Source organism: Mesorhizobium sp. M0045 (assembly GCF_040323385.1).
Lineage (GTDB): Bacteria > Pseudomonadota > Alphaproteobacteria > Rhizobiales > Rhizobiaceae > Mesorhizobium.
Genome location: NZ_JAMYUY010000013.1, coordinates 1 through 56652, shown reverse-complemented (window position 1 = coordinate 56652; position 56652 = coordinate 1). Strand labels below are relative to the sequence as shown.

59 protein-coding genes and 6 pseudogenes (1 of these 65 only partly in view) are annotated in these 56652 nt (G+C 58.4%); 39 read left to right on the top strand and 26 right to left on the bottom strand.

Annotated elements, in window-relative coordinates:
• From NKJ72_RS20355 to NKJ72_RS20325, 7 genes are all read right to left on the bottom strand, one after another.
• Positions 1-337: the start of a xanthine dehydrogenase family protein molybdopterin-binding subunit gene (locus tag NKJ72_RS20355; protein ID WP_352479101.1), read on the bottom strand. It extends 1865 nt beyond the left edge of the window; only the first 337 of its 2202 coding nucleotides appear in the window; it begins with the start codon at positions 335-337; its stop codon lies off the left edge, out of view.
• Between the two features lie 3 nt (positions 338-340).
• On the bottom strand, positions 341-799 hold the full coding sequence (locus NKJ72_RS20350; RefSeq protein WP_352467057.1) for a (2Fe-2S)-binding protein: 459 nt from the start codon (positions 797-799) through the stop codon (positions 341-343).
• Between the two features lie 346 nt (positions 800-1145).
• A complete protein-coding gene (locus NKJ72_RS20345; protein ID WP_352479198.1) occupies positions 1146-1319 on the bottom strand; it encodes a hypothetical protein in 174 nt (57 codons plus the stop codon).
• A gap of 666 nt (positions 1320-1985) precedes the next feature.
• The gene (locus NKJ72_RS20340) at positions 1986-3401 is read right to left on the bottom strand and encodes a mannose-1-phosphate guanylyltransferase/mannose-6-phosphate isomerase (RefSeq protein WP_352479100.1); all 1416 of its coding nucleotides are present in this window, start codon (positions 3399-3401) and stop codon (positions 1986-1988) included.
• A gap of 55 nt (positions 3402-3456) precedes the next feature.
• The gene (locus tag NKJ72_RS20335; RefSeq protein ID WP_352479197.1) at positions 3457-3618 is read right to left on the bottom strand and encodes a hypothetical protein; all 162 of its coding nucleotides are present in this window, start codon (positions 3616-3618) and stop codon (positions 3457-3459) included.
• Between the two features lie 152 nt (positions 3619-3770).
• A complete protein-coding gene (locus NKJ72_RS20330) occupies positions 3771-4760 on the bottom strand; it encodes a nodulation protein NodZ (protein ID WP_352479099.1) in 990 nt (329 codons plus the stop codon).
• Positions 4761-5168: 408 nt separating this feature from the next.
• Positions 5169-5309 carry a hypothetical protein gene (locus NKJ72_RS20325; RefSeq protein ID WP_352479098.1) on the bottom strand — a complete coding sequence of 47 codons (141 nt, stop codon included), beginning with the start codon at positions 5307-5309 and terminating at the stop codon, positions 5169-5171.
• Positions 5310-5556: 247 nt separating this feature from the next.
• On the opposite strand from NKJ72_RS20325, the gene NKJ72_RS20320 reads away from it, so the two are divergent.
• The 3 genes and pseudogenes from NKJ72_RS20320 (at position 5557) to gmd (ending at position 7916) form a co-directional block, all read left to right on the top strand.
• Positions 5557-5961, top strand: coding sequence for a hypothetical protein (locus tag NKJ72_RS20320; protein ID WP_352479097.1), 405 nt, complete (start codon positions 5557-5559; stop codon positions 5959-5961).
• A gap of 438 nt (positions 5962-6399) precedes the next feature.
• Positions 6400-6715 (top strand): annotated as a pseudogene (locus NKJ72_RS20315) (nodulation factor ABC transporter ATP-binding protein NodI); the annotation flags it as partial.
• Between the two features lie 130 nt (positions 6716-6845).
• Entirely contained in the window at positions 6846-7916 is a 1071-nt protein-coding gene (gmd, locus tag NKJ72_RS20310) for a GDP-mannose 4,6-dehydratase (protein ID WP_352479096.1), read from the top strand.
• 124 nt (positions 7917-8040) lie between these two features.
• Here the strand turns inward: gmd and NKJ72_RS20305 are convergent.
• Positions 8041-8319, bottom strand: a pseudogene (locus tag NKJ72_RS20305) (integrase core domain-containing protein); the annotation flags it as partial.
• 924 nt (positions 8320-9243) lie between these two features.
• Here NKJ72_RS20305 and NKJ72_RS20300 point away from each other — a divergent pair.
• Positions 9244-9516: a hypothetical protein gene (locus NKJ72_RS20300; protein WP_352479095.1), complete on the top strand. Its 273-nt coding sequence runs from the start codon at positions 9244-9246 to the stop codon at positions 9514-9516.
• A gap of 123 nt (positions 9517-9639) precedes the next feature.
• Positions 9640-10338, top strand: coding sequence for a thermonuclease family protein (locus NKJ72_RS20295; protein ID WP_352479094.1), 699 nt, complete (start codon positions 9640-9642; stop codon positions 10336-10338).
• A 2-nt stretch (positions 10339-10340) separates the two neighbouring features.
• Here the strand turns inward: NKJ72_RS20295 and NKJ72_RS20290 are convergent.
• A protein-coding gene (locus tag NKJ72_RS20290) for an IS5 family transposase (RefSeq protein ID WP_156937481.1) occupies positions 10341-11104 on the bottom strand; the annotation gives its coding sequence in 2 pieces (ribosomal slippage) (positions 10341-10765 and positions 10765-11104; 765 coding nt in all).
• A gap of 179 nt (positions 11105-11283) precedes the next feature.
• On the opposite strand from NKJ72_RS20290, the gene NKJ72_RS20285 reads away from it, so the two are divergent.
• Both NKJ72_RS20285 and NKJ72_RS20280 read left to right on the top strand, forming a co-directional pair.
• Positions 11284-12117, top strand: a complete 834-nt coding sequence (locus tag NKJ72_RS20285; RefSeq protein ID WP_352479093.1) for a hypothetical protein — start codon at positions 11284-11286, stop codon at positions 12115-12117.
• A gap of 16 nt (positions 12118-12133) precedes the next feature.
• Positions 12134-13024, top strand: a complete 891-nt coding sequence (locus NKJ72_RS20280; RefSeq protein ID WP_352479092.1) for a hypothetical protein — start codon at positions 12134-12136, stop codon at positions 13022-13024.
• Here the strand turns inward: NKJ72_RS20280 and NKJ72_RS20275 are convergent.
• Positions 13002-13196 (bottom strand): hypothetical protein, encoded by a 195-nt coding sequence (locus tag NKJ72_RS20275; RefSeq protein ID WP_352479091.1) that lies wholly within the window; start codon positions 13194-13196, stop codon positions 13002-13004. The genes NKJ72_RS20280 and NKJ72_RS20275 overlap by 23 nt on opposite strands.
• 282 nt (positions 13197-13478) lie before the next feature.
• Between NKJ72_RS20275 and NKJ72_RS20270 the strand changes: the two genes are divergently transcribed.
• Complete coding sequence (locus tag NKJ72_RS20270; RefSeq protein ID WP_352479090.1) at positions 13479-14993, top strand: T6SS phospholipase effector Tle1-like catalytic domain-containing protein; 1515 nt, start codon at positions 13479-13481, stop codon at positions 14991-14993.
• Positions 14994-15136: 143 nt separating this feature from the next.
• A complete protein-coding gene (locus NKJ72_RS20265) occupies positions 15137-15355 on the top strand; it encodes a hypothetical protein (RefSeq protein ID WP_352479089.1) in 219 nt (72 codons plus the stop codon).
• Between the two features lie 72 nt (positions 15356-15427).
• Here the strand turns inward: NKJ72_RS20265 and NKJ72_RS20260 are convergent, their stop codons facing one another.
• Positions 15428-15679 carry a DUF6074 family protein gene (locus tag NKJ72_RS20260; protein ID WP_352479088.1) on the bottom strand — a complete coding sequence of 84 codons (252 nt, stop codon included), beginning with the start codon at positions 15677-15679 and terminating at the stop codon, positions 15428-15430.
• A gap of 75 nt (positions 15680-15754) precedes the next feature.
• On the opposite strand from NKJ72_RS20260, the pseudogene NKJ72_RS20255 reads away from it, so the two are divergent.
• From NKJ72_RS20255 to NKJ72_RS20215, 8 genes and pseudogenes are all read left to right on the top strand, one after another.
• A pseudogene (locus NKJ72_RS20255) lies at positions 15755-15952 on the top strand (transposase); the annotation flags it as partial.
• A gap of 625 nt (positions 15953-16577) precedes the next feature.
• Entirely contained in the window at positions 16578-16850 is a 273-nt protein-coding gene (locus NKJ72_RS20245) for a hypothetical protein (RefSeq protein WP_352479087.1), read from the top strand.
• Between the two features lie 237 nt (positions 16851-17087).
• The gene (locus NKJ72_RS20240) at positions 17088-17282 is read left to right on the top strand and encodes a hypothetical protein (RefSeq protein WP_352479086.1); all 195 of its coding nucleotides are present in this window, start codon (positions 17088-17090) and stop codon (positions 17280-17282) included.
• 654 nt (positions 17283-17936) lie between these two features.
• On the top strand, positions 17937-18155 hold the full coding sequence (locus NKJ72_RS20235) for a hypothetical protein (RefSeq protein WP_352479085.1): 219 nt from the start codon (positions 17937-17939) through the stop codon (positions 18153-18155).
• Positions 18156-18338: 183 nt separating this feature from the next.
• Positions 18339-18587, top strand: a complete 249-nt coding sequence (locus NKJ72_RS20230; protein ID WP_352479084.1) for a DUF982 domain-containing protein — start codon at positions 18339-18341, stop codon at positions 18585-18587.
• 222 nt (positions 18588-18809) lie between these two features.
• Entirely contained in the window at positions 18810-19055 is a 246-nt protein-coding gene (locus NKJ72_RS20225; RefSeq protein WP_352479083.1) for a DUF982 domain-containing protein, read from the top strand.
• 809 nt (positions 19056-19864) lie between these two features.
• The gene (ligD, locus tag NKJ72_RS20220; protein WP_352479082.1) at positions 19865-21763 is read left to right on the top strand and encodes a DNA ligase D; all 1899 of its coding nucleotides are present in this window, start codon (positions 19865-19867) and stop codon (positions 21761-21763) included.
• A 103-nt stretch (positions 21764-21866) separates the two neighbouring features.
• Entirely contained in the window at positions 21867-23528 is a 1662-nt protein-coding gene (locus NKJ72_RS20215; RefSeq protein ID WP_352479196.1) for a DNA polymerase/3'-5' exonuclease PolX, read from the top strand.
• A 19-nt stretch (positions 23529-23547) separates the two neighbouring features.
• Here NKJ72_RS20215 and NKJ72_RS20210 read toward each other — a convergent pair whose 3' ends face one another.
• The 4 genes from NKJ72_RS20210 to NKJ72_RS20195 form a co-directional block, all read right to left on the bottom strand.
• Positions 23548-24186 carry a hypothetical protein gene (locus NKJ72_RS20210; RefSeq protein WP_352479081.1) on the bottom strand — a complete coding sequence of 213 codons (639 nt, stop codon included), beginning with the start codon at positions 24184-24186 and terminating at the stop codon, positions 23548-23550.
• A gap of 264 nt (positions 24187-24450) precedes the next feature.
• Positions 24451-24699: a hypothetical protein gene (locus tag NKJ72_RS20205; protein ID WP_352479080.1), complete on the bottom strand. Its 249-nt coding sequence runs from the start codon at positions 24697-24699 to the stop codon at positions 24451-24453.
• Positions 24700-24707: 8 nt separating this feature from the next.
• Complete coding sequence (locus NKJ72_RS20200) at positions 24708-24953, bottom strand: hypothetical protein (protein ID WP_352479079.1); 246 nt, start codon at positions 24951-24953, stop codon at positions 24708-24710.
• Positions 24954-25036: 83 nt separating this feature from the next.
• Positions 25037-25738, bottom strand: a complete 702-nt coding sequence (locus NKJ72_RS20195) for a Crp/Fnr family transcriptional regulator (RefSeq protein ID WP_352479078.1) — start codon at positions 25736-25738, stop codon at positions 25037-25039.
• Positions 25739-26143: 405 nt separating this feature from the next.
• On the opposite strand from NKJ72_RS20195, the gene NKJ72_RS20190 reads away from it, so the two are divergent.
• Positions 26144-26320 carry a hypothetical protein gene (locus tag NKJ72_RS20190; RefSeq protein WP_156937418.1) on the top strand — a complete coding sequence of 59 codons (177 nt, stop codon included), beginning with the start codon at positions 26144-26146 and terminating at the stop codon, positions 26318-26320.
• A gap of 209 nt (positions 26321-26529) precedes the next feature.
• Here NKJ72_RS20190 and NKJ72_RS20185 read toward each other — a convergent pair whose 3' ends face one another.
• A complete protein-coding gene (locus NKJ72_RS20185) occupies positions 26530-27039 on the bottom strand; it encodes a ferritin-like domain-containing protein (protein ID WP_352479077.1) in 510 nt (169 codons plus the stop codon).
• 304 nt (positions 27040-27343) lie between these two features.
• Here NKJ72_RS20185 and NKJ72_RS20180 point away from each other — a divergent pair, with 304 nt between their 5' ends.
• On the top strand, positions 27344-27562 hold the full coding sequence (locus NKJ72_RS20180; protein WP_352479076.1) for a KTSC domain-containing protein: 219 nt from the start codon (positions 27344-27346) through the stop codon (positions 27560-27562).
• 537 nt (positions 27563-28099) lie between these two features.
• Here the strand turns inward: NKJ72_RS20180 and NKJ72_RS20175 are convergent.
• Complete coding sequence (locus NKJ72_RS20175; RefSeq protein ID WP_352479075.1) at positions 28100-28453, bottom strand: hypothetical protein; 354 nt, start codon at positions 28451-28453, stop codon at positions 28100-28102.
• A 176-nt stretch (positions 28454-28629) separates the two neighbouring features.
• Here NKJ72_RS20175 and NKJ72_RS20170 point away from each other — a divergent pair, with 176 nt between their 5' ends.
• From NKJ72_RS20170 to NKJ72_RS20140, 6 genes are all read left to right on the top strand, one after another.
• Entirely contained in the window at positions 28630-28932 is a 303-nt protein-coding gene (locus NKJ72_RS20170) for a hypothetical protein (protein ID WP_352479074.1), read from the top strand.
• Positions 28933-29773: 841 nt separating this feature from the next.
• On the top strand, positions 29774-30007 hold the full coding sequence (locus NKJ72_RS20165) for a hypothetical protein (protein WP_352479073.1): 234 nt from the start codon (positions 29774-29776) through the stop codon (positions 30005-30007).
• A gap of 784 nt (positions 30008-30791) precedes the next feature.
• Positions 30792-32792 (top strand): DEAD/DEAH box helicase, encoded by a 2001-nt coding sequence (locus NKJ72_RS20155; RefSeq protein WP_352479072.1) that lies wholly within the window; start codon positions 30792-30794, stop codon positions 32790-32792.
• A gap of 10 nt (positions 32793-32802) precedes the next feature.
• Positions 32803-33231 carry an EcoRII N-terminal effector-binding domain-containing protein gene (locus tag NKJ72_RS20150; protein ID WP_352479071.1) on the top strand — a complete coding sequence of 143 codons (429 nt, stop codon included), beginning with the start codon at positions 32803-32805 and terminating at the stop codon, positions 33229-33231.
• Positions 33228-34838, top strand: coding sequence for an ATP-binding protein (locus NKJ72_RS20145; RefSeq protein ID WP_352479070.1), 1611 nt, complete (start codon positions 33228-33230; stop codon positions 34836-34838). Before NKJ72_RS20150 ends, NKJ72_RS20145 begins: the two co-directional genes overlap by 4 nt.
• The gene (locus NKJ72_RS20140) at positions 34828-35682 is read left to right on the top strand and encodes an HNH endonuclease (RefSeq protein ID WP_352479069.1); all 855 of its coding nucleotides are present in this window, start codon (positions 34828-34830) and stop codon (positions 35680-35682) included. The genes NKJ72_RS20145 and NKJ72_RS20140 overlap by 11 nt, the downstream gene beginning before the upstream one ends.
• Before the next feature lie 43 nt (positions 35683-35725).
• On the opposite strand, the gene NKJ72_RS20135 is transcribed toward NKJ72_RS20140, so the two are convergent.
• Genes NKJ72_RS20135 through NKJ72_RS20110 form a run of 6 tightly spaced genes read right to left on the bottom strand, consistent with a single transcriptional unit; the run spans position 35726 to position 42936 of the window.
• The gene (locus NKJ72_RS20135; RefSeq protein WP_352479068.1) at positions 35726-36904 is read right to left on the bottom strand and encodes a type II restriction endonuclease; all 1179 of its coding nucleotides are present in this window, start codon (positions 36902-36904) and stop codon (positions 35726-35728) included.
• Positions 36905-36907: 3 nt separating this feature from the next.
• A complete protein-coding gene (locus NKJ72_RS20130; protein ID WP_352479067.1) occupies positions 36908-37363 on the bottom strand; it encodes a very short patch repair endonuclease in 456 nt (151 codons plus the stop codon).
• The gene (gene dcm / locus NKJ72_RS20125) at positions 37356-38624 is read right to left on the bottom strand and encodes a DNA (cytosine-5-)-methyltransferase (protein ID WP_352479066.1); all 1269 of its coding nucleotides are present in this window, start codon (positions 38622-38624) and stop codon (positions 37356-37358) included. Before dcm ends, NKJ72_RS20130 begins: the two co-directional genes overlap by 8 nt.
• Positions 38625-38670: 46 nt before the next feature.
• Positions 38671-39042, bottom strand: a complete 372-nt coding sequence (locus NKJ72_RS20120; RefSeq protein ID WP_352479065.1) for a hypothetical protein — start codon at positions 39040-39042, stop codon at positions 38671-38673.
• A gap of 57 nt (positions 39043-39099) precedes the next feature.
• Positions 39100-40416 (bottom strand): hypothetical protein, encoded by a 1317-nt coding sequence (locus NKJ72_RS20115; protein ID WP_352479064.1) that lies wholly within the window; start codon positions 40414-40416, stop codon positions 39100-39102.
• A gap of 3 nt (positions 40417-40419) precedes the next feature.
• Positions 40420-42936, bottom strand: coding sequence for an ATP-binding protein (locus NKJ72_RS20110; protein WP_352479063.1), 2517 nt, complete (start codon positions 42934-42936; stop codon positions 40420-40422).
• A 523-nt stretch (positions 42937-43459) separates the two neighbouring features.
• Here NKJ72_RS20110 and NKJ72_RS20105 point away from each other — a divergent pair.
• The 8 genes from NKJ72_RS20105 (at position 43460) to NKJ72_RS20070 (ending at position 50346) form a co-directional block, all read left to right on the top strand.
• A complete protein-coding gene (locus tag NKJ72_RS20105) occupies positions 43460-44563 on the top strand; it encodes a helix-turn-helix transcriptional regulator (RefSeq protein WP_352479062.1) in 1104 nt (367 codons plus the stop codon).
• Between the two features lie 132 nt (positions 44564-44695).
• Positions 44696-45733: an eCIS core domain-containing protein gene (locus NKJ72_RS20100; RefSeq protein WP_352479061.1), complete on the top strand. Its 1038-nt coding sequence runs from the start codon at positions 44696-44698 to the stop codon at positions 45731-45733.
• Positions 45734-45774: 41 nt separating this feature from the next.
• Positions 45775-47049 (top strand): hypothetical protein, encoded by a 1275-nt coding sequence (locus tag NKJ72_RS20095; protein ID WP_352479060.1) that lies wholly within the window; start codon positions 45775-45777, stop codon positions 47047-47049.
• A 221-nt stretch (positions 47050-47270) separates the two neighbouring features.
• Positions 47271-47444, top strand: a complete 174-nt coding sequence (locus tag NKJ72_RS20090) for a hypothetical protein (protein ID WP_352479059.1) — start codon at positions 47271-47273, stop codon at positions 47442-47444.
• Positions 47445-47606: 162 nt separating this feature from the next.
• Positions 47607-48626 carry an IS4 family transposase gene (locus tag NKJ72_RS20085; protein ID WP_352479058.1) on the top strand — a complete coding sequence of 340 codons (1020 nt, stop codon included), beginning with the start codon at positions 47607-47609 and terminating at the stop codon, positions 48624-48626.
• A 224-nt stretch (positions 48627-48850) separates the two neighbouring features.
• Complete coding sequence (locus tag NKJ72_RS20080) at positions 48851-49171, top strand: hypothetical protein (protein ID WP_352479057.1); 321 nt, start codon at positions 48851-48853, stop codon at positions 49169-49171.
• Positions 49172-49175: 4 nt separating this feature from the next.
• Positions 49176-49391: a hypothetical protein gene (locus tag NKJ72_RS20075; RefSeq protein ID WP_352479056.1), complete on the top strand. Its 216-nt coding sequence runs from the start codon at positions 49176-49178 to the stop codon at positions 49389-49391.
• A 304-nt stretch (positions 49392-49695) separates the two neighbouring features.
• Positions 49696-50346, top strand: a complete 651-nt coding sequence (locus tag NKJ72_RS20070) for a hypothetical protein (RefSeq protein ID WP_352479055.1) — start codon at positions 49696-49698, stop codon at positions 50344-50346.
• Between the two features lie 443 nt (positions 50347-50789).
• Here NKJ72_RS20070 and NKJ72_RS20065 read toward each other — a convergent pair whose 3' ends face one another.
• On the bottom strand, positions 50790-51125 hold the full coding sequence (locus NKJ72_RS20065) for a sunset domain-containing protein (protein ID WP_352479054.1): 336 nt from the start codon (positions 51123-51125) through the stop codon (positions 50790-50792).
• Between the two features lie 17 nt (positions 51126-51142).
• Between NKJ72_RS20065 and NKJ72_RS20060 the strand changes: the two are divergent.
• From NKJ72_RS20060 to NKJ72_RS20045, 4 genes and pseudogenes are all read left to right on the top strand, one after another.
• Positions 51143-51241 (top strand): annotated as a pseudogene (locus tag NKJ72_RS20060) (hypothetical protein); the annotation flags it as partial.
• Between the two features lie 3 nt (positions 51242-51244).
• Positions 51245-51541: a hypothetical protein gene (locus NKJ72_RS20055; RefSeq protein ID WP_352479204.1), complete on the top strand. Its 297-nt coding sequence runs from the start codon at positions 51245-51247 to the stop codon at positions 51539-51541.
• Between the two features lie 121 nt (positions 51542-51662).
• Positions 51663-52403 (top strand): hypothetical protein, encoded by a 741-nt coding sequence (locus tag NKJ72_RS20050; protein ID WP_352479053.1) that lies wholly within the window; start codon positions 51663-51665, stop codon positions 52401-52403.
• Positions 52403-53287, top strand: coding sequence for a hypothetical protein (locus NKJ72_RS20045; RefSeq protein WP_352479052.1), 885 nt, complete (start codon positions 52403-52405; stop codon positions 53285-53287). Before NKJ72_RS20050 ends, NKJ72_RS20045 begins: the two co-directional genes overlap by 1 nt.
• Positions 53288-53353: 66 nt before the next feature.
• On the opposite strand, the pseudogene NKJ72_RS20040 reads toward NKJ72_RS20045, so the two are convergent.
• A pseudogene (locus NKJ72_RS20040) lies at positions 53354-54242 on the bottom strand (IS481 family transposase).
• 107 nt (positions 54243-54349) lie between these two features.
• Here NKJ72_RS20040 and NKJ72_RS20035 point away from each other — a divergent pair.
• Positions 54350-54835: pseudogene (locus NKJ72_RS20035) on the top strand (IS110 family transposase); the annotation flags it as partial.
• Between the two features lie 107 nt (positions 54836-54942).
• Entirely contained in the window at positions 54943-56052 is a 1110-nt protein-coding gene (locus tag NKJ72_RS20030) for an IS110 family RNA-guided transposase (protein ID WP_502901876.1), read from the top strand.
• A gap of 292 nt (positions 56053-56344) precedes the next feature.
• Here the strand turns inward: NKJ72_RS20030 and NKJ72_RS20025 are convergent.
• A partial coding sequence (locus NKJ72_RS20025) for a transposase domain-containing protein (protein WP_352479050.1) occupies positions 56345-56652 on the bottom strand: 308 nt, incomplete at its 5' end.

Genomic DNA, 56652 nt, shown 5'->3' with positions numbered 1-56652 from the left:
TGCCGTAGAGCGCGGTATTGCCATATCCGCCGACCACGTGGACCTGCGCCCAGGCGCCGTCGAGCTCTTCCATAACCAGGGTGGCGATGCCGAAATAGGAGCCTTGTCCCATCTCGAACTGCGACGAGTGGATGACGATTCGGTTCTCCGGTGTGATCTCGACATAGGTTTGGAAGGGGTTCGCCTGGACCGCTGCAGGCGTCGTTTGTGCGTTGGCGGGCGCGGCCATCATTAGCCGGTAGCCCACGGCGAGGCCCGCGGTGGTGACGGCCGTGCCGAGGAGGAACTGGCGGCGCGTGGGCCCCACGGCATTATGCTTCGGGAGAAACTGCAACATGCCTCAAGTCTCCAGCCGGTTGGCGGTCTCGTGGATGGCCGCGCGGATGCGATGATAGGTGGCGCAGCGGCAGAGATTGCCGCTCATCGCCGAATCAATATCATCGTCCGTCGGCTTCGGCGTCTCTGTCAGGAGGGCCACGGCCGACATGATCTGGCCAGACTGGCAATAGCCGCATTGAGGTACGTCGAACTCGGCCCACACGGCCTGGACCGTTTCGCCGATCTTGCCCGACACGCCCTCAATGGTGGTGATCGAGGCTCCTTCGATGTCGCCGACTGCGGTCTGGCACGAGCGCGTCGGCATGCCGTTAACGTGAACCGTGCAAGCGCCGCACTGGGCAAGGCCGCAACCGAATTTCGTTCCTGTGAGTCCGATGCCGTCACGGATCGCCCAGAGCAGCGGCATCTCTGGATCGACGTCGAGTGTTCGCGCCTCGCCATTGAGGGTAAAAGCGACCATGGCTTGCTCTCCTTGTCCTGAGCTGGCTATCTCGTTGCGCCTCCGCCCGGCTAGGAACCGGACTCTTCTTGCTGAGGCATAGCGACCACAGACTAGGATCGCGCAGCTCGAGCAACAAGCCGCTAGCTGGCAATCGCGAGATCGTGAAGTGGCTCGTTTCGAAAGGCTGGAGGCAACTGAATGTCATTTTTGGGCCGACCGGCCGGTAGTTTCCGGCTCGATGACCTGGTTGGCAGTCATTCCGCTTCTAAGCCTAAACCCCAGATATGAACTGTAGCAGCATCATAAAAGACGACATCAAGCGGCGGTTTTTCGTTGCGCTGCACCGCTAGCTCGTTCGCGTGGTTCATGATCCGCTGGTTATCCGCGGATGCTGGTTCACCATAGATGCCAGAAACTTGCCACGCGCTATGCGGTTAAGGATGTGGTCGTCATTCGTAGCGAGCGAATGGCCGAAAATGAAGAAGCAATGGCTGGCGGTCTTCACATTCGCGGTGAACTGCTTGAAGCCTTGGTACAGGTAGGCATTGTGACGGATCTTCGCCTTCTTCTGGGCGCTGGTGGGCTGATGAAGGGCGGCTTAGGGTCATGATTTCCCGCTGCAATGACCGATGAGTCACAGACGCTGCATTTCGCGCTAGACCGCAACTGCGGTATTCTCGATCATACGCTCAGCCATCCTATTCGCACCTCGTTGCCGCCGTTCGCCGCACCTATCGATCGGAGGCCTTCCAGCCTCGCGATAGCCGCGCTATGTGGCTGCACACAACCTGACGACGAACAGGAGCAAGATTGGACATAGAAGCCAGCACAAGATCGCCCTCCCCCGGTCCTTGCTCGTTTTCATGAGAAAACAATCGAACTGAGTGCTGCGGGGATAGCGAGGTCGATTTGGCCCACTTCAGAGCGAAGTCGGCCATAAGCCATTGATATAATTTTGGTGGGCCCTGAGGGTGCTTGGAAAGTCAGAAACATCAAAGGCTATTCGACAGTGGGACTGTGTTGCGTTACTATGCTCTCCGGTCTTTTCCGGTTGATTTGTCCCACCCTGATGCCGATTGCGGTCATTCGCCGCTGCCTTGGTCAATTCCCGATTCCACAAGCATCCGGTCCTGAGTGGGCAGACGGCCTTCCTAGTGGTAATTAGTCAGCGACACGTTGACCGTTCTCGTCATGCGGGTGAAATCTACGTTCGACCATATACGTCGTCGAAGCGAACGATATCATCCTCGCCGAGATAATCGCCGCTCTGCACTTCAATGATCACCAGGTCAATTCTGCCTGGGTTCTCCAGCCGATGCTTATGGCCGCAGGGGATGTAGGCTGATTGGTTTGTCGCCAGGAACAACTCCTGCTCGCCATTGACGATTTTCGCGGAGCCGCTGACCACGACCCAGTGCTCCGAACGATGATAGTGCATCTGCAGGCTCAGCCGCCGACCGGGCTTCACCTCGATGCGTTTGATCTTGAAGCGCTCGCCTTCCTCAAGAACCGTGTAGGTACCCCACGGCCGGTGTACCGTGCTATGGACCAGGTGAGCTTCATGTCCTGAAGCCTTGAGGCCCTCGAACAGCTTCTTGACGTCCTGAACGCGGTCGCGGGATGCGACAAGCAAAGCGTCCGGGGAATCGACGATCACCAGATCGCTGACACCGACCGTGCCGATGACGCGCTTGTCGGAGCTCACATAGCTGCCGGTCGTGTCGACCATATGCACATCGCCGCGTATCCTGTTCCCGCTTTCGTCGGGGGCGATCAAATCGGCCATTGCGTTCCAGGATCCGATGTCGTTCCAATCCATGTCGCAGGCAACCACGGCAAGTTTGTTCGTCTTCTCCATGACAGCGTGGTCGAGCGAGATTCGCGGGGCGGAGCCGAAATGCTCAGGCGCGAGTTCGATTTTGGCAAAGCCTTCGCCTTGACTGAAGCGCCCGTTCTCGTAGCTGTCGGAGGCGGCCTGGATCACCGCGGGGCAATGCGATGCCATCTCGTCGAGCATGGTTTGTGCGCTAAAGCAGAAAATGCCGGCGTTCCAGAAGAAGCGCTTGGACGCGACATAGGCTTTGGCTGTGTCCAGATCCGGTTTTTCAACGAAACGGACGACTTTCTCACCATCCGCTTCGATATAGCCGAATGCCGTGTCCGGTCTGGTTGGGGTGATGCCCAATGTGGCGATCCGCCCGAGCTTCGCATGTTCGATGGCCCGGCACATGACGTCTAAAAATGCAGGCAGGTTGCCAACCATGTGATCGGCTGGGAAGACGCATAGAATCGCGTCAGGGCCTTGCGTTGCCTTGGCATGGATGGCGGCTGCCGCAACGGCTGCGGCCGTATCCCGGCCTTCAGGCTCGAGCAAAAAGGTGCGTGGCAGGACCACGGAATCTAGTTCGTCGAACTCGTCCTTGGTAAGGAAGAGGTGTTCCCCAGATGTCACGGCGACGAGTTCCACTACGCCCTTTATCGAACCGACGCGCAGCACAGTGTGCTGAATGAGAGAATGTCCATCTGCTACTTTAAGGAAAGGTTTGGGGTGCGATTGCCTCGAAGCGGGCCATAGCCGCGATCCGGCTCCACCGCTGATGATGACGGGAACCACTTTCATTAAACAACCTCGATTTCGTCTCTGGACGTCATTGCCCGCGCCCTTAGCGTCAGCGTCACGACCGCCGTCGCTCTAGGATGGTCTTGCGGCGCTCCGAGTAACAGCGAAGTTCTGGCGCGTTGCCGGACGGCCGCAGATGAATGATCTCGTCATTCTGTATTCGTGCCCTAAGGCCGTTGGTTTCATCGACGTCGGCAACAGTCCCGAATGGAGCCAAGAACTGCTGCAGTGTGTCCGGATCCTCAAGCCTGCGGATCAAGCTGAGCAGCTGCGGGACATTTAGCGTATGCCATGGCCCGCCTCTCGTGGATTGCGGTCGATGTCTCTATGCCTGTTCGTTCCATTTGCCGAATTGCCCAGGTAGGGGTCTTAATCAAGATGAGAGACTCTTTGGCTGCCTTCTATCAAAATCAAACGACTTGGGTCCTTCAGATCGAACTCAATTACCCGCGGTACGAAAAGGCGTGCATATCGTGTAAAGGCGCTCGTCGGAGGAAACCGAACTACAGTATCGCAGCGCCCGAGAAGATACATCTCAACGAGGGCGGAAATTGCGCCGTCCATCCCAAGTGCTGCAGTGTGTAAGGGGCCGTCTTGATCGGATCGGAAATGCTTGGGGACGGTGAGAAGATCGGGAAACTTGGCCGACAGATGATCCAGGATTTGCGCGCTGTCCGTGCACAAGAACAGCCGCACAGGCTTGGGGTGCGGCAACGCTTTAGCCTTATCAACCGCAGTGCACACTTGTCGAAGGGCGAACTCCGGATCGGCCCAGTAGGGCGCATGGTCCATGATGTCTTCACCGTTACCATGTCGAACATGAACCCCGATGATGCTGTGCCCCTCAAAACATTCTTGGTAAATGGCATCTATGCGTGTTTGAATTTCAGACCGAGGCTTGACACTCTGGAAGACCTGCCGCTCGGCATCCTCATCGCAGCGCCACATCAAGCAAGCGTCACACACTACTGTGTTCGCTTCGACATCGTGTTCGGCCTGAAAGAGCTCGCCCAACTCGTCGCGCTCTTGGAAAATCTGCTCATCTGGGCGGTAAAGGCAGTCGATCGCTGGCCTATTCCACCACTCCGGGAAGAATGGACCCGGGAAGGAAAAGTCGTTGATCCGGTCGTCGCAAATAGCCGGTACGCCAGCGATGTCATTGATCGGTTGGAAGAACACCGGAAAGGCATTTGTGAAGGGTTGGTCGAGATAGCAGGACCCGCGCCAGTCGACGGCTAGCGTTCGTCCCGACCGCTGAGCGTAGCGCCAAGCGGCCGCCAGCGACCACAGACAATCACCGAACCCCGTACGCCTCTGAGAGACGACGAACCTGCGCTTTACCAATCCACTGACCTGCATTTTCGGAAGTCTCGTTTCAGAGACGAGGTTGCATCTGACTTGGGATCTCTTAATCGATACTAGTCGACCGTTACGCCGGGCGATTTGGTAGAGGCTGCGCGTGGGGCAGAAGAGCTCCTCAGCACTGCCTATCCTTATCTCTGTGACGCTCGCAAATCTTGACGCCGGGTACACTCGCTTCCGGTTTAAATTCAGCGTTCTCTAATGCGCCCGGCGACATGTGTAAAATTGATTGCGTGAATGTGGCCCATCCATGTGATGGATACTAAGGCGTTCCTTGACCATGAGCCTCTGCTGACGTGGGGCCGCGCTTTGCTAAGCGAAACAGCCGGTCGAGGCAGTCCACAAAGTCCCTTTTTCAAGTCCAATTCTTAACTGCCTCAACGTAACATGTCATTTGCGGGCGTTTCATGAAGGACGGATGTGCAGGACCCGCCAGCCGTCGAATGTCAGGCGCAGGCCATCCACGTCATTTATGGCCATCATGGCGTCCGGTCCCATCGAAAGATGCGACACGGCGCCCTCTGACGCTTTCAAGTGCGCCAACATGGCGCAACTCCTGCCGGATAGCTTTCGAGCCGGCTGGACTGAGCGACTGGCACGCGATGCTGTGCGACGATGGCCGGGAGAGGAATTTTGGCGTCTGCAGCCATGTGGAGGATCGTTCCGACGGTTCTGCGGGTTCTCGGTGTCAGAGCGGACACCTGTGCGAACCCGCTCTCGTCCGTTTTCGACAGGCCCTTGAGGTTCATGACCCTGTTGTTCGCCAAGATCACCCGCCAGTTCAGCGCTCCAGGTGAAGATCGGCACGCCTGTCGATGCGGCGATCATCGCCTCGGCCAGCGAAGATGATGAAGAGGGCCATTGGGTCAAGTACAAGCGCCGACCAGCGTTTCATTGCTTCAAAGCCCATTTCGGTGCCTACGCCGATACGGCCCTTGTCGAGGAGATCGCCGTCACGGCGCCCACACCGAGGACGGCAACGCCGTTCCTGATGCTCTGCCCGACAATCCCGGCGAAGTGTTTGCCGACAGCGCCTACCGAGGCAATCATCTCGGCGACGCGGTGCGCGCCAAGGGTGGAAGGCCGCGCATCGTCGCAACCGCTATGTGGGGGCGCGACGAGGCCGAAAGCTCGACGCCTGGAACCAACCGATCCACAGAATTTGTACTCGGATCGAGAAGATCTTCGGCACCTGTAGCCGGATGCGATGGCGAGGGCTGGCAAAGGCGGCCGTTCAAATTCGCCGCACTGCGATCGCCTACAGTATGAATCACAGTTTGATGGTCGCCTCGTCCCGCCCATCGTTGAAGCCCAGCCACCGTTTTCGGCCTAGCGCGCCCGAAATTCCTTGGAGGTCAATACGTAATGCCCTACCCGGCTTTTCGCCGCCGTCTCAGATGTGCGGTTCGCCCAAGCCCCCGACTGCCACGAACTTTGTCTTCGCGCGGAGCGAAACCTCGCGCCCACGACTTTGTGCCGCCGATGGTGCCGCGCTGCCCTGTCAAACAATCCATTTTATGGATGCACCTCATCCAAACAATCGATTTCACTGATCAAAACAATTTCCATTAGAAGACGTTGAAGCAGGCAAAGATTACTTGGTCAGCGCAAAAGAGGGATGGTGGAGTTCTAGTGTGGGTTGGACCCACATGCTCGCCATTTTATCTGGAACTGCTACGTGCCCTGTTGGCGCAGGGCAATACGATTCCACTGGCCACCCACTTCGTGGAAGAAGCGGAGCGGCTGGGCAACCGACTGTGCGTGCTTCAGAACGGATGTAGAATCCCAGAAGGGCGTCCTAACTCGCTGATTGATGAGCAAATCGGGTGCGACGTGATTGAAATCTATGTCGCTCACCCCGTGAGCTGAGTTCGGCACTCAGGCCGCATGTGCGACTTAGGCAGGTTAGCGGCGAGACTCTGTTTTGCTATGCCTCGAAGCAGGAGCAGGTGTGCTCGCTGGCTGACACTGTCAATGACGAGCTCCGCGCCGCATCTGCGAAATCCTACCATAGGGTATGAGGCGGGCCGCTGGTGTGGCGAGCCAGATTCGAAACTTCAACTACCATAGAGCAGGAAGAAAATGGGCGAGAACAGGAAAGTTGCTCTGGTTACGGGCATAACGGGACAGGATGGTGCCTATCTCACGCGTCTTCTGCTGGAAAAAGGCTACGTCGTTCATGGGATTAAGCGACGTTCCTCTTCCTTCAACACGGGTCGCATCGAAGACATCTACCAAGACCCGCACGATCCCGATCCGCGCCTAATTTTGCATTACGGTGACCTCACTGATGCGACTAATCTCATCCGAGTAGTTCAGGAATCCCAGCCAGACGAGATTTACAACTTGGCCGCTCAGAGCCATGTCCAGGTGTCGTTCGAAACGCCGGAATACACAGCAAACGCCGACGGTATCGGAACATTGCGACTTCTTGAGGCGATCCGCCTTCTCGGTCTGAAGGACAAGACCCGCTTCTATCAGGCCTCGACTTCAGAGCTCTACGGCCTCGTGCAATCCGTACCGCAGAACGAAACAACGCCCTTTTACCCGCGCAGCCCTTACGCCGCCGCCAAGCTCTACGCCTACTGGATCGTAGTCAACTATCGCGAGGCCTATGGTATCCATGCTTCCAACGGCATTCTCTTCAATCATGAAAGCCCACTGCGCGGCGAAACTTTTGTGACGCGCAAGATCACCCGCGCCGCCGCTGCTATCTACCTCGGCAAGCAGGACAAGCTTTATCTCGGCAATCTCGATGCTCAACGCGATTGGGGCCATGCGCGTGAGTACGTGCGTGGTATGTGGATGATGATGCAGCAGGATCAACCGGATGATTACGTGCTGGCGACGGGCAAGACGACCCCTGTCCGCCAATTCGTCGAATGGGTTTTCAAAGATGTCGGCGTCGAGCTCGAATGGCGTGGTGAGGGAGTCGACGAAAAGGGCTATGATGTCGAGACCGGCAGATGCCTAGTCCAGGTAGACCCACGCTACTTCCGCCCCACGGAAGTCGATCTTCTCCTGGGCGATGCCACCAAGGCGAAGGAGAAGCTCGGCTGGGTGCATGAGACATCCGTGCGCGAGCTCGCCGCGGAAATGGTGCGGGAAGACCTCAAGGTCATGCAGACATCGGTAATCATGAAGGAAGCATAATGTACGATCTGAAGGGAAAAGCCGTGTGGGTCGCGGGCCACAAGCATGATGGGCAGCGCTGTTGTAGGCCGCCTCGCGTCTGAAGACTGCAAAGTTATGGCCGCCCTGACGTTTCCCCCAAATTTTATCCAGTCTTGAGTTCGTTTCCGCGGGTGGATTTGCCCTGATGGCCAGTGGACGCGACGGGTGCTGGCGCGGAGCGTTTCACGTTGCGCAGCGCGAGCGACCGTCGCGGGTTGAAGGTCGATGCACATTCGTTGGGTGTCTGCCATCCGATGTGCGAGTGCGGACGCGCGCCGTTGTAATCGGCGCGCCATACATTGAGCCTCGCGCGGGCCTGGGCCAGGGACGTGAACCGCGTCTCGTTGAGGAGTTCATCGCGAAGGGGGCCGTTGAAGCTCTCGCGTTAGGGTCCTAGCCAACCTCCGACTGTGAACTCGCGGAAGCGATTTACGGCAAGCGCACACAGCAGCTCGTCCACGGCGTTCGTACATGAAGTTTGGAAAACTTATAATGCTGGTACACACCTCCATGGGGGAACATTATCTCCAATATCTCAGCGATTACCGGATAGCTATCTGCCTTCACCTACCTCGGCCTAGTGCAGAATCTTGGCCGAATGAACTCGGCGCTCTTGCTGCACACCAATGGTCCGTCCCGCGCGAAGTGCGATCATACCGCCGCAGCTTACCTTCAAATCCGGCACTGGCGAGGATCTAGATCCAAGCCGACGGCGCCGGGGATCAAATAAAAAGCCGCCGACCGAAGCCAGCGGGCTTGATTGGGATGGCCCGCGCGGACGGTCAAGGCTGCGCCGGCCGACCATGGCGGAGGGACCACCTTGGTCAACGGCACGGCCCGATGACGGCGTGCCGATGTACCACAACATGCGGCGAGATAGAGCCTTCCGGCGTCGCGGAAAAAAAGCCCGCCGGTTTTGAGCCAGCGGGCAAGTTCTGGAGTGGCTGAGATCAACCCAGCATCAGTCAACGACCGGCGGAAGAGTTGGTTGCAGTGGATGCCAGCTAGCCGCAGCATGCTGTGAATCGTAGCAATGTGAAAAACAAAACTCTGGACTTCTAGGTCGGACTCGCCCCAATATTTGTTTGGGGGAATTCACATGAAAATTGGAGCACTCATCGTAAGTGCAGCCCTGTGCGTCAGCGGCTGCTCTACGAGCACTGTCGTGTCGGACAGCGATCTCACGGCAATGAATACCGTTGCGCTATGTCACGTTCTCGCCAGCAGCACGGACGAACAGTATCGTAGTCGGGTAGCGGCCCTTCTAGTGCGCAGGCGCGCAACAGCAGAGAAGTGCACCAGGCTTGTGCAAACCGACAATGCTGTCGCGACAGGCATAGCGATCGCGGCTGTCGGCGGCGCAGCTGTGGGTGTCGCTGCCAACAACGGCTATGGAGGCGGAACATATTACCGGCCACCGCCACCACAAACCTATGGCGTCGCGTGGGACCAATTCTATGGCCAGAACTACAGCGTTATCTGGCGCTGCCGCGACCGGTCCACCGGGCGGTTCATTGACGATTACTATTGCGCCGGCCTGCCCATGGTCGACAGCGCATGGCCGGGCTGGTCGGCGTAGCGGATGAGCAGGCCATACCGCAAATATCGATCCAATCGGTGGCAGAGACCCAGCGGTGCCAAGCTGTGGCGGCGCCAACTTGCGAGCGTGCCGGCAATGCTCGGTCTTACGGCAGCGGCGGCAGTGGCCGCCTTTCTGGCGCCGTCGGACGCGCAACGTAGCGACGATGCATCAAAGGCCGGCCCACGAAGGGCGGCGCCCGCCTCGCTTATCGGTGTCGCTTCCGTCATTGACGGCGATACGATCGAAATCCACGGCCAGCGCGTCCGCTTCAACGGCATCGACGCGCCAGAGAGCCGGCAGCTGTGCCGCGATGCGAATGGCGCCGAGTATCCTTGCGGCCGGCGATCGGCCGAAGCGCTGGACACTTTCCTGGCCGCGTCGAGGCCGCTCGAATGCACATTCGTAACGTGGGACCGCTACCACCGCTTTGTCGGCGATTGTCGGCGCGCCGACGGCGCGGGCGTGGCCGCCTGGATGGTCGAGCACGGCCAGGCGCTGGATTGGCCTCACTACAGCCAGGGCGCCTATGCGGGGCAGCAGGCGCAAGCCCAAGCCTCAAAGATCGGCCTGTGGGCCGGGACGTTTCAGGCACCCTGGGAATGGCGCGCTGCGCACGCCGACGGCGCGGCGCCGTCGAGTCGCCCTCTGGGCATCATCAGCCGTAAGCTGGTCGCGCAGAGCGGCTATTCTTGCGAGCCACGGAGAACGTGCAAGCAGATCGGTTCCTGCGACGAAGCCAACTGGTACCTGCAAAACTGCTCATGGGGCGGAAAACTCGATCGCGACAAGGATGGGATCCCATGCGAAACACTCTGCTAGGGTCAGGACTCATTGATCCAGAAGATGAAGGCTGCAGCGAAGGCGATCGCCGACAGGAAGGTGTGAGCACATCGGTCGTATCTGGTGTGGATGCGTCGCCAGTCTTTGAGGCGTGCGAACATGTTCTCGATCCTGTGGCGTTGTCGGTATAGGACAGGATCGTAGCTGTGCTGAACACGATGCTTGGCATGGGGTGGGATGCATGGCGTGATACCGCGCTCGACGAGCGCCTGGCGGAAGGCCGCTGAACTGTAGGCCCGATCGGCGAGCAGGGATTTGGCGGCGGGCAAATCCTCGATCACTGCCGCAGCAGTCTTGTGATCATTGGCCTGCCCTTCGCTCAGATGCAGCAGCCGCGGACGTCCCTTGCCGTCACAGACCACTTGCAGCTTGGTGGTCAGTCCGCCTCGGCTGCGTCCGATACATCGGGATAGAGCCCCTTTTTAAGGAGGCTGGCGGCAGTGCGATGCGCTTTGAGATGGGTGGCATCGATCATCAGATTGTCCGTTTCGCCGCCCTGCGCGGCCAGTTCCGCCAGGATGCGGTTGAACACACCCAGCCGACTCCAGCGGATGAAGCGGTTGTAGATGGTCTTGTGCGGACCGTAGTCGGAAGGGACATCTCGCCAGCGAAGACCATTGCGGATCACGAACAGGATGCCGCTCAGCACCCGGCGGTCATCTACACGCGGCACACCATGCGACAAAGGAAAATAGGGCTCGATCCGGCGCATCTGCTCCGGCGTCAACATCAGCAAATCACTCAAGGCGGCACCTCCTGCCACCTTGAATCACCCAACAGAGATCAACTCAACAAATTAATGGGTCCTGACCCTAGTGAAGACACCCCTTGCAAGCAAATTGGCATTGCAGAAGAAGTGGTTTTCGCTCAGCGGGCGGCGCATCGAGCGAAGCGAATCGCTAATGAATTTGAGAGAGGCTTAGAATGCTGACGATTCGCGAGACGTTTAGGCTGCTCTTTCCGGACGCGTCTCGCGAACTCTCCTCCTTTTCTGAGTCTCCGGTGCTGCCGGCGGATATCTTTGCTTTTGCAGCTTTCGTGCTTGAGGCGAGCGGTGCGTATCACCATGTCGTGCCGGATACGGGTGATCAGGGACCAGAAAGACAGATAGTTGTCGACGCGAACCTTCGAGCGCGTGCCGTTTCGATCGGGCGAGCTTGGCGCCAAAGTTCTGTGTCTCCCGGTTCGCTTCCAAAAGTTCCGCAACATGTGCATGAGCTCTGGCGGCAGCTTGGACCGATCTCAAGGGAACCGGTTTTTCAGGCGCTTTCGCCACTTGGCGACATACCTGGATGGTGGTGGACGATGCTGGAGTTGCTTATGATCGCGGATGAGGCCAGCAGAGATCTCGGCTTCGATCCGCAGAACGTATTCTATCAGCCGATCGCCGACGCCTTCACCGAGGGCGATGTCATCAGCGGAAGAGAGTTCCGTCGAATTCAGCGCGCGCCGGCGACTGTCTCGACGGCGGACCCCAGTGTCCTTTGTGTGCAGCCGAAATCGCGCACGCCATCCGTCGGCTGTACCATGCGATCTTTGAGCCATCACCTCGCTCTTTTGCCGGGGCAAGGGGCCGTGCGAGCACGGTGGGTCACGTCGCCCTTTGGCACGTCAGAAAGGCGACTTCATGGCTTGGGCCTGCTCCTCATTCCTTTCCCCTATCAGATAGTCCCCGAAGCGTTTGTGGGTATTGGTGACCACGAAGGTAAGTGGGGTTGGTTTGACGTCGATCAGACCTGGCTGCCCAAAGCAATCTGAAACCGAGCGGCGCCGGGTGTTTGTCGATTTCGTTCGGAATCTTATTCAGAGGGCACGAGCCGCGGACAAGCAAATTGATGGTGTCATACTGCCTGAACTGTCTCTCGATTTTCCGCTTTTTCGGCAACTCGCGAGAGCCTTAGCGGAGGAGAAAGTTGATTTCTTAATTTCGGGGCTAAGCAGCGACCGTGATGGTCGGGGCGGGAATTTCGTCGCAATTGCTCCGTTCTTTCTTTTCGAGCCATCGGAAGAGATCACTGGACCTGGCTTGGAACAGGCGTTTCTAATCCGCGAAAAGCATCATCGTTGGAAAATTACGGAGCCTCAAATCAAAGCCTACGGTATCGACAGCGCCTTGTCGGTGACACGTAATTGGTGGGAACACCTGAATATTCTTGGCCGCAGCCTAGACCTATTCGTCTATAGAGGAGGGACATCGCTCACGACTCTAATCTGTGAAGACTTGGCCAGAGTGGATCCCTGCCAGGCTGTGCTTAGATCCGTCGGCCCAAATTTAGTTGTAGCCCTGCTGATGGATGGCCCTCAGCTCGAGGGCCGATGGCCGGCCCGTTACGCCACTGTGCTTGCTGAAGATCCCGGATCCTCGGTGCTGACGTTCACATCGTTGGGACTCATCGAACGCCAGAACGCGTCAAAGGCCTTCCCCCAATCTAGCTCTGTGGCGCTTTGGAAAGACGAAGCAAACGGTGTTCGGCGTCTTGAGTTGCCCAGAAACGCGGACGCGATCTTCCTTGCCCTAACGGCCGATCAGAAGACCGAACACACTCTTGATGGACGCTCTGATGACGCTTACTCGCATCGATGGGTTTATGCGGAACACGTGGGCATTGCAGCCGACCCGCAAACTAAGCCTTCTTGGCTCCTTAGCGAGAGGGCCGACCAGTAGGATGCCGGTTTTCTGCAGTCGGCTTCAGCGTGCTATAGGCGGCTTTTGCCTGCTTGCGGAAAGCATCGAAAACACGCTGCTCTTCACGAGAACGTGGCTCCTCCTTCCGCTGCTTGATGGCCTCTTTGGCAGCACGAGTTACCGTCGCGTACCGGGTTTTCAGATTCTGCATGGCCGCTCCTTCGTGTCTGTAATGTAGGCCTATTGGTGTCGCTCGCCAAGCCCCTTACGACAGCCCCTTGGCAAGGCTGAGGTGTCATCGGCGCGAATCCGAACTATGCAAACGCCGAGCTGAATTGCCGGCCGACCAGACCGCGAATCGAGACGCTTCTGTCGCAGTTGACGTCATGGTCCCGACACGACCTCGACCGAGATGATTGTTGTGGATCACGCCGACTCTAGGAAAACACCGGAGGGGCTATAAGGATATATTGTCGTTCGAGAGGGGTGGCTCATGACAAAAAACATCGTCATTTTTTCCGACGGTACTGGCCAGGAAGGCGGTGTTAGGGTCGAGCAGCGCCTGAGCAACATCTACAAGATGTATCATGTTTGCCGAGTGAGCCCAGAGACATCCATCGATCCTCACGAACAGATAGCCTTCTACGATGCTGGTCTAGGGACCGAAACGACGGCGACCGGCTTCACGAGTGTACTGCGCTGGGTGCAAAAGACGTTGGCTTCCGTGTCCGGCCGCGGGATAACGACCAACATCGTCGATTGCTACGAATTCCTGATCAATAACTATGAACCTGGCGACAGGATTTTCTTGCTCGGCTTCAGCAGGGGAGCCTACACGGTGCGGAGCGTGGCCAGCCTGCTGATGCTTTGCGGGATACCGAGCCGCGACAGCGATCAGCCGTTACCCCGCTTCAGGAAGGCGGTCCGCGATATCGCCAGCAATGCAGTTCACAAAGTGCTGGAGCACGGGGCAGGGCACCCGCGCGCGAAGTTTGAGGACGAAAGGCTGGAACTTGCACGCAGGTTTCGCGCCCAATATGGCGCCGATCATGAATCCGGCGAGACTCACCGCTCAAACGCATCACCATATTTCATAGGCGTGTTTGACACTGTAGCGGCTCTTGGCGCCAAAGGTCCGCTTGCGATCGGCATCAAGATTTTCTTGGCTTTCGGCGCTGCTCTGCTCGCAGGGACACTTGCGTTGGTCCCTGCGCTTGTTGTGGCAGGAATTCTTGCCATTTTGGGCTTCGTCTTTTGGTCCTCGGTGCTGGCATTGGTCGCGTTGGCAGCGGTTGCCGGCAGCGTCCTGATCACTTGGCAACAGCGCAGATCGATCAGAAAAGTCATCCGCGACTTCCCCCATCCCGGCGATAAGTCTTCTCACTTCGCCGAGTGGAAAGGTGAGAATTTCGACCGCCTGCTCAGCCGATTTGTAGGATATGCGCGGTCCGCGAATGCCGTTGATGAAACGAGAGAGGACTTCGCTCGGGTGGGTTGGGGTCCAACAAGGGAAATGCCGGAAGAGCGAGACGGGGTCCGTACTTTCAAACAGCTATGGTTCGCCGGTAATCACTCTGATATCGGAGGCAGCTACCCGGAAAATGAATCGCGACTTTCTGACATTGCCTTGCAATGGATGATCGAAGAGGCACTGGAAGTGCCCGACGGTCTTAAGATCGGACCAGTGATTGTCGACGGCAAACGTCTGCCGCAGACGTCTGAAAACGGGACGCCCCTCCACCTCTTCCCCCGGGCCGACGCCCTACAGCACTGCGAGGTTGCGGGCATGAAGGATGTGTTGGAAGCTCGCATTCCCCGCTGGCTGCGCCGATTCACAGGCGGCCTTGGATGGAAGACAAAGATTCGGGAAATCAATTCCGAGGCTCCCGTCCATCCTACCGTAGAAGAGCGCTTCCAGCTCACGCAGGTTCCGCAATGCGCTGGGTCCGGACCCTACCGGCCTGAGGCCTTGCGGAGCCACGATAAGTTTCGCTCCTTCTATAAATAGAATATCAGCTGAGCTTGCGAAGAATCTGGCGTCGAACCGCGGTTGTAGCGCGTCGCTTGGTCAGCGTGGCATAGGATGGAGTGTACCGAAGCTGTTGTGGCTCTGTTCACTATTTGTTCGTCCAAAGTCGCATAAAGGGCAGTGTGGAACTCAACGGCGGCTCATTGGTTTCGCGGGTTCAGCTCGTGGAAAAGGTCCGTCGGCCTTCCATGAATGCGGGTTTCCGCATCGCCTACCTCGATTTGGTCGATGACCGCCGGACAGGCGAGGCGGAACCGTATCTCGCCCGAGAGCACTTTCGCGCGCATGATTTCGACGAACGCGGTGATCTTTTCATCCGCACTGAGAAACCTTGCATTTGACGGATGCAGTGGTGCTACGCTTGCGGAGCCCCGGGGCGTCTCTATGCGGCAATCCTTCGTCGTGAGCCGATGCTATTGTGCAAGTTTCGCAGCACTGCGGGTGGCGATATCGCCCAAGACAGCATGAAGAAGCGTTCCAACTTCCTGTTCGGCTACCCCGGGTGAAATTCCTGATTCGGACAGTTGAACGAGAATTGCCTTGGCGGTGTTGCGCCAGAAGGCGTTCGCGTCCTCCCCGTTCTTAGATTCCAGGACCCGGGCGATCCCTTCGACCAACTTCCGCCGCCGATGCAGCGGAAACGCGCTTATGTTTGAATCACACATCGATCACCTCACCCCTTCAGTCGCGCGAATAAGCATTGGCGGGTGAGAAAATTTGGTTAACAGCGCTTTTGGACAATGGTCCGCAATGGAATAAAGCGTCTACCCAACAAGCCAAGAGGTGTGCCGCGTGTTGATGATCGGCGCGTGCTGAACGGCATCTTCTGGGTGCTGCGCTCCGGTGCTCCATGGCGCGACCTGCCTCAGCGCTATGGCCCGCGCACCACCTGTTGCAACCGCGTCGTCCGATGGCGAAAAGCAGGTGTGTGGCTGCGCAGTAACGAGTCTACGGCCTAAGGTTTGCGGAGCCTCACGCCGGCGCGGCTGCCGTTCTCCGGGATGAACTCGACGCCGGCGGCCTCGAGGGCGATGCGCAAGGCAGCAACGGTTCGCTCTCGTGTGGGGCTCTGTCGGGCCGCGACATCTACTTAGGACAGTCGCCGCGACCATAACTTTTGATAACAGGTCAGGGTCGCGGGATGCCGAGCCGCTTGAAATACCGAGTTACGTCCGGGTGCTCGCGATCGTCCTGCCTCAACCGCGTCATCATCGCCGGCGAGCGCCATAACCAAACCGGGAGCGCTTATTCTCCACGGAGCACCGGGCATTGTCTGGTTGTGAAGACGGTGCTTGATCAGCAGCCTCTCGAGTGTGTCTTCGCTTACGTTGTAGTCGTGCCTGAACAGATCGCTGGCCCTCTAGACGGTGATCGCCTCTGCCGTGGGATGTAGAGCGGCCGGAGCCGTTCGCCCGTTTCTGGCGCTGTTTTGACAGGGGATGCATTGGTCATTCGGCGCATCGCGCTTTTCTGCGGCCCCCCCGTTTCGCCCGACATCAGGGAACGATATCGCCCCCCATGTATTAGAAACCCATGGACACTATGGAACCCCACGGCCACGGGATGGCGGCCGATATTTTGACGTCGGAAGTCGCCAATGCGAGGCAGCGCATCCACCGGACCGAGCTCGCGCTTCAACGCACTGAAGAAATGCTGGCGGAAAATCTCGCGCTGTGCAGCAGGATACGAACTGCAGTCGAGGCCGCAGACCGCTTGGTGAAGATCGATCCCCCAGCTTTGAAGGACGTCGCGCGGGTTGAACTGGGCCAGCGTTTCATTCGTCGCGAACTTGCGGCACCCTGCCGCAAGAGCCGGCCTGTTGGCGTCATAGCGTGAGCAACATTGGGCACGAGCATTCCAACATTCACGAGTGCAACCCGAAGCTAGATCGACAGGAATCTTCAGTTCAACGAGCGAGGATTAATGCTGCGGCAAACGAAGGGGGCACGGGGGTCTTCGCGCGAGCCAGTTATCCGATCTCCCGCTCAGAAAATTCAGCCAAATATTCCGACCTCCTGATGGAACCCATTCGTTGCGGGCGAGTTGCGGCTCATTGGGACGGACTTCCCGAACATGACAACGAGCAACAAAGCAGACCATCAGTCTGTATCCGAAGCGTTTCGGAAACTGATCCGTTCCGAAGGCTATCGTCATCACGTACAAACGTTCTTAAATCTGGAGATCGAACCAGAACTGCCGCCAACCCTACAGTCATTACTTGCGGCTATTGATCGGGCCAAACAGGGGCCGACGGAAGAAGGTCCCTAGCCGGCTGGCTGAGCGCCAAAGCGGAAGAGTACAGAGGCTCGCTCCGTACCTCTGGTTCCCGCTCAGAAATTCCGCCAAACATTTCTTCTTGATTTTTCCCGACAGAGGATCATGAATGTTCCCTTGGGTTCTCGCTGAGGTGGGAGGCCTTGTATGAACGTTTGGACGAACTGCCGACCCGACAAAGTGACTGCCAAACACCTTGTTCACGAGCTGATCCTACAAGCCCGTCGCGGCCAATCATCTCCGTCAAAGAGACTATCGCAGCGGTGCGCCGAGACGGGCCACATCTGGCGGAAACTGACTGCGAGCTGGTGGAGTTTATTGTCAATGTTGCCCCAGCCTTTGGCCTGTTCGTCGGGTTCGATCTTCGCGAATAGCCTCATGGCAACCCATTGGTTCTCGCCTGCGGTGTACGTCAGGAGAGACCGACCTGGGATTGTGGGAGAAAGGCGGCTCGAGGCGCGTCAATAGGATCGTGGAGGAGCATGAGGGTCTTCGCGAGCCGGTGTCCGATCCCCACCACAGAAATTCTACAAACATTCCTGACTGTCGCGGCCCAGCGCCGTACCAATTTGTACAATTCGTACATGGCCTTGATGCCGCTCAGGTAGGGAGTAGAGTACCCTTCGGCGTGTCCCTGGGGAGGGCTGGATGAGCGTCGCGCGAAGGGTCGGTCCGCTTCTAGAGCAAGCAATCACTGTACTCCTCAACAGGGCGGACCGTGGCAACACGGTCTCGATAAAAGCGGCACTACGCGATGCGCGGGAGACTGCGCCTTATTTGGTGGCCTCCGATGAAGAACTGACCGAGGCGATCGTCGAGGCAGCAACTGCCATGGGCCTCTGCGTGGCTTTCGACGGTCGCGAGTAGCTGTCAGGCAACTTCAGTCACTGTGGCATCGCAACGAAAGCGCGCCGTCCTGCGCCATTTTCAAGTTAGAGGTAATCCGCAATTACCTTCGCAACCTGCTAAATCTGCCTGTAGAACGGGAACTGCCGGCTGAGCAAAGCTATTTGCTGGAGGAACTTCATAAGGTCGACAAAGAGTGACCGCATGGCTCTCCACTGGTTCAACCCTCCGGTCCCCGTCAAGACCGAGCGTCGCGGGATCATCCGCAACAACAACGCCGAGGCAGCCGGCGAGGAGCTGATGAAGTGGACCAAGCGTGGCCCTTGGTGGGACCTCGCGGTGCGTGTTTGCATGGCCGTGATTTTCGACGAGATGGAACCTGAGGAGGCTCGCAAGGCGTTCGTGGCTGCTGCAAAAGAGGAGGGGACATTACTCCCCCCAATGACAACTTAGCTAAATTGGATGCGGTAAGGTTCTAGGTGTCTCTGACCAAAACCGCCTTCGCGAAAGGAGCCCGCCGCCGGTGAGGGAGAGGCGACGGACCCCCCACAGCGGCTGCACATCCACGAAGAATCGACCGCTGCAAGCTCTAACCCGCGGGGGCCTACATCGTTCCCTTAGCTGCGGCTAAATCGGGGTTGGTCGGCGGGCTCTTGCCGCTCTAAGTTCCCCCTTATGGGTCCTCTCTGGTTCTCTCCACCGGTCTACGTGAAGACGAAACGTCCGGGCATTCGCAATGGGGTCAGCCACGTCGAGGGAGCCGCCGAGGAACTCATGGCGTGGGACACAAACGGCCCCAAGTGGACCAAGGCGGTCCAATCCTGCGTGGATGCGTTCGAGGGCAGAGCCTCCCCCCATGAGGTCCGTGAAGCCTTTGAGGCGGCTGCCAAGGAGGCCAACGTGTATCTCTCCCCTGAGTAGGAGGTATCATGGCGCCCATCTGGTTCGTCCCTCCGGTGTTCGTGAAGACTGAAACCGGTATCAGGCATGGCTGCAACAATGCGAAGGAAGCCCTTGAGCAGCTCAACATGTGGACCCGGCGAGGGCCTCGCTGGCATAAGGCGGTGACCCTCTGCCTGTCAGCCTTGGAGGGCGATTCGATTGCCCCCCCACATTCAGGACCGTGTGACTCCGGAAGAGGTCCGTCAGGCTTTCGAGACTGCTGCCAGGAGGAGGGGGTGCTCCGTGAGTAGCAGGCCGGTGCCCATGACTATGTTGGGAAGGACCCGCTAGGCTGTCCGAATGCTGACCAAGTCCGCGCTGCTCGGAATAGACCCGGATACGAGAGCATTCACTCTGGTCGGCCCATTTATGGGCCATTTTGCACTTCTTGAAACTGGCACTCGGTGCTGCTCTGGGCGAGGTACTTGGCGGCAATGGGGCACGTCGAGTAATCATCAATCGTAACATGGGGTTCGACGAGAAGATCAAACCGTACCCACAGAGGACCGGAACCGGAATGTCGGGCTTCTAAAGCCGATGGCAGAAAGCGGATACGCTGCGGCGGCATTTGAGGGCAGTTCCTGCCCTTGATTATTGCCAGTGAGCTGTGCGCGCAAATCGGGAAGATGGAAGGGCCGGAGGCAGGAGCACGGCCGCAGGCCGATGCACTCAAGTGGGTCGGCAAAGGATCGCGAAAAGCTCAATACGGCCTGCAGCGAAACTAAAGAAGTAGTCGCGCGTTGGACGCGGATAACGCTATTTCGTCTCTGAGTATGGTTTAGGTCAGAGTGGTCAAGCCAACGTCGCATAAGGCAATCGATGGGTCGAGCGCTAGTCAAGCGAAGTCGCCCGCTCGTGACGAGGTCACTTTAGCGCCGCCCGCTTTCCGGCCGGTCCAGCTCGCAACGCTCGTGGACACGGTCCCTGCCGGCGATCGTTGGATCCATGAGATGAAATACGACGGCTATCGTATTCTCGTTGCCGTCGGCGGGGGCGAGGCGCGAGCCTACACACGATCTGGTCTGGACTGGTCTAGCCGTTTTCCCTCGATCCTGTCCGAGGCTCGCAAGCTCAAGGTGCGCTCCGCCCTGATTGACGGCGAGGCCGTGGTTGTCGATGCGGAAGGAAGATCTAACTTCCAGGCGCTTCAAAATGCATTGAAGGGTGCCCCGGCGACTATCGACTTTTATGCGTTCGATCTGCTGCACCTCGACGGCGAAGATTTGACAAGGCTTCCTCTTGTTGAGCGCAAGGCGAAGCTGGAGGCGATCTTGCCTGCGAAAAATCCGGTCCTTCGTTACTCCGACCATATCCTCGGCCGGGGAGAAGAGCTGCTCGATCGCTTCTGCGCAGCCGGCCTTGAGGGCGTCATCTCAAAGCTCGCGGATTCGAGTTATGTGGCGGCCCGCGGCTCAAGCTGGCTGAAGATCAAATGCATCAGGCGGCAGGAATTTGTGATTGTCGGCTGGACGCCGTCCGACAAGGTCCGCGCGTTTCGGTCCTTGATCCTTGGCGTTCATGACGGCGGCAAGCTGCGTTACGCCGGGAAAGTCGGCACCGGCTTCGATACCGCTGAACTTCTTCGTCTCTTGAAGGTCATGGCGCCGCTAGAGCAGAAGGCCGCGACCGTCGACGCACCACGCGCCGAAGTGCGCGGCGCACACTGGCTCCGTCCGAAACTGGTCGCTGAGATTGCTTTCACCGAAATGACAAATGAAGGGACGTTACGACATCCGAGCTATCTTGGTCTTCGCGAAGACAAGAAGGCGGAGGCGGTCGTGCTCGAGACGGAACGTCATGCAGCCGATCTCGCCGCATCTGCGACAACCGCAATCGCGATAAGTAACCGTGACCGCGTCATCTATCCGGAATCGAACATCACCAAGGGACAGCTTGCCGACCATTACGCAGCGGTTGCGGCGATCATGCTTCCTTGGGTTGGCAGCCGGCCGATCAGTCTGGTTCGATGCCCACAGGGCCGCGCGAAGAAGTGCTTCTTCCAAAAACACGACGCCGGCAGCTTTGGCGACAAAGTCCACCACGTCGGCATCACGGAGAAGGACGGGCACGAGGAACCATATCTCTATGTCGACGATGCCGACGGACTCATGACTTGCGTCCAGATGGGAACGATCGAGCTGCATGGATGGGGGGCTCGGATCGAGGATGTCGAAAAGGCCGACCGCCTCGTGTTCGACCTCGACCCCGATGAAGGCCTCGATTTTGAGGCCGTCCGCGCCGCTGCCTTTCAGTTCCGCGCTATCCTTAAATCGCTGGGACTTACGACTTTCCCGATGCTGACGGGAGGCAAAGGAGTGCACGTCATCGCGCCGCTCACCCCTGGCGCCGAGTGGCCACAGGTGAAGGACTTCGCGTCTCGCCTGGCGCAGGCGGTCGCCCGGAGCGATCCGGCCCATTTCACGGCCGTGTTGTCAAAGGCGCGCCGCAAAGGCCGCATCTTTGTGGACTATCTACGCAATCAGCGCGGGGCGACCGCGATCATGCCTTACAGCGCGAGATCACGTCCGGGCGCTCCTGTCGCGGCACCGATCACGTGGGCGGAGATGAAGACAATAGATGCGCCCTCTCATTTCCACGTGGGCGATGCTCCTGAATTAAAGAAACGCGCAGCCTCCAAAGCTCTGGCTGGATGGGGTCGCGCTGACCAATCCTTGCCCAATCTGTAGCGTACGTGAAGAGGCAGTAAAGCCGGGATTTAAAGGGCAACGCGGCGCTCATGGCCTTGCCTGATTGGAACCTGCGGAGATCGGCCTCCGTTTGGCTGAAGCCATGGCAAAAATCGATCCGAGGACCGTCGCCAGTCTTTTGAGGGAATACGCACAACGGGCGTCTATGCGCGGCGACAATCCCTATCGCATAAAGGCATACTTGCGCGCGGCAGACAGTCTGACGGCCCTGTCGCAGCCGCTTGATCGGATCATCGCCGCCGGCGCCCTCACCAAGATCCCGGGGATCGGTGACGCGATCGCAGACATCGTGACCAAGCTTTACCAAACCGGCACGCACCCGAGCCTTGAGAAGCTGCGCGAGGATGTTCCAGCGGGCGTGATGGAGCTGTTTGCCATACCCGGGCTTCGTCCCGATAAGATACTGAAGCTTCATCAGGCGCTCGGCGTGAACTCGCTGGCGGAGCTCGAGGCCGCAGCAAGAGAAGACCGCATACGCCCAGTCAAAGGCCTCGGCGCCGCGCTTCAGACAAAGCTCCTCCAGAACCTGGCGATCGTGCGAAGCGGCGAAACGCAACTTCACCTGCACAAGGCCGCCGCTCTTCTCGAACATGAGGTCATATCGGTGAAGCAAGAGCATCCAGAGTTTTCGCGCGTCGAAATTGCAGGTGACTTCCGGCGCGGTTGCGAGCTCGTTTCCGACTTCGTTCTGGTAGCGCAGGGCAGAAAGTCGACTGGAATCGAGGATACGACCCTCAGGCTTGTTGTTACGGACAGGAAGCACTTTGGCGCGCGCCTGCTCGAAGCAACCGGTTCGGCAGACCACCTTGAGCAACTGAAGACGTTCGCGGCCGACAAGGGATTCACCCTGAACGCCGACGGGCTTTATCGCGGGAGAAAGCCGATCGCGTCAGCGACAGAAGAAGAAATCTACCAAGCTCTAGACTTGCAGTTTATCGAGCCTGAATTGCGCGAAGGCAGGGACGAGATTGAGAGAGCGGCAAAGCAGAAGCTACCCGCCCTCATTCGGGATGAAGATCTGCATGGCGTCCTGCATTCTCACACGACCGCATCCGATGGCACCGAAACGCTTGAGGCAATGGCTGAAGCCACGCGCAAGCGCGGTTTCGAATACTATGGTGTCGCCGATCATTCGCAGTCCGCTCACTACGCAGGCGGCCTTTCGTTGCAGGAGATTGCTGAACAGCACCGCGAAGCTGACCGGCTGAACAAGGCATACAAGGGAAAATTTCGCATTTTGAAGGGCATCGAGGCGGACATCCTGGCGGATGGTTCGCTCGATTACCCGAATGATATCCTGGAGCAGTTCGATTTCGTTGTCGCGAGCGTGCACAGCCGCTTCAAGTTGCCCAAGAAGGAACAGACGGAGCGTATCATTGCGGCGATCGGAAATCCTCGGACGACAATCATCGGGCACATGACCGGTCGCCAGCTGTTGCGCCGGCCCGGTTATGATCTCGACGTCGACAAAGTCCTCAAAGCGTGTGCGAAACACGGCGTCGCTGTCGAAATCAACGCACATCCTTGGCGACTCGACCTCGACTGGCGCTGGCATCAAAAGGCACTCGATCAGGGCTGCATCTTCAGCATCAATCCGGACGCTCATTCGATCCGCGAACTCGACCACATGCATTGGGGTGTCGAGATGGCGCGCAAGGGCGGTGTCCCTGCGAAGCGGGTCCTGAACGCGATGCGTTTGACGGCCCTCCTTGCGCATCTCGCACGGCGCAGGCAAACGTCCTAACCTGCTTGTGCGCCCGGCATCAGCGCAGGAGTCCGTCATTCTCAAAATCTTCCCAGCCGCGCAAACTGGAGTGCGAGTTCTCATCGTGGCCATAGCCAGCTGAAGCTGCAGCTCCGCGACCGCTTCTTTGAGCACGTTTCATAGCGGCCTTCCCCGCGGCTCGCCGCCTATTCTCTGCAGCTGTCGCTGCGTCCTGTTCGCGCCAGACCGTAACCAGGTCGCGGTCAAGCACATCCTCCACGTGCTGCGGGTCGAACACGTGAAAGGTGATGTTCCTTGCCCGCCCGCGGAGTTTCACCGTTTTCGTCCCGGCGCTCTGCAAGCGACCATCTTTCAGCCAGCGGTGCCGTTCGGCCGTCGAGATCGTCAGAATGTCCTCGATTTCGCGGGGGATTACGGGCAGGTCTTCGATATTCTGCAGTGCTTTGGATACAATCCCGAATACCACGTGCACATCATTCTCGGCGCCCTCAGACAGGCGCAGGGTAAGCACGCGGGACTCGATGTTGAGCAATTTCCTGAACTCCGTTGGAAGGCGGGCGCGTATTTCGAGAAAAATACCCTTCGCTCTGACGGACGATCCAAGCGTTGCAGCCGGGGTTAAAGGCCACTCTCCAATCAGCTTCGCTGTTGCATTGATTTTTCGGCGCGTGGACATGCCCCTTTATATAGGTCACCGATGTCGGCAGCGATGAGCCGATCGCAAAGCCAACATGGGTTCTAATCCGCCAGCGGTCTGAACCGCGATGCCCTAAAGGCGCAACCACGATTGTTGGCGGGGCTGCTTGCAACTTCGGCTAACAGGAAGCGGCAGAGTTGATCTCAAAGTGCGATATCAGGCGCGTTGCCGCCTGGCGGCTGTACGTGGGCCATAACCTGACCGTCCGTGATTGGGAGCCACATGGCTAAAGCGGCTGTTCCGCTATTGAGCCTCGACATGCGTTTCGGGACCCACCCCGTCGGATTCAATCGCGAATCCCGCATCGATCGCGCTTTGCGCAATGAGATCGCCAAGTTGCCAGTCCGTGAGTTCGCAAAAGGGAAGCATTCTCCTCACGGTGTGGCTAACCTCGGATATCGAAATGCTCGGGCTGCCGATGTTGTCGATCAGGTGGCGGACAATCGCTTGGCGAACGTCCGATAAGGTAGGCGTCTGCGCGAGCGCAGGCATGACCGGCCCTATGAATGGAGCCGTGGTTCTGCGGCCACGGCTGTTTTTAAGTCGAACGCGACTGGCACACCGTGAATAATGGATGCTGCCGCCAGGAGCTCCTCCAGCTCGCGGTCGGTGGCCCTACATGCGGGCATGAGTGTTCGGATGGCGCGGATTGCCTGTGCTATCGAAAGGAAGTGGGCCTTGCCTCTGGAGAGAACATAGGCTTCGGCGGCTCTTTCAACCGTGACTGTGTCAAAAGTGGTGGTCATCGAGAATTCCTCCCTGAACCCTGACCCACACGATTTACGGCACGAATTCGGTAGCTTGCAAGGGTTTGTCTGATTCAGGACAATTAGACGGAGGCTAGGCTGAAGTGACTTTGCTCCTCGTCGCCGTAGGCACCATGTGTGAGTTGTATCATTCCAACGCGGTCGACAATCGTGATCTCGCCGCGCCTGGCGTTAACCAGCCCCCGATACTCAAGCATTTGGAGGGCGGTCGTAACGCCCGGGCGCCGAGCGCCAAGCATGGTCGCCAGAAACTCATGCGTCAGGTAAATCTTGTTTCCTTCGACGCGGTCTTGGACCATCAGCAACCAGCGGGCCAAGCGCTCCTCGATTTTGGAGTGGCCGTTGACCAGTGCCGTCCGGGATGACTGGATGAGGAACGCGTGGGCATAGCGAAGCAGTGACTCGCGAAGGGATTGGCTCTCCGCAATCGCAGAGCGAAGAGCTTCAACCGGGAGGATCCAGCCATTACCTGCGACTTGGATATAGGTTTCATTGGGCGACTTGTCCTGGCCGAGAATAACGGCAACTCCTGTCATGCCGTCGTGGCCGACGATGCCGACCTCGCTTTGCCGCCCTCCGGTCATCGTAGCGACCACCGACGCGATGCCCATCTCTGGAAAATACACACGCTCGATCGGCTGATAAGAGACTTCCAGTTGGTCTTTGATGTTGAGTTCGACGTGATGCAGTGACGGCTTCAAAAGCGCGAAATCCTCCGAGGAGAGGGTTTTCAATACACGGTTGCGGAGAAGGGATTGGGGCATGGCTCTCTCTCCCATGCGGGCAAGAGCACGTACCTCTTACTGTCGGCTGCGTCCGACGCGCTGGCGGCCGATGTGGGAAGCATAGGCTTCAAATGTGCGGTTGGCAAAGAGTCCGTGCCTGGCGAAAGGCCCGGGGAATGTCGGCTTGAGTCCCGTCGGCGCTTCTTATGACTTATGAGGCCGGTCACGAATGTCCGGAACCGGCCTAAGCAGATCGGCAGCTTTCGAGCATGGAGTTGGCAAAAGCAGTCGTTCAGCTCATGTGATGAGTTTCGGGCGCCGTCGCCTTGCGCTTACCGGCATTGTGCTTCACCCGTTCCGGGCTTCCTTCTTAAGCGCAGCACTTTGAAACAAATCATGCCGGCAGGCGTTCCAGCATGGCGGGCGGCGTTGCCGGAGGACCCAATGCCCGACGAATACAATGACATCGTCATCCCCCAAGACCACGATGCATCGCCACTTCGGGAGGAGGAGTATTTCGTCGTCTGCCCGGCGTGCGGCCAGGCGTTCGACATCAGGTGTATGGCAGAGGCGCTTCATCACAACGAGCTCGGCCACGAGCCATACGACCTCGACTCGTAGTCGGCAGTGATCGACGACCGTCGATGAGCGTTTGGAGATGTCCCTTCGCGGCCTCTATGCGAACCGGGTCGAAACCAACACCGAGGGTAAGCTCTCGCTCATCTGGCCGGTCGCGTCCCAAGCCGCGGAAGCTCTCCCGTCGCCACCGGAGCCGGTGTTAACGAGCCTCGCGCCGAGCCCGACTTCACCATCACTACGTTCCCACCCGATCACCTCTTGGCGCTGTCGCTATCCGCTTCGGCCCGCGCAAGGAACTGCTCGGTCGTGGAGGGAAGACGGGTTTTCAGCCAATCCGCCATCGCGACTTCCTCTCGCAGATTCTCTTCGCAAGCCCGAAGAACCTCCGTTTCGCCGAGCGATCGAGCAGCGGCAATCAGGATCGTGTAGGAGGCGATTTCCATATGCTCGAACGTGTAGCTCGCGAGCGATCCTTTCATCACCTCGTCTCCAGCGAAGACGCCGCTCAACGATTGCGCCATCGCCGTCAGTTTGCCGCCAGCATCCTTCATCATGGATGAACCCTCGTCCATCTGATCGAGACAATTCTTCAGCCGAGCAGCCTGCTGCTTGGTTTCGTCGAGGTGCTGTCGGATTCGGTCGCTCAGTTCGGGATAATTCTCGATACGGCTCAACTGCCCGTTCAACATCGTTTCCGCCTGTTCTTCCATGGCATGAGCATCTCTAAGCCATTGGACAAACCATTCCCGTCCTTCTGACATCTCGAATCTCCTTTGCGATGAAAGGAAAAACTTTCAGAAGAGGACATTGTTCCGGAGTAGAGCCCGCCGAACGGGCCTTGACCGTCCAGAGGATCAGCGTCATGGCGGGTCTCAATTCACCTCGCGAAGTCCTGCAGCGATGCGTGGGGAAGGCCAAGATCGCGAAAGATCGGCGCAAGGAAAACGGCCCGATCGCGACTGCTGGCGCTCCGCATTGAGCCTCGTGCCTCACCGCACCACCCTAGTCACAAGGAACGCGACGGCGTCTCCGCTCGTTGATTGCTTTTCGATTCGAGCCGCCGTCATGCCCTCCACATCGATACGCAAAATGGAATATGATCCCGACAGAAGAATCCTCTCGGTGTGGTTCGTGGCCAGCGGTAAACGGTACGAGTTTGAGGGGGTACCGCCGGAAACCTTTGCCGCGTTCCGGGCCGCGTTCGCCAAGGGCCGCTATTTCAACGACCATATCCGCAACAATTTCCGCTACCGTCTGGTTGCGAGCGATAGCGACCCGGGATGACCTGACCTGCCGGTGGCTCAATCGTCCTGTCGCTCCAACCGGCGGTTGGCGGACGCGTTGCCGCTGTTGCCCTAAGTTCGCTTTCGGTCCGCGCGCACCTCGCAAAGCCCACCCCCGAAGTCCCTGCCTGGTGCAAAGGCGCTTGATCGGTCCCGCCGCCCTGGCAGTGTGCGGCGGGATTTTTTGCGCTCCAGGTGGAACACCGGGGCGCGGGTAAGGTTCGGTGCACGCAGTCCATCCTCCATACGATATTGCTGCAAGATCTGCTGACTCCGATCCGGCCCGCGTCTCCTCAATCCAGAGACGCGGGCTTTGGCGAATGTCTGTGGATCAGCGCGCCATCAGGTCTGTTCAGCGCTAGAATAGAGGCGATCGCGTATCTATCTGACCGAAAGCAAACAGAAGCCAGGCGTGCCCCACTGAAAGCACAAGCAAGCTCAGCTGGACTAATGCTCGGCTGGCGGCAACTTGCTCGCCGGTGGTCGCGGGAGGCTAGCCAGCCACACGCTGGTGAATCTAACCTGAGCCGATGTGCCATCAACAACCCTCGTCGGTCTTTTTCACCTGGCCCGGCGCGGCGGTCTTGGCTGTCGTGTCCTGCTGACCAGGCGCAGCCTGCTGAGCGCTGCCAGTCTGCTGGCCGGGCGCGCAGTCCCTGGCCGAGTTCGGATTCGTGGTGCCGCTGGTGGTGGTCGTGTCGGTGCCCTGATCGCCGGACAGGTTGGTCCCGCTGCTCGTCGTGCCGGTGCCCTGATCCGTCGTGCTGGGCATGGTTGTCGTGGTCGAGGTTCCGCTCGTCGAGGTTCCGCTCGAAGTTCCGCTCGTCGTCTGGGCAAAGGAAAGCCCAGCCGACACCGCCAGCACGGCCGAAGCCAAAAGGATGCGTTTCATCTTCTTTCTCCTGTCTGAATGCGCGGGATGCGCCTGGCAAATCGAACAGGCAGACAGAAGGAGTGTTCCCCGATGGAGTTCAACTTTTGTAACTCTGGTCGTAGGTCAGCCTTAGGATGGCGGGCGTATATTAGAAGCCTCTTGAATAAGACACTACCCGCACCAGAATCCATGGCATGGCTCGGGGAATAGGCATTGGTGACCAGGTGGCGATTACTGCCAGGGTTCGAGGGCGGATAACAGAGGACCGCGTAAGCGTCTCTATCCCAGGTTACGACTTCCCACATTCCATCATCGACCACACCAAGGTGAACCGAGGCCAGCAAATCGACCTGAAAGGCGAGGTCACGCGCATCGACGAGGACACCGTGACGATCGATCTCGGGCCGCTGGTCACGGTCGACCGTGACAAGGTCCGGCTAATGGAGAAATATCGGCCGCCAAAACGACGAAAGGCACTTGTCGTTGCCCCGGATTAGAACCGACAACATCGCGACAGGCTATGAGGGCAGGCCGCATGACGGGCCGGTAGAGGACGAGTCGAAGCATTTTGTCTACTGCCCAGTCTGCGGCCAAACGTTCGACGCGCGCGATCTTGGACAGGTGTTCCACCACGCTGAGCCGCAGCACGAGCCGCTTCCGGTCGAGCAATAGTCCAGCTAGTTGAGCTCCGGCGGCAGACCGACGTTGAGACCCTTCAGCGCGCCACCGACGTACGTTGGATGAGAAAAGGGTGCTGCGTGCACCGCGCCTTCCCCGCGCGCCGGTGTTCCCGGACCGCAAAAAAAGTCCCGCCGCACTGCCAGAACGGCGGGACCGATCAAACGCTTTGCACCAGGCGGGGGGGTGCGGGGGGGTGGGCTTGCCAAGTGAGCGCGGACCGTAACCAACCCTAAGCGCCACAGCGGCAACGCGTCCACCAACCGCCGGTTGGAGCGACAGGACGATTGAGCCGCCGGCAGGTCAGGTCATCCCGGGTCGCTATCGCTCGCAACCAGACGGTAGCGGAAATTTGTTGCGGATATGGTCGTTGAAATAGCGGCCCTTGGCGAACGCGGCCCGGCCCGCGCCCTTGCGGGGAGCGCGGGCCGATCGGGATACCGATCTGCAGCAATAGCCTGGAGGGGGAGGATTCGCTGCGTGCACCGAACTTTCGCGGCGGTCCCGTGTTCCCAATCGAGATACACAAAAAGCTGGCTGCACCTTTCGGCATCACGCGGACGTTGTATTTCTGAGAAAGCGCGAGCGTCAATACTAACTTCTGGTGATGGAATTTTCCCGTGAGATAGGCACGCTCCACGGCGAAAGGAGTGCCCCGCCATGACCGTCCTCGCTTACAACCTTGCCAATGACATCAAAGGATCGTGGAGGGTCGTCTTCGTGCCGGACGAACTGCATCTGTATGTGGAATTCAGCCAGCCAGACGCCGACACAAACCCGGCTGATTGGATGAGCGTTGATGAGTTCCTTGCATGGCGGCCGAAAGGCGCACTCCACGAGCGAGCGCGCGACAGCTTGGTTTCGCTCATTTGCAAGGCGCTGACAGGGCGATGAGACACGGGAAACCCGCACCGAGATCGAGTGCTAGCGCCGCGAGTGGGCCTAGGGCCCCACAAGCCAGTGCGACCCCGCCGCCGGCAAACCGCGGCGGGCGAGTGCCTCGGGGACACGATGGTAGATTGCTAATGCGTTCGCGCGTGTGGCCTTAAGTCGCAAACTATTGGCTTCAGAAGCAGGGCGTAGGGCTTCATTGATGGTGCTACCAACACCATATGGTGACCCATAGCCCTCCAAAACGAGAGAAGCTCGTCCCGACGGGTCGCACTGCGGCCGTCAGCTGGTAATTGCTACGAACTAGGAAACCATCATGCCTGAAAATATCAGACCAACTTCGAGAGACGTCCCCCTCATTCAGCTAGGCCTCTATCAGTGCCGCTTCCCGGTGAGCGAAGACGCTTCTGTACCTGGCGGTTATCGTTTTTGTGCTGGGCCAACTTCGCCGGATCGCGTCTACTGCGATCACCACCACAACATTGTGACCGCCGTGGACCCTCGTCGAGCCCGTTCGGGTCTTCACCTCGCTCAACGACGCGCCGCGTAAGCCTGACTGGCGGCGGCCTCCCGGCCAGGCGCTATGCGCTCCAAGGCCTTGGCTACGACCTTTCCGTCGACTCGGTCTGGCCCATGCTCCCGTATGACGTCTTAGCCGATGTATCCCCCGTCGCCCGATTGAGAACGACGAATTCTCGCCGAGCCCTTCAGCTCGCTACTCGCACAAACACGTCGGCTCCAAAGGTTTGTCTGTCAGCACATTTTCAATGTGCCCGCGCGTGAAGGGATGACACAACAGCTTGCCCAATTCTGCGACCGAATTCTTGCCTTTGCGCCTTTCATGTGGCCCATGCAATCGATATATCAAACCACGGATATACTTGAGCATCAGGCGAATATGGCAACACCGGGGTGGGAAATTCAGGGAGGGGTACTTTCGCTCATCGATGAGGCCGGAGCTACACGTCTTCTGTCTGCCGACGAGATTTACAGCGCAATCGTGGAAAAGAGGCCTTCGGCCGACTGGATCCCGACAAGCGTCGATGGCCTTCGCCCCTCGCGATACCCCTTGGTACCGACCCTGACGATCACGCAAGGCAGCGAGAACAAAGCGCCATCCTACAGCATCACGTCCACTAGCCGGGGCGTGGAAGTATCTCTTGATCTCGCGGACTTGGAACGCGGGCACAAGGTCGCTGAAGGCTTCTGGTATCCGATCGAACCGGCGGCCGGCGCGGAAATCCGGGAACTGGTGCGAAGCACTGGCGTAACCCTCGGGGAAGCTGCCTCTCTCAAGGCCTTTCTTGCCATCCGGAAGGCTGCCGGCGCCGGAGCATCTATCGAGGACCGGACAGCTGACCGGGCGGTTTCCCCGCTCGCTTTCACACCCTCCGGCGATGATGTGCCGGATGGGGTGCAGGCGACCCTTTATCCATACCAGATTTCCGGCTGGCGCTGGCTGAAGTTCCTGCTTGCTGAGGGAGTCGGCGGCCTTCTGGCCGACGAGATGGGCCTCGGCAAAACTCTACAGATCATCAGCGCGCTCAGCGATTCCGGTGGCCCGCCGTTGCGGCCAGCGCTGATCATCGCACCCGGTTCGTTGCTGGAGAACTGGCGGCGGGAAATCTCGAAGTTCGCGCCGCATCTCACGGTGCTAAAGCACCATGGGGCTCTTCGAACCGGCAGGCCTTCAGAGCTGAAGGATTACGATGTCATCGTAACGTCCTATGACAATGCCGTCCGCGATAACAGTCTGCTCAAGATGATCGTCTGGAAGGTGATCGTGCTGGACGAGGCACAGTTCATCCGGAACCCCGACGCTCAACGGACAAAGGCCGTGAAACGGCTCCAGCGTGAGGCTGGTCTGGCCGTAACGGGGACGCCGGTCGAAAATCGTCTGCTCGATCTATGGTCGATCGTGGATTTTGTCCTGCCTGGTCATCTCGGTGACGCAAAAACCTTCGGGTCGGAATATGCCGATGATGTTGATGGCGCAGCCAAGCTGGAACCACTGGTTTCGCCGCTCATGTTGCGCCGGCGTGTTGCCGAGGTAGCGCAGGACCTGCCAGGCCGGATCGATATTCCCCAGGTGGTTGAACTGGATGAAGGCGAGATAGCGGCCTATGACGCCGAGCGCCAACGCATCTATTCGGAATATAGTTCGGCCGCGACTCTCGTTGCCCTGACATCATTGCGCCGTTTCTGCGCTCACCCCGACCTGATGAGCGGCAATACCGCCACGGCCGATCCCATGTCCTTCTCGAAGTTCCGGCGCATGGACGAGATCGTGGAAGAGATTTTCGCACGTGGCGAGAAGGTGATCATCTTCACATCATTTACGGCAATGGCCGATATGATCGCCCGGCACATCAAGACCCGTTTCGGAGCTTTTGCCGGCGTGTTCGACGGTCGTCTGCCTATTGATGATCGCCAGCCGCTGATTGACCGCTTCAGCGCCGTCCATGGCGGGGCGGCGCTCGTGCTGAACCCGAAGGCCGGAGGAGCTGGCCTCAACATTACAGCCGCCAACCATGTGATCCACTATAATCCGGAATGGAATCCGGCACTCGAAGACCAGGCATCTGCCCGGGCTCACCGGCGCGGCCAGCAATTGCCTGTAACAGTTCACCGGCTCCTCGTGGCCGATACGGTCGAGGACGTGGTGGACGAACGACTGGCGCGCAAGAGGGCGATTTCCGGCACTGCGGTTGTGGGCCTTGAAGGCAGGGAAGATGATTACGGGGATATCGTCGCGGCGCTGATGCGGTCGCCAGCGAAGGGGGCTTAACAGGCAAGATATGGCAGAGCAAACAATTGCAAAGGTGCTGAGCGCCAACGATACGGGCGAAACCGGTGGGCACCAGGCCGGCATCCTAGTGCCCAGAGAGGAACGGCTGCTGTCGTTCTTTCCCCGCCTCGACCCGAGCCAGTCCAACCCGAGATGTCACCTGAATTTTGTGGATGATGGGGGCACGTTCTGGGAATTTTCCTTCATCTATTACAACAACAAGTTCTTTGACGGTACACGTAACGAGTACAGGTTGACCAGAATGACCAAATACATTCGTCAGGCAAACCTGGTTCCTGGCGACGAGATCATTCTGGTCAGAGATGACGATGACCGATATCGCATCACCCATAAACGCAAGCAGCAGACGGAACGGGCAAAAGGCGTCCTGAAGCTAGGAACTGGCTGGCGCGCAATCGAAATTCAGGGGGGAAAATGAGCAGCATTGAGGAAATCAAACTACCACCGGACCCGGAGCGGGTTATCGTAGGCCTGCGTGACACTGGCTATGAGTTCGATACGGCAGTGGCCGACATCGTGGACAACTCCATTGCTGCGAACGCCACCCATGTCCAGCTCTGGCTGGCTGCCGATCTGCGCGGCAACATCCGCCTGATGATTGCCGACAACGGTGACGGCATGAACCGGGATGGCCTGATTAACGCCATGCAGTATGGCTCGAAAGCACGCCCTAGCGCCGCCAGCCTCGGCAAATATGGTCTTGGCCTGAAAACCGCCTCGACGGCTTTCTGCAAGAAACTGTCGGTGATTTCCCGGCCGGACGGCAATACGCCGGCGCTGATGGCAACCTGGGACCTGTACCATGTTGCCAGGGTCAATAAATGGTCGCTTCTTCTGAACGAGGAGTGCGATCCGGAAGCACTTGAAAATCTCTACCTTGTGGCTCCCGGCCATGCCGGTACTGTCGTCCTGTGGGAGGACGTTGACCGGTTGCTGAAGGAATACCAGGACCCGGCCGGTGCTCCGGCGCGCAAGGCGCTGCAGTCCCGCGAGGATGCCCTTCGCGAGCATCTTTCCATGGTCTATCAGCGCTTCCTCGACCCGGACGACGAGCGGGCGAGAAACGTCATCATGGAACTCAATGGCAAGCCCGTCGTAGCCTGGGACCCGTTCCAGTCCAAATTGTCGGAACTGGTTGCAGATGAGCCGATTGAAACAGAGCTGTCCGACAACCGCAAAGCCTCGTTCACGGTGCGAGCATTTATCTTGCCTCGCCGGGAAGAGTTTCCGGATGAAAAGGCGGCAGCTGCGGCGAAATTGTCGAACGATCGCCAAGGCATATACATTTATCGCGAAAACCGGCTCATTCACGATGCAGACTGGCTTGGACTTTACCAGAAAGAGCCACATCTGACCGGCCTGCGCATCGAGTTTTCGTTCGACCACAAGCTGGACGATGCCTTCCATCTCGATATCAAGAAGTCGCAGATTATTCTGAATGACGATCTGGCGAACTGGCTGCAAGGTGAATTTCTTCCCGCTCCGCGACGGGAAGCCAATCGCCGTTATCGCGAGGGACAGCAGAAGGTTATCTCGAAAAAGGGGGAGGGAGCTCACGATACCTCCAACACCAATATTCGCAACCGCGAGGCGGCGGCCGGCGGCCCCAAGGTTAATATCGCGGACCCGAATACCGGCGAAGCCATCGTTGAAAACAAGCATGGCACCACCCGGCTGAAGCTGACGATAACGTCTGCCAAAAGACCTGGCGAAGTTTTCGTGCAGCCTGTCGAGGGGATCAATAACGGTCTCCTGTTCGAACCGGCGCTGATCGAGGGGCATAAGGGTATCCGGATCAACACCAGTCACCCCTACTACCAGAAGGTCTACATTCCGAACCTTGATCGCAGTGTGACCATGCAGGGTCTCGACTCCTTGATGTGGGCACTGGCCGTGGCGGAACTCTCCACAGTGCAGGACCATACTGCCTCGATGTTCCGCGACATGCGCTTCGAGGTCTCGCGCATTCTGGAGAAGCTCGTAGAAACGCTGCCCGAACCTGACGTGGATAAGGATGTCGCCTGATCCACACTCGCTTGCTGAGCGGATCTCCGATGAAACCGGACTGGAATTTTCCGGCCGGGAGGGCCGGGACAACGACGGCACCCGCTGGCTCGAACTCCAGCCGGCCGGCTACCCACCCGGCCAGACTTTTTCGCTGCGGACCCTGATAGGATGGCGGCGGCTTGATGTGCATTTCCGGCCGGGCAATTTCGCCGGTGATCTCATGAGCGCCATGGGCTCGGCAGACGAGACGGGCCGTCGTACCTTCCGGGCAGTGCTGGACGTTTGTCGCGATGCTGAGGCCGAAATTACTCTGATCATCAACGGCGCGACATATTCACCGGATGATTCAGCGATCTGGGAAACGCAGTGGCGCAGCTTCAGCCTCGACGTACGCCGGGGAATGCTGGCGATCAACGACGGCAACGCGGAAGAGGACATGCGCCAGGTCGAACTCTGGACGTCCAGGGTCGTGGCGGCCGTTCTGGCATTGCTGCCAGTGGAAGCTGACGACGCCGACGGGTCTGTTCACGTATCCGGGCTTCCGGAGGGGGCAAGGACCCGCATCGAAGTCAATCGCTACGAAAGGGATCGACGCAATCGTGCCGCCGCCGTTGCGATTCACGGCTATTCCTGCAAGGCCTGCAAGCTGGATATGGGAGAGCGCTACGGTGCAGCCGCTGCCGGTCTGATAGAGGTTCACCACGTCACGCCGGTTTCGCAGCTCGGGCAAGATTACATCATCGATCCGAGAACGGACCTGACGCCGCTTTGTCCCAACTGCCATTCGGTCGCACATCGCCGGAACCCGCCTTATTCCGTCGATGATCTTCGGGAAATGCTCGCTTCGGTGCATGAGAACTGACGGTTATTCTGCCTGTTGGTGATCCTTCACCAGCTCGACAAAGTTACCAAGCGTCATGAGCCATCCGCGCTGGCTCTCCCGGTAATGTCGAGTGAAGCGATTGCGGAAGAACCAGCTGAAGCTGCTTCGCCCGCATTTCATCGGTCTGGTTCTCCGAGATACCGGGCTCCAGCGTCAACAGATGCTTTGGCGTGATCCTTTCGGCCTCGGAGAGCACCTGACGCCAGCGATCCTTCCGCGTTGATTTGGAGCCGAGCATGGTGAGGCGCGCGGCCGGGAATGCCGGATTCCGGTATTCCTCCTGACCGGGGAAAAGAAAGTCCGGCTTGTTGCGGTTTTCCGTTTCACCCTCACGATCAAAACGCAGCTTGTGGGCAGAAAAGACAGCCTCCAGGTGATGTTCGAGTGCGAGGCCGGCTCGTTTTTTACGACGGTTCTGGACGCTTTTGGAAAAGCCCATAAAGCCGTCAACGTCAGTGCCATCGTCGGAATGAAAGCCGTTCCTGATCCGGTCCGCTACCACATGCCGTTCCAGGCGGCGAAACAGCTGCTCTTCCATGTCGATCCATGCCATCAGGGCTGCATCCGGATCGTCGGCGGCTGAAACCTGCGGAAGTGAGGCCCGGGCGAGTTCCGACAGGACGCGGGTTGGCGGAAACACCAGCCCGAATTTTTGGATCAATTTATCAAGGCGATCGGCTTCCGGTTCCTCGACTTCGATCCCGAGCTCGTCGAGGATATATCGCGCGGTAAAGTCGAGCTCAGCAGCATTGTCCTTGCTGATTTCCAGCGATTCAAATTGCAAGGCCGGCTGCGCCTCGAGCCCGAACAGCCACAGCAACTGGTTCTGGATTGTGCTGTCTCCGGGGACAATAATCGCCATCAGCGTCTTGTCGGTGCGCCTTGCAATAAACAGGACATCGCCTTCGGCGGCCGCCTCGCATACCGCATTCGTCGGGAAATAGAGCCTGTGCTCCCGTCTCGGGGGCTTCCGTGACTGGTACCAGGTCAGGAAGCCTTCTTCAGAAAGCGCTTCCTGCTCACCACCAATCCAGATGAATATTGCCTGGTACTGCAATCGGTCAGGTGTCCCGAGCAGGGTCTTGAGCTGTTTCGAACTGTTGAATTCGTGCTGGTTCGAACGGAGGACGCTGGCCTCGACGGCACTCAGCCGCTTGACCGCCACACCGTCGAAATAATCTGAAAGCAGCCCCCGCCGCATGACCTATGAGCTCCCCCTGATCTCGAAAAAAGGAATATCGGACTGAAGACACGCCGCGCATTCGGCAAGGACGCTCTCGATCGGCAACCGGGTCTTGCCTTTCAGCGCGCATTCCCAGACGATTCCCTGCCGCCATCCTGCTGCCTGCAAGGCGGCTGACGCAAGAGCGTCAACCTCACGGTTTCTGCGAATCTTGGCCTGCCAAAACTCAGGTCTGCTGGAAGGCCACTTGAACAAATGGCAATCGTGCCCGTGCCAGAAGCATCCGTGAGCAAAGAGAACAGCCCTGTATTTCGGAAAGACGATATCAGGCTTTCCTAGCAGGGTGACGTCATGTAGCCGGAACCGGAACCCGGCCGCGTGCAAACCACGTCTCAGCGTCAGCTCGGGCTTGGTGTTTTTACCTCGGATGCCGGCCATCATCCGGCTGCGGACCTCCGGGGTAACAATGTCAGCCATGAATGGCTGCCAGGGAGGAAACAGGACGTGTGACCGAGAGAGCTGGGCCAGAAAGCACCGGAAATTCGCTGCCTGCCGCAAGTGCTGCCTCGATGTGGGGCTTCATCGCCTCGGCAACGAACTCCACAACCGGAACCACGACAGCATTGCCAAACTGGCGATAAGCCTGGGTATCAGAGACCTCGATCCGGAAACGCCTGTCACCCCGATCGAAGCCCATCAGCCGGGCGCACTCAAGCGGTGTCAGCCGTCTCGGCCGCTTGCCGGGCTGATCAATCAGAACTTCAGACCCATCCTTATAGTAACGGGCAGACAGGGTGCGGGCCACATCATCAGGTCCGAACAGGCTGAATCCGAACCCGTTGCCCTTCGCCTGATGCTTCGCCTTGTAGCCCTGCAAATACTCCCACAAGCGCGGGGTAAGGGTGTATTTCGGATCAACCTCGTCATGCGGCTGGAGAATGGTGCCGAGCTTCGGGCCGCTTTTCGCAGCCGGCAGTTTCAGGCCCTTGAAGTCAAACTTCGACGGCTCGCGGAAGCCCACTATGAAAACGCGTTCCCGCTTCTGCGGTACCCATGGTTCCGAACTGATGACGCGATGCTGGACATGATACTTCAGCTCGTTCTGCAGAACGTTCATGATAGTGGCAAACGTGCGGCCCTGGTCATGGCTTTCGAGGTTCTTGACGTTTTCCAGAACGAACGCTGCCGGCCGGTGATGGGCGATAATCTGGGCCGTATCGAAGAACAACGTTCCCTGCGTATCACACAAAAAGCCATGCGGCCGGCCAAGCGAGTTTTTCTTCGACACGCCAGCCAGGGAAAACGGCTGGCACGGAAAACCGGCAAGCAGGACGTCGTGTTCCGGGATAAGGTCCGGATTCTTCGAGAATTCGCGCACATCGCCGTTGACGCGATGGTTATCAGGAAAATTCAGCGAATAGGTCTGCTGGCTGTGCGGGTCCCATTCGGATGTGAAAACGCAACGCCCACCGATGCTTTCAAATCCAAGCCGGAGCCCTCCTATCCCCGCGAACAGGTCGATGAAACGGAAGTCGGCCTTTCCGGCTTCGCACACACTGAGCCGGCGATCGGCGGCATCCCTGAGCGTCTTCAGGGCGAGCCGGGGAACTTTGGATGTGCCGTCTTCATAACGATAGGCTGTGCGGGGCGAAACCTCAAGAAGTGCCTCGGTCTCCTCAAGAGTGAGCCCTGCCTGCTCCCTCAACCTGCTGAATTCAGTCCGCTTTCTGGTTCGCATGACGTGGCTCGAATCATTCTCTGGGTAAATTTTTGTCAGACTGACATTATTCTTCCTTACAAACAATGAATGTTCGTGTTTTGTTCTGGAAATTTAAATCGCACTTCACAGGTTCTTTCGCCCTTGGGCGACAAGGTTCAGGCTTGGCCCTTTGCGAACTTCCTCGGCGCAAGCATGTGCAGGCGATCTTCCTCATGCGGCCGGTAGACAAGAAAAGTAGCATCCGGAAACTGCTCCGACCGGCATCGAAGCTCCACCGGCACGCCCCTGATGATTGGATGATTGACATGCCGTTTGCAGTAGTCTGAGACCGGAGCAGTTGTTCGAGATCATGAGGAACTTCGATCATCACCAGTTCCGACAAAGGAAAGCGTTGATCGATGAATGGATAGAAGCCATCAGGCAGTTTCACTTGCATTCTTGGTCTCCTGACCGGTTCTGGGACCCCGTGGCCCAAAACTGGCCCTCGCCCGAGTCACCCTCCGTGCGATCCGAAACTGATTATAGCAGGCCGGGTGGCATGGCGTGCTCCGTATGTTGTTATCTGCATGAGGAGGGGCTCACGCAGCCTGCAGAGTGCAGGCCAGGCGGCAAATTCGGTCGGCACCAATGAAATCTGGAGGTGCGTGTTGAAAATCATCCTGACCGGACCATCAAAACCATCAATGATAAGAGGCGGCGTTACGATTTCTGCTTTCGGCAGGCCGTCTCGTCGCTTTGCTTCGGCAGGAATGATTGCTCCAAGAACGAAGGGAACGGGGCCTTTGCGGCTCTGCGCATAGTCGCAACTTGCCCCAATCCTTAGGAGGCAAAGTCGGCTGGCGCTGCGCTCAGCTTTGTCGGTGAGGCAGAACGTACCAGCCAACATGGGTTTGGCGGGCAGATCAAACCGCTTGATCATCACATCGTCAACAAGTGCAGCTTCCGGCAAGAGGGTGACGGCCCCCCACGCGCCCGGTTTGAGGGCTTCGGTAGATGCTCTGGCAATATGGAGCATTGAGTTGAGTTTTGCCGCATCCCCCGGCGACGGTTGAGGGACTTCCGCGATCTTGGTCACCGCAGCTTGCCAGATGGCACTGCTCTTTGGGTCGGTGCGCTGGTTGGCTATGCGATCTGTCAGGATCGGCATAAGGGCAGCGTTAATTGCGCTGTAAGGATCGGCCTTGGCATTTGCGTCTCCCACTGACTCGAACGCCAGCAGGCTGAGAATTTCGTCAAGTCTCTCAGAGAATCGTGCAGCAGTCCGGTCTTCTTTCGCTACGAGCGTTCCAATCTCAGAAAGGGTCGACCCGGCCGCGCGCAGAACTTCTCGCTCCCAATCAAGAAGCGCTCTTAACCGGGGATCTGTCTCTATAATCTGACCCACGTCGTTGGTCAGCTTTTCCCCGGCGTCGCCGGCGAGATAATTGTTCTTGTCCAGACTGAGGATGGCGAGAGGTCGCTTCAGGGGCTCGAGGTTTTCCATCACGTAAGCTTCAAAATCAGCCTTCTGCTCCTGATGCTTGGTCCAGAGAATGATGACATATGGCCCTGCGGTGGCGACAATCCCCTCTTCAAGCATCGACACGATCAGCCCTGCTGTCTGTGCGATACTCCCGGATTGCGCTCCGGTCGTCAGATGAAGGTCAAGGAAGAGAAGTCTCACCCCACCCAGATGCTTCGTTTCGATCCCTTCTGCCTGATCGTATCTCAGCGGCAGACATGGGGCACCGATCTTCTGCATGCAGTCGGAGAGTTGCTTCAGTTCGTCAGGATTGTCATCAACGATGACGTATCGTGCTGGCGTGAACACAGTCTATCTATCCCCCTTGAATACCAACGCCACCACGGCGCCATTGAAATCTTCCGGAACGTCGAAATCGTCCATCGCGGGGAACAGAAGCTCCCCATCGTTTAGGCTCATTGCGAGATTGGCGTAGTAAAGGCCCAGTCCCATGCCGTCGGGACGACGCGAAAAAAATGGCTCGACAAGCTGCTCGGGAGGATCCCTAAAACCGGGGCCGTTATCAGCAATCACCAGCGCAGGGCGCCCCTTGTAGTTAGGAACAACGTTCATAAAAATCCGCCGGGCGCCAGATGTCGTGCTATCGGGCGTGCTCACCTTCAGCCAATGGATGGCGTTATCGATGATGTTGGTGACAGCGCCGAGCGCCAGTCCGAACGCGAACACGGAACTTGCGTCTTCTGTCCCTTCCTCAAGAGCTGGACAAACAAGTTGCACCTTATGAATGCGGAAGCGGACCAGTGTGATGTCCCGAGCTCTCCGCGCGAGCTGTCTAAGGGAATACGATTTCTTGTCACCCTTTCGCAGCAACTGGGTCGAAGTTTCCAGAACTCCCTGAAGTTGACCAACCTGTGTTCTCAGATCAGCTATATTCGCGCCATCGGCTAATGCGGTTGCGAGAGCACCTATTCCGCGCTCAACTTCATGAAAAACGACGGCAAGACCGACCTGTGAAATGCCGGCACGCAGGAAATCCTCTCTGAGCTGGTAAAACTCCTGTTCAACCCGCTTGAGTGAGGGATCGATGTCAGGCAGAAATCCCTTTGAGCGAGCAACCTTGCGCACATCGCCAATTGGACCTGCGACATCCCGATCTGCACTGGGAGCCTTTCCGGTCACAGCGCGGATCCGCTGCTTGTCGAGGCGCCGTTCGGTCTCAAAAACGCTAATTGCTCCGAGAACAAGTTGGCGCAGCCTGCGGTAGGCCCCGTTTTCGACAAAACCCTCTCTGTTGGTCTTCTCCTTGAGCTGGGTGCTCGCCTCCAGGTCAAGGTCAACGAAGCCCAACACTATGTTTCGACTGAGATTTCTCGAAGGGCTGTTGACGCGTCGGAGGTCGAGGCCGAGCCAATCGTCTCCGGGCTCCCCGTAATTGTAAATGCGGATATCATCGCGGTAGACTCGTACGCCGCCATTTTGATCAAGGAAGCGCTCGATCAGGCGCGACTGTGCGTACTTCGACATGATCTCGCGATCTCGATCAAACACGTACAGCGTGCCTTTAAGCCGCCCTATGCCGTTGATGGTCGAACTATCGGCGACGATGCCGATGGAACGCTTGGGCCTTGGCCCCGATGCAGCGTCCAGATCATCCGGCTCACGTTCCGCGTTAATCTGCAACGGTTCATTCTGCTGGACTGTGCGAGGCTCTACCCGAACTCCGGGGGCGCCCCGGAACTCGTAGGTATAGCGGAATGTTGTGCCGTCAAAATCAAACTCGAAGCGCCATGGTGCTCGCTCGACCAGCTCCGAGGCGTCCGGAAGTTCTGAAATCCAGCTCTCGAACCCGGGAACCTTGAAATTTATTACGAAATTGTCGTCTTTTGCAGAGAATGGCGAAGATATGGAGGTAACTTGCCGGTAAAGGTCTCTGACCTCTCCTCGCGACCAATCCTTCTGGCTGAGGTTATCTATTCGGATTCTGGTACCCGTTTTCTCACCGGTGAAGATTTTGGCTTCGCGCTCGGTTACAGTGACAGGCGCATCCTCTAGGAACCGTGCCGACATCAATTCGGACCAATCTATAGACACGAAGCATTCGCGGTTTCCGGCCGCCCGGGTTGTCATCCGGACCTTTCCGCCGAGCTTGTGCACTGCGAAACGTCCAACTCCCTTTTCGCCGAGCGGCAAGCGTCGATACCTCGGAGACCTACGATCCTGATCGCGATCCCTTTCACGGTGATCGTCCCCCGGGACCAGCCAAACGTCCCGGATAGTATCGAGTGACATTCCCTGTCCATTGTCCTGCACCCGTATCCAAGGGGCTTCAGTGGACAGATCACCGAGAGTGATTGTTACCTCACTGGCGTCCGCATCATATGCATTCTTCACAAGTTCGAAGACCGCCAGCTTTGAAGATCCAATCAGCTGATCGCCAAGCAGTTGCAACAATCGCGCGCGCGGCTTGAATGCCTGCGTGACACGTCTCTGTATGGACGATTTAGCCATTTCCGGCGTGCATTCGTTGGCCTTCACGACGTACACACGATTTCCGATATTGCCGATTACGAGCTGATCTCCTTCTTCAGCCCATGTGATTAACCCGCGCCCTATTCGCGTTTCCGGCTCACGACCGGAACCTGCGCGTAAAGAGCTGTAATATGAGGTCGGCAAAGGGGCACGTACCTCTCCAAGCACCTCTATGTCGATGAGATCAGCGGATGGTCCTGAGCTTGGCAGATAGCCGGCTGCAGCCAATGCCGCGCGCTGCTCCTCATTTGGCAAATAGGCCTGTTTTTCCTTATCGGTTCGCGATACGGCTTTCAGGCCGAAATTTTCAAAAACCGACGTCCACCCAGCTGAAGCCACGCTCGAATCCTTGACCCTCTTGGGATTGTGAGGCTGATGGCGCGCCGCTGCCACCCCTGTCCTCTACTCGCGAAAGATTGTTCAGGTTTCTTGCAGGATCATCCAGCGCTTGCAAGAATGAATTGAGCGATGAACCGAGAAAAAGTTCCGGGTTTATTTCCGTTTGTCACCAAAGATTTGGCTGGCCCTGTCACTGCTCGTCCGATTCCGCGGCAATGGTGCCAAAAGCACGGCGGTGACCTTAGGGGGGCGGCCTAAGCTTGCGGTCCCCAAGTGCTCCAAGTTATGCGGTCCTGCTCCGCGAGGGGTTCCGACCAACTCTCGGCATTTATGCCCCAAAGTTCGCTGACTTGAAAACAGGCGATCTGGGAAGTCGAATGCGCGGCAAGCGGACCACGATCCAAGGCCTCTCCAGGTCCTTGGTTGCTTGTAGGCCCCGGCCCCCATTTGCATGAGTCGAAATCTGCCCTGAGTTGTGTTCTAATGCATCGATCCATCGTTCGACCCTAGGAAGAGTGGGGATATGGGCGCTGCGTTCGATTTGGACTCGATCAGCTCGGCGTTTGCCCAAGCTGCACTTGACCCGGGACTCTGGGGATCGGCAATGGAGGCCGTCTCGGAGGCTACTCGGAGCTACGGTGCGATCCTTTTTGACGCGAACAATCATTTGCCCGGCATCCCGCGCGGCCGCACGTTAGAACCCTCGTTTGATGAGTACGTGAGAGGCGGTTGGATCCACAGGGACATCCGCTACCGAATAGCTCCCGTCCTTCACCAACGGGGTGCCGGTGTCGATCTCGACATCGTCTCGGAAGCCGAAATGGCACGCCATCCATATTATCAGGAATTCCTCGCCCCATTTGGTTTGCGGTGGTTTGCCGGGGTGAAGGTGGCTGCAGGAGATGACCTCTGGTGCCTCTCGATCCAAAGAACGAGCCGACAGGGACCATTCGATCGCCGGGAAGTCATTGAACTGGCGGATTTGTCGCAGCGATTGGGAACAGCGGCCGCCTTTGCCAGTGCGATCGGCTATGCCCGGTTCGAGGCGGCGTGCGACGCCTTCATGGCGACCGGGACGCCGGCTGCGATGTTGGGGCGCGACGGTGCCGTTGTCGGGATCAACGGACCGGCCGAGGCCCTGCTAGACCAGGATCTCAGGATTGTATCCGGGCGGCTTGTTTCCGGGAGCAGGAATGCCACCGATACATTCGACAGGAGCCTGAACGAGTTGCTCCGAACTCCCGGCTCGGCCGCAATGGTGCCGCCCGTCCAGCTGCCGAGACCGCACTCCGGAGGGCGTCCGCTGCTGGCTTACCTGCTGCGGCTACCGAAGGTCACGCACAATTCTCTTTCGCCCTGCCAGGCCGCCGCGGTCTTCGTCGACCCCGACATTCGGTCGCGGCCCACGGAGACGGTTTTGATGTCCTGTTTCGGGCTCACCCTGGCCGAGGCCAAACTGGCGGGAATGCTGGCTGGGGGAGATTGCCTGCTCGCCGTAGCTGAGCACCTCTGCATCACCTATGAGACAGCCAGAAACCAGCTGAAAGCTGTCTTTGCGAAGACCGAAACCCATCGTCAGTCTGATCTGATGGCTCTGCTCTCCAGGTTTCGGCTAGGAGCACAATAGGCATCACCCAATTGGGTCATGCAGGCGGCAACTGTTCCCTTGTATGATGTTCTCGATCGGGCGTACGCCAATTTTGGCACGGAGGACGCCACGTCGATGAGAATTCCGCCGATGTCGCGAAGGAGCCAGCTCATGCCTTTGGGCTATTCAGCGATAGGAAAGGCAGTCCTTTTCACGGCAATGGCCTGCTTTGTTTCAACAGCGACGGCTGGCGGCTTGATTGGCGATTTGATCAACACGGTCGCCCCGGGCGTCGGAACCAGGCTCGATGACGCGCATCGTGAAATAAAGGAGGCAATCCCTCCATACAAAGCCATAGAGGAGGGAGCGTCGCAACTCGTGAATGAAACCCTTGTCCAGTCCGGTGCGCCCATCCTGCAGGAATTGATTGCCCGCTCAAGAGACGATGCTTTGAACAATGGGGTGGAGCCCGTACCTCCCGAAATCCGGAACAATTTGGTCGGATTTATCCCGGACCACATCCTCGATGCGGCAAGATTTAGAGTTCAGGGCGGCGGCGATCTTACGCTCCAGGTGAACTCAATTCGGTATGGCGAGGCGCAGGCGATTACGCTGGATTACGTGATCGTCTTCAAGGACCAAAATGACGCCCTCTACAATCCAACTCTTTGGGTTCATGAACTGACACACGTTGGGCAGTATCAGCAATGGGGCTTGCATGACTTCGCCCTCCGCTATCTCAGGAGCCACGAAAGCGTCGAGCGTGAAGCTTACGAAGCCGAGACAAGATATTTGGCATGGGCAGCCATTCGCAACTCCAACGAGTTTTCGTCGACAGGACAAACGACCGAGTTCATGGTCAACCGCCCGGTCGCCAATTTTTCGGCGAGCGGAAGCTCCAGTGTCTGCCATACCTGGATAGGTCCTTGCCAAGTCAATGGTTCCGCTCCGGTTGGAACTCCCTGTTGGTGCGACACAACTCAAGGGCCGATTACGGGCGCACTCGTGCCGCTTGCCATAGTGCCGACCAGGGCGGCTGCCGGAGCAGGGTTCCCGCCAGGCTTTGGAATGCAGGTTTGCGGGTGCTGGGGGCCAACACCCGCTTCAACTGCACCGGAACCCCGTTGCGCAAATCAAATGGTCCGGATCAATATTTGTCCTGCGATGTGTGCACCGGGACATCCTGCATATGCTTATGTTTGCATGTAAAAAGGCAGCAGGTGTGAAGCTTGTTCTTTGGAGGAAGTGAGATGAGGGCGAAAATACTATTTGCTTCAGGCTTGTTGGTTTTTGCTTCTGCCTACGACATCCGGGCCGACACACCGCTTGATATTCTCGGCGTGGAGAAAAGCTTGAAAGATGCCAAGAACAATGCTGTCGCAGCCGGCGACGAGATCGCGCAGCGCTTTGCGGAGCAGGCCCTAAAGGTCATCTCAGCATGGAAAGAAGCCAACGGCAGCCTCATCAAGGACGGCAAGGCGGCAGTAGACGATACTCTTGCACAGGTGTTTCAGGAGTTCGAGAACACGGCTACCCGGATCGAGAAGGGCGAAGCGGTCACATTCGTGGATCTCCAGTCAGCTACAGCGAGCCTCGCCAGAGCACTTGAGAAAATACCCTTCTCATCACGAGAACCTCAATTCACCTTCTACAGACCCTCTGTCGCCCTTCCGGTCGGCACTGACACTCTTGTCGTACAAGTAATCGGTTCCGGGATTGCTAAGGCAAACCCGAAGGTGATCGGTCCCAACGGATCGGTCGAGTTTCAAAAGCCATCTGACAACAGCATCACCTTTTTGGTGGCAAGAGCGGAAGTGGCGAAGCAGGCCGATACGAAAGCGCTCAAGTACAAGGTAACTTACGATATCGACCGATCCCGATGGAACAATCCGGTTTCGTGGTTTCGATCGGAAAGCGCGGAAAGAGACGTCGTGATAGCCGTGCTTCCTACCATTCCGGGCACGGTCAACATCGATCCCATAGTTAAGGAGGTGACTTGGGAGACAGACACTTACGGTCCTGAGTACTTCAAGGAAAGGGGAAAAGACAAACCGTTCCCGAAGCGGGTGAACATAAAAAAGGAACTTCAGGAAGCCGGGTGGATTCTGGACAAGGATGCTCAAAAGACAGCTAAATGGGATGACAACGGCGGTGACGGCAATGGCGGAAGCAGCTGCACCGGCCCCGACCGTGAAACCTTCGACGACAAAGGATTTGTCTTTTACATCCAGCACGGAAGCCGGGGAAACTCAGACGCCTACCAAGGATGCCGTACGTGGGTCGCAATCAAGAGGCCCGTCGTGAGCAAGTCAAACGCTCCTCGGATCAGCAAGGATCTGGATTGGCTGAAAGACACGGATCTGGACCTGCCCCCGGCTACGGATAGTTACAAAATGCTTATGACGACATACGATAAACGTGAGGTGTCCATCGCAAACAAGAACCAGGTTCCTTACGGGCTGTTCGATGTGATGATCGAAGGCAACGCAATCAAATTTCGCCCGAGACCTATGCGGGACTTCTGAACGGTTCCCAAATCTACCGTAACCCGGTGCGTGCCTACATGGCGGAATGCTCTATTCTGGTGAGGAGTCCAGGTTCACTAGGCGCAGAATGGCGCGGCGAATTTCCACCAAAACTGGCTAGGGGATCACACATCGTGTGAGGCGAATGACTCGCTTTTGATTGGCTGTGTGGCGTTGGGATGTGATTCTGTTGGCGATACTCAGATTGAGGAGGTATCGCGATGTCGGCCAATGAGATCGAGTTGGGAGCGTTCGGCGACGAGCGCCTGCAAAAAAGGGGGCCCAGTTGCTGGGCCACATGGTGGATCGACAGAGCGTTTGCGTTCGGCGACTGGCGGGAGGTTCTCGCGGCCGGATCGTTGGCTTTGGCCGGTTCCTGGCGAACGGGCGCGTGACGACGCAAAACCTGATCGAAGGATGGGGGTCGACGAGCTCGCAGGCCTGCGCGGGCCACCACGTGCTGGCGATCCAGGACACCAGCGAGATCAACTTTACGACCACGGCGCAGCATCGGCGAGGTTTGGGGGAGACTGGCAAGGGCCGGCAACGGCCGGGGCGTGCTGCTGCATGCGATGTTGGCGCTGGATGCGGGAACGGGCGAGGTGCTCGGGCTGGTATCGGGCCAGATCTGGACGCGCGAAGGCCGGGTGGAAACGCCACATAGCCAACGCTTGTCGAGCGACAAGGAATCGCACCGCTGGCTGACCACGGCCGAAGCCGCCAAGGGCGTGCTGGTGAGGGCTGCGATGGTGACGGAGGTAAGCGATCGCGAGAGCGACATCTACGTCAAGTGGGACCGCGTGCCGGCTGCGAACTTCCATATCCTGACCCGCGCCATGAGCGACCGCTTGATCGAGGGCGGCAAGCTCTCGACGGCAAAGCTGCAGCCGGCCGGTGAAGCCGATGTGGAGCTGCGCGCTCGTCCTGGCCGGCCGGCGCGCACGGCCCATCTGGTGGCCCGCTTCGGCCAAGTCGCCCTCAAGCGCCCACAAAACTGCATCGAAAAAGGGCTGGCCAAGACAGTGACGGTGAGCTTGGTGGAAGTGCTTGAGGTGGGTGCACCTGCGGATGCCGAGCCAATCGTGTGGCGCCTGCTGACCACCTATAGCGTTCAGGACGCAGCCATGGCTTGGCAGGTGGTTGCCTGGGACCGGATGCGCTGGACCATCGAGCAGTTCTTCCGCACCTTGAAGCAGCAAGGCCTGCAACTGGAGGACAGGCAGTTGGAAACCGCCGAGCGGTTGATGAAGCTGACCGCCATCGCCGCGCGCGCCGCCTGCATCATCGTGCAGCTTGTCCAAGCCCGCGACGGAGCATCCGCTCAATCCGCCGAGATCGTCTTTACGCCCGCCGAGATCGACACCTTGCAGGCCCTGGTGCCCAAGTTGGAAGGCAAGACCGCTCTCCAGAAAAACCCTCACCCGCCCAAGTCCTTGGCCTGGGCCGCCTGGATCGTCGCCAAACTCGGAGGATGGGACGGCTATCCCAAATCCAAACCACCAGGCCCAATCACTTTCCGCCACGGCCTTCAGTACTTCCAATCCATCGCGCATGGCTGGAGCCTGCGAGATGTGTGAATCGCCTAGCCAAAACCGGGGAGAGGCCGAACCAGTAGAGCTCCCGCGGCTGGGGCTGACTAAACCCGCCCGCATTTGACCCAATTGGGTCATGCGGCGATGGCAATCCTACTTATGATGCCTACCGACGCGCTTCACCCTTGAGGGTGAAGCGCGCAATGCTTCGGTTCCTTACAATGAGGCCAATCTCTCGCTCTCCCGAATAATCGGTTGTGGGGAAGGCAATGAAATCTCGCAAACTGTGGTGCATCGCGGTGCTGGTGCCGTCTTTCTTGGCGAGCGAAGCCCAAGGGACTGACTACTTGTTCCACGTATCGTGCCAAAACACCAACCTCGTGGTGGAATGGAAAACAGGAGACATCAACCCAGGACGCGAGTTGCTCAGGGTGTCGACCAGCACCAAATACCCCAACTGCACGGTTTCGGATTACAACCAAGCCCGTGACAGAAATTTGCCTCGCGAGACATACGAGCATGTTGCTGGCGTGATAGCCGGGATAACCCTGATCGGAACGATAATTTGCCACTTCTTCGGCTGCGGTTAGGGGTTTGGATGCGAAACAAACCGTTGCGCCCCTGCCGATTGCGCTCGGCGATCCCCAATCGGACCTTGTACTCGTTGTTGACTCCATTCACGAGTTGACCCGCGCATTGCGCGTGCTCACGCATCCCGACGGCCGTCACCTACAGCGCGTCAAAGCCTTCTTCGAACTCGTGGGTCTCGGACGTCGAAGCGATGAAACCGATCTTGAACGTCCGCTCTGAATATTTACGGCCCGAACCCGTCAGTCCGTTTGCGGCCGAAACAGACCTTTGCCGAGCGGCGATCAGCTTGGCGCGATAACCTTCCCCTCCGTCGCTTTTCGGCAGCAGACATCGGCCCGCGCGAGGTGGGGCGTTCGCTTGGGGGCGACTCCGGCGACGGTGAGTTTGTTCCGTTCCGCCAAAGGGGGGTTGCTGGTGTGGATCCTGTTTTGGGGTATTCTCTTCGTTGAGGGATGGGCCTAGTCGACTTTCGATTGCGGTCGCTTTAGCTCGGCCGCTCCGCTCGGAGGAGCCTCTGATTGCGATGGCGCGCTTTGCCCACCTTGCCCTTCTCGCCGTTGGATTGTTGCCTGGAATTGCGCTGGCTGGGAAGCCTTTCGTCCCGAGCTGGATCAAAAACGATCCGGCAGCGAAGAGGGTGGCTATAGAGATTGTCGCCGATTGGAACCAAGTCGAGCGGTATCGCAGGGACAACATCCGGACCGACATTATCGACTTCAACGGCTACTGGGGCGGCAATCTCACGATCATCGTGCTAGGAGAACGGTCGGTCCAGATCGAGTTCATCAATGGCTCCTCGAATTTCAGGCATGGTCTGATGGTGACCAGGGTTTATGCTCGGTCAGAGATGCCAGTGAAGTTAAAGGCTGAGGATGCAATTTGGGGGGCGTACACCGCGCCGCTAGAGGGGATTAAGATTAATGAGAGGAGACAACTCAACTTTGTTGCTCAGCAGGCGGCGAATTATTTCCTGGCCTGTCCGAGACAAACGCACCTGATGGACGGAGACTGGATCGGTTTCGAGGTGAGAGGCAATCTTGAGCGGGCCATGGCAATCGTCCATGAAGACAAGTCCGCAGGAGCGGCCCCCAGGACGTCCATAGGGTTACGCGAGCAAACCAGCGCTATGGTTTCGTCGTGGAGATCATTGCAAATCCATCGCGCCTTACCTTGAAACTCGAAAGTCTGGCCCCGCCCGACCGGTTTAGAACTGCCCCTGGTTGCCAAGCATCCAAACAAGCCTTTGGCGCAGCCGGAGCATCGGCGAGGGCTAATTTGGGCCGTAGTGTCGAAGCGTCGGCTTGTGGAGCCGCGTTCCAAAGCTTGATCCACAAGTCGCCTTTTGGCGCAGATTGACCTACTTAGGCCGCTCCCGTGCGCGACCACTTTCCGGCCGATCGAGACGTAGAGTGCTCCCACAGAGCTGACTTCCGTCTATCGGAAGGAGTCGGGCGGATTCCCCCATAGCCGACAATCTGCTTCCGTGACCCAAATCGGGCATGGATGGCGCGAACGGCTTCCCACATAGACGTTGACAGAACCAGCAACGCTGAAAAGCGGACATCGACCTGCAGTGGCTCAGATTATACCATAGTCTCCAAGCACATTGGAGCTATATCACCTTTTCGACCGACGCCAACCAGCCGCGCGCGCCTCGGCCTCTAAACAGAACATTCGCTCGCCCTTGGCTGGGCTGATCACTGTCTCGTCATAGAAACGCTGGCCGGGGAGGTGGTAGATGCGAACGCCCATGTTGCTGATGTTGCCCTTGATGTCACATGAGCCGGAGAGCAGTCGAACTGGACTCGTGATTTCAGGCCCAGGCGCCGCCTGCTTCGCGGCACGCCATTCCCACGCCGGTTGAAACTCGCCTTGCCAGATGCCTCGCTTCGCCAACCGAGCTTTGTCCTGATAGCTCGCGTAGGCGCCGCCCGAATGGAGCGGCCAATCCATCGCGTGGCCGGAGGGGGATGAAGTCGGTGGATACGATTGCCCGTGTTCGGCGCGCTTTTTATGTTCAAGGCTGGTCTGTCAAACGGATTTGCCGGGACCTTCATCTGTCGCGCAACACGGTGAGCAAGATCCTCAGGTCTGACGAGACGTCCTTCTCCTATGAGCGCGAGCGGCAGCCGATGCCGAAGATCGGACCCTGGCAGGACCAGTTCGATGCGCTCCTGAGCAGCAACCGCGGGAAGTTTGGCCGTGACCGCCTGACGCTGGTGCGGATATACGAAGAGCTTCACCGGCTTGGCTACGAAGGCGGCTATGATGCGGTCCGGCGCTACGCCAAGAGCTGGGCGAAGGCGCAAGGGTCGGCGTCGGAGGACGCCTATGGGCCGCTGTTCTTCCCGCCCGGCGGTTTCAACTGAGTGGCGTTGTGAAGTGATGCACGCATCAGGGAACCACAAGAATTAGTTGCAAATGTATTAAATATTACTAATATTTCGCTCAACCGCAGGCGTTTTAGGTGGGGCAATGAAAAGGTTATGGTTGCCGATTCTGATCTTGGCTGGCCTCGTCGCGATCGGTGTCTGGTCGTTCATAAGACAGGACACTGATGCAGCGCTCCAGTCGCAGCGACAAACCGAACAAAAGGCGGAACTGCAGGCACTGACAGACTTTAAGGCGTGGCTGGCCGCACAAAAGAGCACGCCCGATCCGCTTGCGACGAGGGCCTTCCTGTCGCAGCCGATTATCGACAGCGTCCTATCGGCCTTTGATGGGATCGAGTTGAAGCTGCTTGAAGCCCAGGATATCACCCTAAAGCTAAAGAGCGTCAGGTCTGACTTTCGTGCGGGCTTCCCAGGGTTGACGATTGTAGCGACCGCCGAAAAATCCGGGGTGACGGCAGATGTTTCAACGGTCGCCCGTCTTGAACCGGTCTTTGACAGCAATACGCTCCGGCTAAAAGTTCATGTCGACAGTTTGGTGCCAAAGATTTCTTGGCGTTTCATCGACTTCAATGTGCGCGGTTTGGTCCGGGATCTTTTGCAGGCGAAGGTTGTGGAGGCGATCAACAGGGATGATGCGCTCGGCGTGGTTTCGGTGCCACTGTCGCAAAGCCAGACATTCGCCTTGCCGTCTACGCAAATTCCATTCACCACGACAGGGGTAAAGGCCGTTATGACACTTCCCTCGTTTTCGGGAACCGTCACGGCGCACCTCTCGCGGGTAGTCGCGATGCCGGAAGGCATTTACGTCTACGCAACTCTCGATACAGGAACAAAGTGATGCGACTGATCCATAGAGGAGCATGTCTTTCTGCGCTGGCCGCAATGTCGGCATTCTCTGTCATTCCGAGCGTTGCTGACGAAGATCTGCCCGCTCAGATCGAGGTGATCCGCGCCGATGTCATCAAGCTGATGGAAGGCACCCGCGTGTCCGATGCGGACATTGCCATGTCGATCCCGCTTGCTCCGGTGTCCAAGGCACTCGCTGCGTTGAACGCAGCGCCGCCTGACCAGCGGACGATCAAAGTGAATAGTACGGGGGCCAATGGATTTTTCTGGAAGGATGACCCTACATGGTGCGGCTCGTTTGCTGAGCTAGGCGGTAATGACGGCCTTCAGGCGACGGCGGCGCTCTCCGGATTTGCAATGGAGATTCCCGACACGAGTTCTATCTTGGTCAGTGTCAATTCAGCTGTTTCCCTCCAAAGGGCCAACGTGCATTGGCACTTCAGGGGCAGGCGGGTGGCTGGTCCTTTTGGCATTGGCAATGTCTGCCCGCCAGGTGGCGGATTCGGGGGTTCAATTGGCGCTACCGGACAGACGAGCTTCTCGCTTCGCACCGTTGCAAGGCTGAGCCAGGATCCGGGAGATGGAGGCTTCCGCTACGACATTTCCATTGTTTCGCCAGCGGCCATCAATATGACGCTCAGTATCGGATTCCAGGGCATTGGGAATCTTGGAATTCCTCAAAAATTCGATGTGCCCAAGGGCATTCTGGCGAGCGGCAAGATACCGCTGCTCTTCCAGAATAGCGGCATCGTCAAGCTTCCAGACGGCACCTCCCGCAGCTATTCGGTAGCGATCACGCCGAAAACCCTTGAACTGAGTCCTGCCGCGGTATCAGGGTTGTGGACCGGAAAGGTGGAATTCAAACCTGTGTCCTGACAAAGAGCCATAGTCACTCGTCAGGTGCGGTTCCCTTGGATGGTCGAGGAGAACACGTTTGACGAGTTAGATGTTCGGTCCCGGCATTTGCTGGAGCGGATTGATTTTGAAGCGCTCCGGTTGTGACGCCCACGCCTTGCAGATGAACTCGTAGGGCGTGAGACCCTTGAGGGTCTTGAGCCTGCGGGCGAAGTTGTAGCGGCAACGAAGTCGGCGAGATGGGTGCGTAGTTGGTCATGGCTCTCGTAGTAGAAGCGCTTGACGGTGGCGTCCTTGATGGTCCGGTTCATTCTCTCGACTTGGCCGTTGGTCCCCGGATGCCTGGCTTTGGTCGTCGGTGCTCGATGTCGTTCCTGGCGCAGGCGTATTCGAAGGCGTGAGCACGGAAGATCTCGCCACTGGCGATTGCCTCCTTGATCAGCGGCACCGCCGAGCCACCGGCACCGGGGGTGGTGAACTGGATGCCGTTGTCGGTAAGCACGGGGTGGATCTTGTAGGGGACGGCCGCGATCAGCCGCAGTAGAAAGTCTCTCGATACGGCGGTGGGGGCCTTCTCGTGCAACTCGACGAAGGCGAACTTCGAGGTGCGGTCCATAGCGACGAACATGTGCAGTTTGCCCTGCTCGGTTCTGACCTCGGCAATGTCGATGTGGAAGTAGCCGATCGGGTAGCTCTTGAATTTCCTCTTCGCCGGTTTGTCGCCCTCGACATCCGGGAGCCGGCCGATGCCATGGCGTTGCAGGCAGCGATGCAATGAAGACCGTGTCAGGTGCGGGATGGTCGCCTGAAGCGCATAGAGGCAGTCGTCGAGCGGCAGCAGCGTGTAGCGGCGGAAAGCGACAATGACCGCCCCCTCCTCAATCGAGAGCACCGTCGATCTCGGTTCCTTCGGGCCAGTGGGCAGATCGGTGACCGAAGCTCGCCTCTTCCACTTCGCAACCGTCTTCTGGTTGATCGTAAGACCGTATGTCCGCCTCTGCCGGTAAGGTGGCTCGCCCTACACTGCGCGTTCGAGGGTTGCTCGGGCGGGCCGAGCCGATCCTCACCACAGGAGGACGAGCCGTGGCGGATTATAGAGAAGCATTTGTCGGGATCGATGTTGCGAAGCTGAAGAACGCTATTGCGATTGCGGAGGCAGGCCGGGAAGGAGAAGTTCGCTTCTTCGGCGAGGTCGACGCGTCGGCTACCAGCATGCGGCGGGTCATCGGCCGGATCGCCAGCCGCTTTGATCACGTGCATTTCTGCTACGAAGCTGGGCCGACGGGGTACGGCCTTTATCGCCTGATCCGGTCGCTCGGGCACGAGTGCACCGTGGTTGCGCCATCATTGATACCGAGGAAGCCTGGGGATCGGGTAAAGACGAACCGTCGCGACGCTATCTCCCTCGCCCGGCTATTGCGGGCCGGCGAGCTGACGGCGGTTTGGGTTCCCGATGAAGGGCACGAGTCCATGCGGGATCTCGTCCGAGCCCGAGCTGCGGCAGTTGAGACGCTGCGCGTCCACCGCCAGCAGGTGAGCGCATTCATGCTCAAGCACGGCCGTAGCTATCGTAAGACCGTATGTCCGCCTCTGCCGGTGAGGTGGCTCGCCCTACAGTGCGCGTCCGAGGGTTGCTCGGGCGGGCCGAGCCGATCCTCACCACAGGAGGACGAGTCGTGGCGGATTATAGAGAAGCATTTGTCGGAATCGATGTTGCGAAGCTGAAGAACGCTATTGCGATTGCGGAGGCAGGCCGGGAAGGAGAGGTTCGTTTCTTCGGTGAGGTCGACGCGTCGGCCATTAGCATGCGGCGGGTCATAGGCCGGATCGCCAGCCGCTTTGATTACGTGCATTTCTGCTATGAGGCTGGGCCGACCGGGTACGGCCTTTATCGCCTGATCCGGTCGCTCGGGCATGAGTGCACCGTGGTTGCCCCATCATTGATACCGAGGAAGCCCGGCGATCGGGTGAAGACGAACCGCCGAGACGCCATTTCCCTTGCCCGGCTATTGCGCGCCGGCGAGCTGATCGCGGTGTGGGTTCCCGATGAAGGGCACGAGTCCATACGGGATCTTGTTCGCGCGCGGGCGGCCGCGGTCGAGACGCTACGGGTCCATCGCCAGCAGGTGAGCGCATTCATGCTCAAGCACGGCCGTAGCTATCCGCGAAAGAAGAGCTGGACGATGCGCTATCTACGCTGGCTTCAGGAACAGCGGTTCGATCATCCCGCGCATCAGATCGCACTCCAGGAGATGGTCGAGGCGGTGCGCGTCTCGAAAGAGCGGGTCGAGCGGCTGGAGCGTGTGATCGAAGAGTTCGTCCCGGCCTGGTCGCTGGCACCGATCGTGTGGGCGCTTCAGACATTGCGTGGGGTAGACCTGATTGTCGCCGTGACGTTCGTCACCGAAGTCGGCGACGCCAGCCGGTTCGAAAGCCCACGCCAGCTCATGGGATATCTCGGTCTGGTTCCCGGCGAGCGCTCAACCGGGGAGACGGTCCGGCGCGGCGGCATCACAAAGGCAGGCAACGGTCGGGTTCGCCACATGTTGGTCGAGAGCGCCTGGACCTATCGACATCCGCCCAAGGTCGGGAAGGCGAAGCTATACCGATTAGAGCAGGCGCCACCGAAGGTGCGTGAGATCGCTTGGAAGGCGCAGTCCCGCCTGACAGCCCGCTATCGCATGCTGAGCGCTCGGGGCAAACGGACAACGGTCGTCTGCACCGCGATCGCCCGTGAACTGGTCGGCTTCATGTGGGCAGTCGCAAGAGAGGCGCGCGTCACCTGATCGCTCGCCGCGACGACGCACATCTCGCGCATGGGCGGAGGCGGGACCACGGCAGGGGAATGCCCGTCAGACGCTTTGTGGCCGGCAACATGGCCGACGCCCGCAGTAAGATAGGAACAGCCCCGGACGCACAATCGGGAATGCGGTAGTCAACCCGCGCATCAGAGCTTGATCACCGACGTCCTTCAGTTCCGCCTCCACCCATGCGCGACTATCAGAATGAGCAGCCGTTCCTCGGATCGGGCGACCTCCTGCGTTCCAAACCTTGACAGCGGACATCAGAGCGCTGTTCTCAGGCCACGGCCCTGAGCTCGGGAGCCGGGATGTAGGCCCAGGGCAGCAGGTCGTCGATCTGGCTGTTCGGGTGGCCATTGACGATCCTGGTGAGGACATCGGCGAGATAGCCAAGGGGCTCGACGCCGTTGAGTTTGCAGGTTTCGATCAGCGAGGCGACGACTGCCCAGTGTTCGGCGCCGCCATCGGAGCCTGCAAAGAGGACGTTCTTGCGATTGAGCGCAATCTCGGGGTCATTCTGCCCATGTTGGGCAGGAGGTCGAAGTCCATTATCGTTGGCATCCGTATTTCGGACGCCGGCTTCGC

Coding starts and splice junctions, on each gene's coding strand:
- NKJ72_RS20145 (WP_352479070.1), top strand. CDS start 33,228: ATGAGCAGCATTGAGGAAATCAAACTACCACCGGACCCGGAGCGGGTT.
- NKJ72_RS20230 (WP_352479084.1), top strand. CDS start 18,339: ATGGCTCTCCACTGGTTCAACCCTCCGGTCCCCGTCAAGACCGAGCGT.
- NKJ72_RS20180 (WP_352479076.1), top strand. CDS start 27,344: ATGCCCTCCACATCGATACGCAAAATGGAATATGATCCCGACAGAAGA.
- NKJ72_RS20330 (WP_352479099.1), bottom strand. CDS start 4,760: ATGCAGGTCAGTGGATTGGTAAAGCGCAGGTTCGTCGTCTCTCAGAGG.
- NKJ72_RS20150 (WP_352479071.1), top strand. CDS start 32,803: ATGGCAGAGCAAACAATTGCAAAGGTGCTGAGCGCCAACGATACGGGC.
- NKJ72_RS20210 (WP_352479081.1), bottom strand. CDS start 24,186: ATGTCCACGCGCCGAAAAATCAATGCAACAGCGAAGCTGATTGGAGAG.
- NKJ72_RS20225 (WP_352479083.1), top strand. CDS start 18,810: ATGGGTCCTCTCTGGTTCTCTCCACCGGTCTACGTGAAGACGAAACGT.
- NKJ72_RS20165 (WP_352479073.1), top strand. CDS start 29,774: ATGACCGTCCTCGCTTACAACCTTGCCAATGACATCAAAGGATCGTGG.
- NKJ72_RS20275 (WP_352479091.1), bottom strand. CDS start 13,196: ATGCAGAATCTGAAAACCCGGTACGCGACGGTAACTCGTGCTGCCAAA.
- NKJ72_RS20070 (WP_352479055.1), top strand. CDS start 49,696: ATGGCGCGCTTTGCCCACCTTGCCCTTCTCGCCGTTGGATTGTTGCCT.
- NKJ72_RS20235 (WP_352479085.1), top strand. CDS start 17,937: ATGAGCGTCGCGCGAAGGGTCGGTCCGCTTCTAGAGCAAGCAATCACT.
- NKJ72_RS20270 (WP_352479090.1), top strand. CDS start 13,479: ATGACAAAAAACATCGTCATTTTTTCCGACGGTACTGGCCAGGAAGGC.
- NKJ72_RS20140 (WP_352479069.1), top strand. CDS start 34,828: ATGTCGCCTGATCCACACTCGCTTGCTGAGCGGATCTCCGATGAAACC.
- NKJ72_RS20100 (WP_352479061.1), top strand. CDS start 44,696: ATGCCTTTGGGCTATTCAGCGATAGGAAAGGCAGTCCTTTTCACGGCA.
- NKJ72_RS20205 (WP_352479080.1), bottom strand. CDS start 24,699: ATGCCTGCGCTCGCGCAGACGCCTACCTTATCGGACGTTCGCCAAGCG.
- NKJ72_RS20135 (WP_352479068.1), bottom strand. CDS start 36,904: ATGCGGCGGGGGCTGCTTTCAGATTATTTCGACGGTGTGGCGGTCAAG.
- NKJ72_RS20285 (WP_352479093.1), top strand. CDS start 11,284: ATGCTGACGATTCGCGAGACGTTTAGGCTGCTCTTTCCGGACGCGTCT.
- NKJ72_RS20170 (WP_352479074.1), top strand. CDS start 28,630: ATGGCTCGGGGAATAGGCATTGGTGACCAGGTGGCGATTACTGCCAGG.
- NKJ72_RS20350 (WP_352467057.1), bottom strand. CDS start 799: ATGGTCGCTTTTACCCTCAATGGCGAGGCGCGAACACTCGACGTCGAT.
- NKJ72_RS20120 (WP_352479065.1), bottom strand. CDS start 39,042: ATGCAAGTGAAACTGCCTGATGGCTTCTATCCATTCATCGATCAACGC.
- NKJ72_RS20175 (WP_352479075.1), bottom strand. CDS start 28,453: ATGAAACGCATCCTTTTGGCTTCGGCCGTGCTGGCGGTGTCGGCTGGG.
- NKJ72_RS20190 (WP_156937418.1), top strand. CDS start 26,144: ATGCCCGACGAATACAATGACATCGTCATCCCCCAAGACCACGATGCA.
- NKJ72_RS20245 (WP_352479087.1), top strand. CDS start 16,578: ATGGCGGCCGATATTTTGACGTCGGAAGTCGCCAATGCGAGGCAGCGC.
- NKJ72_RS20340 (WP_352479100.1), bottom strand. CDS start 3,401: ATGAAAGTGGTTCCCGTCATCATCAGCGGTGGAGCCGGATCGCGGCTA.
- gmd (WP_352479096.1), top strand. CDS start 6,846: ATGGGCGAGAACAGGAAAGTTGCTCTGGTTACGGGCATAACGGGACAG.
- NKJ72_RS20200 (WP_352479079.1), bottom strand. CDS start 24,953: ATGACCACCACTTTTGACACAGTCACGGTTGAAAGAGCCGCCGAAGCC.
- NKJ72_RS20325 (WP_352479098.1), bottom strand. CDS start 5,309: ATGTTGGCGCACTTGAAAGCGTCAGAGGGCGCCGTGTCGCATCTTTCG.
- NKJ72_RS20065 (WP_352479054.1), bottom strand. CDS start 51,125: ATGGATTGGCCGCTCCATTCGGGCGGCGCCTACGCGAGCTATCAGGAC.
- NKJ72_RS20155 (WP_352479072.1), top strand. CDS start 30,792: ATGACACAACAGCTTGCCCAATTCTGCGACCGAATTCTTGCCTTTGCG.
- NKJ72_RS20130 (WP_352479067.1), bottom strand. CDS start 37,363: ATGGCTGACATTGTTACCCCGGAGGTCCGCAGCCGGATGATGGCCGGC.
- NKJ72_RS20215 (WP_352479196.1), top strand. CDS start 21,867: ATGGCAAAAATCGATCCGAGGACCGTCGCCAGTCTTTTGAGGGAATAC.
- NKJ72_RS20240 (WP_352479086.1), top strand. CDS start 17,088: ATGACAACGAGCAACAAAGCAGACCATCAGTCTGTATCCGAAGCGTTT.
- NKJ72_RS20080 (WP_352479057.1), top strand. CDS start 48,851: ATGAAATCTCGCAAACTGTGGTGCATCGCGGTGCTGGTGCCGTCTTTC.
- NKJ72_RS20185 (WP_352479077.1), bottom strand. CDS start 27,039: ATGTCAGAAGGACGGGAATGGTTTGTCCAATGGCTTAGAGATGCTCAT.
- dcm (WP_352479066.1), bottom strand. CDS start 38,624: ATGCGAACCAGAAAGCGGACTGAATTCAGCAGGTTGAGGGAGCAGGCA.
- NKJ72_RS20195 (WP_352479078.1), bottom strand. CDS start 25,738: ATGCCCCAATCCCTTCTCCGCAACCGTGTATTGAAAACCCTCTCCTCG.
- NKJ72_RS20105 (WP_352479062.1), top strand. CDS start 43,460: ATGGGCGCTGCGTTCGATTTGGACTCGATCAGCTCGGCGTTTGCCCAA.
- NKJ72_RS20090 (WP_352479059.1), top strand. CDS start 47,271: ATGTCGGCCAATGAGATCGAGTTGGGAGCGTTCGGCGACGAGCGCCTG.
- NKJ72_RS20260 (WP_352479088.1), bottom strand. CDS start 15,679: ATGTGTGATTCAAACATAAGCGCGTTTCCGCTGCATCGGCGGCGGAAG.
- NKJ72_RS20095 (WP_352479060.1), top strand. CDS start 45,775: ATGAGGGCGAAAATACTATTTGCTTCAGGCTTGTTGGTTTTTGCTTCT.
- NKJ72_RS20045 (WP_352479052.1), top strand. CDS start 52,403: ATGCGACTGATCCATAGAGGAGCATGTCTTTCTGCGCTGGCCGCAATG.